Below are 57671 nucleotides of genomic sequence, written 5' to 3'. Positions count from 1 at the left end.
TGATCGGGTCGGTCTGCGCCCGGGATGTCAGGATCGAGAGCCCTCCGCAGTGAGGGCTTTCTCGTTTGCACCGGTGCGGTAGCTGCCGTCGCTTCCTGCTGTGCATTGCGGAGCGCGGCGAACGGTGTCACGACGCGCCGCCGGAGCGGCTGCTGGGGCGTACGCACTCCACGATGCGGGACTGCTGTGTCTGTCTCCGTGGCGGATTAGCTGAGCTCGATTTTCGCGCCGTCAGTCGTCCGTCCCACCGCCGCCCGGTGGGACGGGCCAAGTAATGCGCTTCCGGTCGCGCTTGAGTTACGCACCGGATCACGGTCGATTACCAGCGTCAGTTGAATTTCGCGACTTTCAAGGTTGAGGCTTTTGATTGTGTGACCGCGTCCCGATCGGTTGCACCGTCGCCTTGGCTAGCGTGCAGCGCACCGCAGCCCTCGCGGAGGAAATAAACGTGCGTGCATCGATCGCTGCCACAGCCTGCGCTGCCATGTTTACGCTGTTCGGACCTGCGCACGCTGCTGCGCCGGTTGCAACCACCGTCGTCAACGAGCAGGGCATCGAGTTGCGAGCGTGGTATTTCGCGCCCGACACGTCCGCGGGCAGCCATCCTGCCGTGGTCATGCTGCACGGCTGCTCGGGGGTCTTCTCGTACAGCAAGCCGAACGCCACCTACTCCAACCTGCAAAAACTGTTTACGGAATGGGGCCAGCGCCTCAACCGAGCCGGGTATGCCGCGCTGCTTATCGACAGTTACACCGCGCGTGGACATCCGCAGAACCAGTGCGGCAACGGGAGCGAAGGCACCGACGAGGTCGTCGCTCGCGCCCACGATGCAATCGCGGGTTACCGGAAGCTCGCCGCCACCTCCGCGTGGCACATCGATCCCGCGCGAATTGCAGTGATGGGCTGGTCGCAGGGCGGCAGCACCACGGTATCGGTGCTAGACATCAGCACGTGGCCCGCCGTCTTCAAGATGGGCGTCGCGTTCTATCCCGCATGCGGTCTCTACAACGCCTACGGCGGCGTCAGCACGAGCACGTACGCACCGTATTCACCACTGCACACCCTGCTGGGGACGGCTGATCCGTTCTATACGTCCGGATACTGCCAAGTGCGCCAGCAGCGCGCTGTCGAACTCGGATCGCATGAGTTCAAGCCCGTCGAGTCGTACGTCGACGCCGACCACAGCTTCGATTACTGCACGAGCACGTCGGGCAGCTGCTCCACCGCCGACGTGGAAGCCAAGAGCGTCGCCGATTCGCGCGTCATGCATCTGCTGCGCGACCTCTGATTGTCCTGCGCGCGATGCCGCCGGGCGTAACGCTGGAGGCATCGTGCGCCAAACCTAGGTGCTGCTTTTTCTGGGCGGGCATGAGCCACGTATAGATCGACGCTGAGCGGGTGAGCGCCATTCACCGGGGTTTCCATCGTCGAGTGAATCACCGGAAAAGAAACCTGGTTCCCCGGGCTCTGAAGCAGGGCACTCACGAGCCTGCGTCGGATTGTCTTGTCACTCGCTTGCTGCCTGGCCATCTTGGCGAGCCATCTTCGGGCAGCTAGAAATCGAAGGGGCACCGTCTGCTTTTAGCGCCGCAGAGCTCAGCGGCAGGACGTAGCTTCCTGCGGGCTGGCACGCCATTAGGCGTAGCTAGGCAGCGATGAAGGGGGCGGCGATAACAGATGCATTCGATGAAGCGGATACAATCCCCGCCTCGGCCCACAGATTCCTCCGCCGATCAAGGCGAAGGGCGACGGGTGCCGTCATGTCCTGCCTGAGTTCTCGCGGTCACAGGGTCGGGGTGGCTCGATCCGGACGCAGGCGCGAGCTGGCGTGGACAGAATCTTATGATTAGAGGAGCAATCGAGTGCCCACTTGGCTCGTCACCGGCGGCGCCGGCTTCATCGGCGGCAATTTCGCGCTGGACGCGGTCCAGCGCGGCGTGCGCGTCATCAATCTCGACGCGCTGACCTACGCCGGTAACCGCGACACGCTAGCCTCGATCGAGCACGACCCGAACCACGTCTTCGTCCATGGCGACATCGGCGATGGCCCTCTCGTCGAGTCGCTTTTGCGTGAGCATCGGCCCGACGCGGTAATCAACTTCGCGGCCGAGAGCCACGTCGACCGCTCGATCGACGGCCCGGCTGCGTTCGTGCAGACGAACGTGGTCGGCACGCTCACGCTGCTGGAAACGGCCCGAGACTACTGGCGCTCGCTCGAGAGTGCGGCGCGCGGAGCGTTCCGTTTCCTGCATGTGTCGACGGACGAGGTCTACGGCACGCTCGGCGAGACCGGTAAGTTCACGGAAGAGACTCCGTACGCGCCGAACTCCCCGTACTCGGCGTCTAAAGCCGCGTCCGACCATCTCGTGCGCGCGTTTCACCACACGTATGGCCTGCCGGTGGTGACGACGAACTGCTCGAACAATTATGGCCCGTACCAGTTCCCTGAAAAGCTCATCCCGCTTGTGATTGCCAAGGCGCTCGCGGGCGAGCCGCTGCCGGTGTACGGCGACGGCCTCAACGTGCGCGACTGGCTGTACGTGGGCGACCACTGCGCGGCAATCGCGCGGGTGCTCGATTCCGGGCGCGTCGGCGAGACCTACAATGTTGGCGGCGATGCCGAGCGCACGAACCTTGAGGTCGTGAAGGCGATCAGCGCACTGCTCGACGCCCGCCGACCGCTGCCGGACGGCCGCGCGCGCGAGTCGCTGATCACATTCGTTACTGACCGGCCGGGCCACGACCGCCGCTACGCGATCGATGCAAGCAAGTTGCAGCGCGAACTCGGCTGGGCACCGACGGTCACGTTCGAGCAGGGCATCGAGCGCACGGTCGACTGGTACCTCGAGCACCAGCCGTGGGTGCAGCGGGTGCTCGACGGCAGCTATCGGCTCGAACGCATCGGCCAAACGGCCTGATCTTCACAACCCGCCACCGCATCGGGTACCGACGCTCTACCGAACGTCGGCATCCCGCAGCGCAGGCTCCTGCGAGGGAATCGCACCTGTGAAAGGCCTCATCCTCGCCGGTGGCTCCGGCACCCGGCTCTATCCCATCACGCAAGCCATCAGTAAGCAGCTGCTGCCGGTCTACGACAAGCCGATGATCTATTACCCGCTGAGCGTACTCATGCTCGCGGGAATCCGAGAGGTGCTGGTCATCAACACCCCGCACGAGCAGGCGCTGTTCCGCCACCTGCTCGGCGACGGCTCGCAGTGGGGAATGTCGATCCAGTACGCGGTACAACCGAGCCCGGACGGGCTTGCGCAGGCTTACCTGATCGGCGAGCAGTTCGTTGGCGGCGAGCCCAGCTGCCTCATTCTAGGCGACAACATCTTCCATGGCCCGGGCCTGACCGGGATGCTCAAGCGCGCAGCCATGCGCGAGGCGGGCGCAACCGTATTCGGATACTGGGTCAACGACCCGGAGCGCTACGGCGTGGCCGAGTTCGACGAAGCCGGCCGCGTGGTTGATATCGAAGAGAAGCCCGCTGCGCCGCGATCGAATTACGCGGTTACGGGTCTGTATTTCTACGACGGCCGCGCGAGCACGTTTGCGCGGGAGCTTAAGCCGTCGTCGCGCGGCGAACTCGAGATCACTGACCTCAACCGTCGTTACCTCGACGAGGGCACGCTGCATCTTGAGCGGCTGGGTCGTGGCTATGCCTGGCTCGACACCGGCACGCACCAGTCGCTGCTCGAGGCCTCGAACTACATCGAGACGATCGAGGCGCGGCAAGGTTTGCGCGTCTGCTGCCCCGAGGAGATCGCGTGGGCCAACGGGTGGATAGACGATGAACAATTACTCGGCCTCGCTCGTCCGTTAATCAAGAACGGCTATGGTCGTTACCTGCTTGCGCTGCCCGAGCGCGGACAAGTGCCCTGAGGACTGATCACTGCAATGAAGCTAGTTAGTACTGGCCTCCCGGGATGCATCGTCTTCGAACCGCGCGTTTTCGAAGATGAGCGGGGTTCGTTCTTCGAATCCTTCAACGCCGATCGCTTGCTCGAGCACGGTCTTCGCCCCACGTTCGTCCAGGGCAACGTATCGACGTCGGGAAGGGGCGTATTGCGGGGGTTGCACTATCAGTGGCCGAATCCCCAGGGCAAGTACATATCCGTGGTCGAAGGCGAGGTCTGGGACGTCGCGGTCGATATTCGCCGCGGGTCGCCGACCTTCGGTCAGTGGGCATCTGTTGTGCTCAGTGCCGCGAATCGAAGGCATTACTGGATACCGGAGGGCTTTGCGCACGGTTTTGTCGTGCTTAGCGAGCGCGCGGTATTCAATTACCTCTGCACCGCGACTTACGACCCTGCCGCGGACGCAAGCATCCGCTGGGACGATCCTACGCTCGCAATTGACTGGCCCGTGAGTGAGCCGCGGCTGTCGCCTAAAGACTTGCGCGCTCCGCTTTTGCGCGATGTGCCGGACAGCAGGCTCCCCGAGCTCAGTGAATGACAAAGATTCTGCTGCTCGGCGCAGGCGGCCAGGTTGGACATGAATTGCAACGCAGCCTCGCGCCGCAGGGTGAAGTAGTCCCCGCGACGCGCAGCGGCCAACTCCAGGACGGGACGCCCTGCGAAGCGCTCGATCTCGCCGCGGAAGGCGCCATCGAGCCGCTCATCGCTCGAATCGCCCCCGACATCGTCGTCAACGCCGCTGCGTACACCGCTGTCGATCGTGCCGAGTCCGAGCCGGAACGCGCAATGCGCATCAACGGGAACGCTCCTGGGGAGCTCGCGCAATGCTGTGCCCGCCGCGGCATCCGATTGGTGCATTACTCGACGGACTACGTGTTTGACGGCACTGCGACCGAGCCGTACACCGAGGGCTCCACTACGGCGCCGCTGGGCGTCTACGGCGTGAGCAAGCTCGCTGGGGAAGAAGCAATTCGTAGCAGCGGCGTCGAACACCTGATCCTGCGCACCGCGTGGGTGTACGGACTTCACGGCCACAACTTCCTACGGACGATGCTGAGGCTCGCGTCGGAGCGCGACACGCTACGTGTCGTCGCCGACCAGACCGGCTGCCCGACGCCAGCATGGCTCATTGCCGACGTTACCGCGCAGCTGGTGGACCGGGGCGTGCAAGGCGGCGAGACCTACCACTTGGTCGCGGCAGGTGAAACGAGTTGGCACGGGTTTGCCGAAGCGATTGTCCGGCGCGCCCATCAACGCGGCATGCTCACTCGAGCCCCTGAGGTGGTTCCCATCTCGTCTGACGACTACCCCACGCCGGCAGCGCGGCCTCGATATTCCGTGCTGGACACGACAAGCATCAAGTCGGAGCGCGACGTGCAGCTGCCCCATTGGACGCTCGCGCTGGAACGAACGCTCGGGCCCTGAGGCCTGCGGCTCGCGCGGCTCACCCCGATTCAGCGGCCTGTCCCGTTCAGGTCGCGAGAGCCTCAGGCTGCTTGGCGGTGCTCCGCTTGCCCGCTAGGCTGTGGCGCGCCGGCCGGACGCTGGCATTTTCCAGGGGAGTCAGGGGTCAATGAAACTGCAAGCAGCTTTGGTGCTGGCACTGTTGTTGCCGGCCGTCGTGTCGGCCGAAACGGGGGCGCCGTACAAGATCGAGGAATTCATCAGGAAGGATCGGTTCCAAACGGTGCGGATCTCTCCGAAGGGCACCTATGTAGCCGCCACGGTGCCGGTGGACGACAAGACGGTGCTCGTCGTGTTGAAGCCAGGACAGCAAAAGCCCATTTCCCATTTCAACCTGCGCGGCAAGTCGCACGTCATGGACTTCGCTTGGGCCAACGACGAACGCCTGTTATTCACGGTAGGTGTCAAGGATGGCTTGCTCGAAGAGCCCATGCCGCAGGGCGAAATCTGGGGCATGGACGCCGACGGCACCAACACCAAAATGCTGGCCGGCTGGCATAACGCTGATTCGACGTCGGGCCGCACCGGCGGGCGCGCGCGCGAGCCGGTCTTCGCCACTTTGATTGATAGCCTCGAGAACGACGACGACAAGGCCATCATCTCGGTCTTCCAGCCAGGGGCTACGTACACGTCCGCCGAGCGTATGGATGTGAAAAGCGGTGCGCGGATTCCGATCGCGCAGGCGCCCGTCCCGCGCGCGAGCTTTGTGACTGATCGACAGGGCGCCGTGCGTTTCGCGTTGGGTGCCAACAACGACAACGTCTCGAAGCTCTACTACCGGAAGGACGAGAAGGCCCCCTGGAAGCTGCTCGAGGACGAGGGTGTCAGCGGCAGGATGCTTTTCCCGCTCGATTTCAGTGCCGATGACCGGCTGGTGTACATGCAGGCCGAGCACCGGACAGGCCCGGATTCGATTGTCTCGTTCGACGTCGCGACCGAGCAGATGAAGGAGATGGCTCGGGATGATTTCGTCGACCCCTCTGGCCTCGTCAATGCCGTAGGCAAGTCCTATCCGATTGGCGTCCAGTTCGACGATCCAACGCCACGCTTCCACTACTTCGAGCCTGATTCACCTGACGCGAAGCTGCACAAGACGCTGCAGACGAGCTTCAGTGGCGACACCGTGGTCGCAGGGGCGAATACGACTGAGCGTGGCGAAGCGCTGCTGTTCACGTACAGCGACCGGAATCCGGGTGACTATTTCGTGTTCAACTTGGACACCAAACAGGCCCAGCACCTGATCAGCCGCAAAGACTGGATCGATCCCAATACGGCGTCCGAGACACGTGTTCTCGAGTTTCAAGCGCGCGATGGACGCAAGATCCAAGCATTCCTGACCGTGCCGAAAGGCAGCGATGGCAAGAATCTGCCGTTGGTCGTGAACCCGCATGGGGGCCCGATCGGCGTGGCGGACGGGTGGAGCTATGCCGGCGAGCGGCAAATGCTTGCGGCGAACGGTTACGCAGTCCTGCAGGTGAACTTCCGGGGTTCGGGGGGCTACGGGCGCGAGCACCAGCTCGCGGGGTATAAGCAGTGGGGACGGGCAATGCAGGACGACCTCACCGACGCGACGCATTGGGCGATCAAGTCCGGTGTCGCAGATCCCAAGCGCATCTGCGTTTACGGAGCCAGCTACGGTGGTTACGCCTCGCTCATGGGCGTGGCGAAGGAGCCTTCGCTGTATCGCTGCGCCGTCGGCTACGTTGGGGTGTATGATCTCAACATGATGTATTCGCGTGGAGACGTGCCGCAGCAATTGTCGGGCGTCAATTTCCTGAAGGACGCTCTCGGTACGGAAGGCCTGGCGGAAACCTCGCCGAACAAGCTGGCGTCCCGCATCAAGGTGCCGGTGTTCCTTGCCGCCGGTGGCGAAGACAAGCGTGCGCCGCAAGAGCACTCCGAAGCGATGGAGCGCGCACTAAAAGAGGCAGGCGTGCCGGTGGAGACGCTGTATTACCGGACGGAGGGGCACGGGTTCTACAAGGTTGAACACAGCCTTGAGTTTTATACGCGGTTGCTGTCGTTCTTGGATAGGCACATCGGGCCCGGCGCCGCATCGTCTTCGAAGGCGAACTGACAGCAGCCCGAGCCCACGGACGGGAGAATACGGCGCCGCAGGGCGCCGTATTCGCGTCCGGATGCGGCGATAGCGCCAAGCAAGTACGTAGCAGCCAGCGCGGGGGGGGGCGACGGCTGGTACGTGGTCGTGCTCAGGAGCATCGCGACCTCAAGCCGTAGAAGCCGGCGCATTCGGCTGTCTGAGGCGGAACCCAACGTGCATGCCGCTTGGCGGATCCGGCACTCATCCGTCTCAGGCGGCATTGAGGTTAGGAAAGTCTCGGCGCGCGGCCCACCGCGCCGTGAGGACGTTGCGGATGCCGGGACCCATGTAGTGCAAAGGTGCTTCCCGGCCGGCGCATGAGTCGTCGCACTCGGCGGTTGCGAGCTCTGCTCAAGTCGCGGCCGATGACGAAGGTCACCAGGCTGGCCCGGAGGTGAGCCAGTGGCCCGCCATCCAATGGATCGAACCAGGCAAGAAGGGGGGGCAGCAATTCCACGGAGCTGTGCCTCGGTCTCGCGTCTGCAGAGCGCCTCGAGCGCTCCTCGTCGCCCTCGACGCCGCGGTCATCGCCCGGCCGTGCCGAGCGAACGGGCCGGACCGTTTTGCGGCGTTCGCACCGCTGGCTCTACCATCGGCGCATTGCCCGTCTGCCGGAGTCTTGCATGTCCTTGCGTCCCGCCGTCCTGTCGCTCCTGATCGCCGCGACGCTTCCCGTTGCCTTCGACGCCGCCGCGGCACCCCACGGTCTCGAGCCGCGCGAGCTCGCGACGCTCGATCGCTACTTTGCGCCGACGCTGTCGCCCGACGGCAAGCAGCTCGTCTTCGCGAAGCGCGCTGTCGATTTCGACGCGAACAAGTCCACGACGTCGCTGTGGATCGAGGACGTGGGCGCGCTCGACAAGGCGGCCCGTCGTCTCACGCCGGAAGGCTGGAACGTCAACACGCCGCGTTTCGCGCCTGATGGCAAGACCGTCTACTTCCTCAGCGCGAAGGGCGGCAGCCAGCAGCTGTACGCGGTGCCGGTCGGCGGCGGCGAGCCTCGCCAGGTGTCGGCGTTCGCAACCGACGTCGGCGACTACAAGCTCTCGCCCGACGGCTCGCGGGTTGCGTTCAACGGCGAGGCATATCCGGACTGCGGCGCCGACCTCGCGTGCACGGCCAAGCGCACCGACGAGACGGGCAAGCGTAAGGCCAGCGGCATGGTGTTCGACCGCATGTTCATCCGTCACTGGGACTCGTGGAACGAGGGCCGACTCAACCGCCTGTTCGTCGCGGCGCTGCCGAAGGCCGGCAAGCCGGTATCGACGGCCACCCTGATCGCGCCCGAGGTGATCGCCGACGTGCCGTCGCGTCCGTTCGGCGACGCGAGCGAGTACACGTGGGCGCCCGACGGTAAGTCGGTTGCGTTCAGCGCCCGCACTGCCGACCGCGCCGAGCCGTGGTCGACGAATTTCGATATTTACCTGGCGAGCGTCGACGGCAAGGGCGCGGCCCGCAACCTCACCGCCGCGAACCCCGCCTGGGACACGGGCGCGACCTTCAGCGCTGACGGCAAGACGCTGTACTACCGGGCAATGAAGCGCCCGGGCTTCGAGGCCGACCGTTTCGCGCTGATGCGGATGGACCTGGCGAGCGGCAAGTCACGGGAGATCGCACCGAAGTGGGACCGTTCGGCTGACACGATCGAGCTGTCTGCGGACGGCGGCGCGATCTACACGACCGCGCAGCACCTCGGCGAGCACCCGCTGTTCGCGATCGACATTGCGAGCGGCAGCGTTACGCAGGTGATTGGCGAAGGCAGCGTGTCGAGCTTCGACATCGAGAGCGGCCGTCTTGCATTCGCGCGCAGCACGCTGCAGACCGGCGATCGGCTGTTCGTGGGTGGCATGGACGGCACGTCAGTGCAGCCGGTCACGCCGAGCGCGGCCGAGATGCTGCCGGAGACACGGTTCGGCGATTTCGAGCAGTTCTCGTTCGAGGGCTGGAACAACGAGACCGTGCACGGCTACGTGGTCAAGCCGTGGAACTACGAAGAGGGTAAGGAATACCCGGTCGCGTTCCTCATCCACGGCGGCCCGCAGGGCAGCTTCGGCAACGGCTGGAGCTACCGCTGGAACCCGCAGACGTACGCGGGGCAGGGCTATGCGGTGGTCATGATCGACTTCCACGGTTCGACCGGCTACGGCCAGGCGTTCACCGACTCGATCAGCCAGCACTGGGGCGACCGTCCGCTCGAGGATCTGCAGAAGGGCTGGGCCGCGGCGCAGCAGAAGTTCCCATTCCTCGATGAGGACCGCGCCTGCGCGCTCGGTGCGAGCTACGGCGGCTTCATGGTCAACTGGATCGCCGGCAAGTGGAACCAGCCGTGGAAGTGCCTGGTCAACCACGACGGCGTGTTCGACCAGCGCATGATGGGCTACGCGACCGAGGAGCTCTGGTTCACGGAGTGGGAGCAGGGCGGCACGCCGTACGACGTGCCGAAAAACTACGAGAAGTTCAACCCGGTCAACCACGTCAAGGACTGGCGGGTGCCGATGCTCGTGATCCACGGCCAGGAGGATTTCCGCATCCCGGTCGAGCAGGGCATCGCCGCGTTCACCGCGCTGCAGCGCCAGGGCATCGAGTCGAAGTTCCTCTACTTCCCCGACGAGAACCACTGGGTGCTCAAGCCGCAGAACTCGGTGCAGTGGCATGACACCGTCAATGCCTGGCTGAAGCAGCACATCGGGCAGTAAGTTCCTATCGCCCGGCGGGCCTGTCGGTCCGCCGGGTTTGAACACGTGCCGTCCCGGTCGGGTTGGCGTCATCCCTGAATCAAGGTTTTCACCCATGGCCATCGAAGCCGGCGCGCCCGACGCGCTGATCACCAATGACGCCGTCGTGCTCGGCCTGCTCGCGGTCACGCTCGGCGCCGTGTTCTGGGCGTCATCGCGCCCGAGTGGGTTCTTCCACCGCTTCTTCACCTACGTGCCGGCGCTGCTGCTGTGCTACCTGATCCCCGCGATCTACAACAGCATCGGGCTCATCGATGGCAACGCCTCGCAGCTCTATCCGATGGCGCGCGATTACCTGCTGCCAAGCGCGCTGGTGCTGCTGTGCGTCGCGATCGACTTCAGCGCGATCGTGCGCCTCGGCCCGAAGGCCGTGATCATGTTTCTGACGGGCACCGCGGGCGTCGCGCTCGGTGCAATCGTGTCGTTCCTGGTCATGGGCGTGATTAACCCCGCAACGGTCGAAGGCGACACCTGGCGCGGCATGACCACGCTCGCGGGCAGCTGGATCGGCGGCGGCGCGAACCAGGCTGCGATGAAAGAGGTGTTCGGCGCGGATGCCACCTTGTTCGGGCAGTTCGTCGCGGTTGACGTGCTTGTCGCGAACGTGTGGATGGCGGTCTTGCTGTTCCTCGCGGCGCGCTCGGATGCGTTCGATCGCTGGACGCGAGCCGATACGAGCGCGATCACCGACCTCAAGAACCGCGTCGAGGCCTACCAGGCCCAGCATTCGCGCATCCCGACGCTGACCGACCTCATGATCATCCTCGCGTTCGGTCTCGGCGCGACGGGCCTGTCGCACTTCCTCGCTGAGCCCGCCATCGAATGGATCCGTTCGATGCCGGCGAGCTGGCGTCTCGAGGATTACAGCCTGACGTCAGGCTTTTTCTGGATCGTTCTGATCGCGACGACGATTGGCCTGGCGCTGAGCTTCACGCGTGCGCGAATGCTCGAAGGCGCGGGCGCGTCCAAGGTCGGCTCGGCGATGATCTACATCCTGGTCGCCACGATCGGCATGCACATGGACCTGGGCGCGCTGCTCGACCGGCCGTGGCTGTTCCTGCTCGGTCTGATCTGGATCAGCGTGCACGCCGGCCTGTTGCTGATTGTCGCCAAGCTGATCCGCGCGCCGCTGTTCTTCATGGCGGTCGGCTCGCAGGCGAACATCGGCGGCGCGGCATCGGCGCCGGTCGTCGCAAGCGCGTTCCATCCGGCGCTCGCGCCCGTGGGCGTGCTGCTCGCGGTGCTTGGCTACGCGCTGGGCACCTACGTCGCCTACCTGACCGGACTCATGCTGCAGGCACTGGCGACCTGAGGCATCGGCCGGCGATCCGTCGCCCGCCTGATCGAATGGCGTTCATGGGTCAGCAGCAGCGGCTGCGCCCTCGGCCGTAGCGCGCATCCATGCGTTCGCGAAAGAACGCGTCGCGGCTCATGGGCTCGCGGTCCGGATGCGCGCGCCGGCAGTGGCACACGTAGGTGTCGTAGTCGGGCACGCCGACGGCGAGCCGCGCGCTGCGCACAACGACGCGCCATGCCCGGCGCAGGCGGGAGGCCAGCGTGGCTCGATCAACGCGCGGCATCGAACGCGACATACGAGGTCTCCTGCGCCGTCGGGCGATGGTTGCGGCGGGCGTGCAGCGCGGCGCGGATGCCGAACGCGACCATCGCGAGCAGCACGGCCATGAACAGCGCACACAGCGCTGCGTCGAGCCGGTTGTTGAACACGATGCGCTCCATCTCGGCGAGCGACGCGGCCGGTGCGAGCAGCTCGCCGCGCGCCGCCGCATCCGCGAAGCGCGCGGCGTTCGACAGGAAACCGATCTTCGGGTCCGGGTGGAACAGCTTCTGCCAGCCTGCGGTCATCGTGCAGATCAGCAGCCATGCGGTCGGCACCAGCGGGATCCACAAGTAGCGCTCGCGCTTCATGCGCACCATCACGACGCAGCAGAACACGAGCGCGATGCCCGCGAGCATCTGGTTTGCGATTCCGAACAGCGGCCACAAGGTGTTAATGCCGCCGAGCGGATCGACGACGCCCTGATAGAGGAACCACCCCCAGCCGGCAACGGCGAGCCCGGTGCAGACCACGTTCGCGGCCCAGCTCTCGGTGCGCTGGAACGGGGGATACGCGAGGCCGATGAGCTCCTGGATCATGAAGCGCGCCACGCGCGTGCCGGCGTCGATCGTGGTGAGGATGAACAGCGCCTCGAACAGGATCGCGTAGTGGTACCAGAATGCCATCATGCCGCTGCCGCCGACGAGGCCGGTCAGGATCTGCGCCATGCCGACCGCAAGCGTCGGTGCGCCGCCGGTGCGCGAGAGGATCGTCGATTCGCCGATGTCCTTCGCCGTCGCGGTCAGCACCTCGGGCGTGACCACGAAGCCCCAGTTCGCGATCGCGGCGGCCGCCGACTGCGCGGTGTCGCCGATCAACGCGGTCGGCGCGTTCATCGCGAAGTACACGGCCGGGTCGAGCACGCACGCGGCGATGAGCGCCATGATCGCGACGAACGCCTCGGTGAGCATCGCTCCGTAACCGATCAGCGGGATGTGCGCCTCGTTCGAGATCATTTTCGGCGTCGTGCCCGAGCTGATCAACGCGTGGAAACCCGACACGGCGCCGCAGGCGATCGTGATGAACAGGAACGGGAACAGCGCACCCGAGAACACTGGACCCGTGCCGTCGACGAAGCGCGTGACCGCCGGCATGCGCAGGTCGGGCATCGCGACGAGGATTGCGAGCGCGAGCACGATGACCGTGCCGATCTTGAGGAACGTCGACAGGTAATCGCGCGGCGCGAGCAGCAGCCACACCGGCAGCACCGCGGCGACGAAGCCATAGCCGATGAGCATCCACGCCAGGCTCGCGCCGTCGAACGTGAAGCGCGGGCCCCAGACCGGATGGGCCGCGACTTCACCGCCGACGGTGATCGCGAGTAGCAGCAACATGAGACCGAGTACGGACACCTCGAGAATCTGTCCGGGCCGCAGCCAGCGCAGGTACACGCCCATGAGCAGCGCGATCGGAATCGTCATCGCGACGGTGAACGTGCCCCACGGGCTCTGCGCGAGCGCCTTGACCACGACGAGCGCGAGCACCGCCAGCAGGATCACCATGATCATCAGGATGCCGACCATGGCCACGAGCCCGGCCGGTGCGCCGAGTTCGGCACGGATCATCTCGCCGAGCGAGCGGCCGTCGCGGCGCGTCGAGAAGAACAGCACCATCATGTCCTGCACGGCCCCGGCGAACACCACGCCGAACAGGATCCACAACGTGCCGGGCAGGTAGCCCATCTGCGCCGCGAGCACCGGGCCGACGAGCGGGCCGGCGCCGGCGATCGCCGCAAAATGATGTCCGTAGAGCACCGATTTTTCGGTCGGCACGTAGTCCAGGCCGTCGTTGCGTCGCCAGGCAGGCGTCGCGCGCGTCGGGTCGATGCCGAGCGCGCGATGCGCGATGAAACGCGCATAGAAGCGGTAGGCGATGAAGAACACCGACACCGAGGCAGCGACGAGCCACATCGCGCTCACGCTCTCGCCGCGCTGCAGTGCGAGCGTTGCCAGGCTCGCCACAGCGAGAAGCCCGGCCGCTGCCGTTCCCATTCCGCCCCATGCCGTCATGTAATCGCCCTCCCGTCGGACGGGCGAGCGTCGCCGAGCCATGCGTGGAGGTCAATCGTGCGCCGCGGCACAGCGGCGAGGGCGGCTACAGCCAGCCGACGCGACGGAAGCGGCGGAACAGCAGCGCGGACACCACGATCACGATGCCGATCAGCACCGCGTAACTCCAGCGCCCCGGCAGCTCCGGCATGTGCTCGAAGTTCATGCCGTACCAGCTCGCGACCAGCGTCGGCACCGCGAGCAGCGCCGCCCAGCCGCCGAGCCGCTTGACCACTTCGCCCTGCTGCACGGTGACGAGCGAGAGGTTCACGTTCATCGCCGCGGTCAGCATTTCGCGCAGCGTGTCGGTCGTTTCATTGAGGCGAAGGACATGGTCGAAAACGTCGCGCATGTACAGCTGCATCTCTTCGTCGATGAGCCCACCGCGAGCGCGCGAGATCTGGCCGAGGATGTCCTGGAGCGGCGCGATCGCAAGCCGCAGCCGTGTGAGTTCGCCCTTGAGCTCGTACAACTCCTGCACCGTCGAGCGGCGGAACTCATCGGAAAAGATGTCCTTCTCCAGCTCGGTCAGCCGCTGGCCGAACGCGTCGACGATCGGCATGTAGTTGTCGACGATCTGGTCGAGAACCGCGTACAGGCCGGAACCTGCGCCGTGCGAGAGCAGGTCGGGGTCGCGCTCCATCCGCGCACGCGCCGGCGCGTAGCTCATGGATGCACCGTGGCGCACCGTCATCAGATAGCGCGGGCCGACGAACGCGTGCGTCTCGCCGAAGCACACCTGGCCGTCGATCATCTGTGCGGTGTGCACGGCGATGAACAGCGAGTTGCCGTAGGCCTCAAGTTTCGGGCGCTGGTGGGCGTGGTGTGCGTCCTCGACCGCCAGATCGTGCAGGTCGAACTCCTCCTGCATCTTGTCGAGCAGGGCCTCGCCGGGCTCGTACAGGCCAACCCAGACAAAGCTGCCGTCGTCGATGGCGAGCACGTCGCTGATCGCATCGAGGCTGATCTCGCGGCGGGTGCCGTCGCTCGCGTATGCGGCGCAGTGGACGACGCGAGGCGCCGACGCTGGAGCAAGCGCGGGTAAGTCGTTCATGGCGTGGTCCTGCGATCGTTCAACGACGCGTCAAGTGGATTGGGTGGCGGGCGCGGTCGGAGCGTGGCGTGGCGCGAGCAGGCCGATCGCGAGGCCCAGATGCAGCGGCAACACGAGGGCGATCCAGTGCGCGTTGCGCTGCGGCATCACCGGCAGCCAATGCACGAACAGCGCGAGCACCGCGCACGCGGCGACCGCGACCAGCGCGATGCCGAACACGCGGCCCGCGCGTCGTCCACGCGCGATGGCCCAGCCGCCCGGCAGCAGCAGCAGGCACAGCGGGTTGAACAGCAGCAAGTTGTGGTTCTGCCAGCCGAAGCGATGGCCCGTGCCGAACCAGATGAAAAGCATCAGGGCACCGAGCACGGCGCACAGCGTCCACCAAGGGAGCGCCAGCGCGACCACCGTGCGCGGCCAGCGCCGCGCGGCAAGCAACGCGGCAATGCCGAACGCGAGTCCGACCCCGGCCCATGCGGGCCACCAGGGCCGCGACCCGACCGGTTCCGGTGAAATGCGATGCGGCAGCAGCGGCTGCACTGCACCGACGACCGGCGCGCCGTCTGCCCCGCGTGCACCGGCGAGCGCGTCGGCAAGGCGCATCGGCACGAACGCTTCCTCCCACATCGAGAGCGGCCGGTCCGCTGAAGGGCCGAGGCCGATGTCGAACCCGAGCCACATCCACGGCGCGGGCGAAGCGAGGCGCGTAGCCTCGCTGCGGTACGTGAGCCCGCGCGAGCGTCCTTCCAGCTGGCGACGCAGCGCGCCGCCCAAGGCGAAGTCGACCGAGTCGCGCACGCGTGTCGAGCAGTTGTCGAGGAAGTAGTCGTAGCGGTAGTGCGCGTTCTCGGGGCGCGCGTTGACCTCGAGCGCCTTGGCGACGGCCCGGGCCCGCGCGGGCGGCAGGTCGAGCCACTGGATCGACGCGCCGCGGCCTGTGCGGTCGTAGTACAACAGGTCTTCCTTGAAGGGCAGCGCGGCGAGCCGATATCGCATGTCGCCGCGCACGAAGCGCGCGATGAAATCGTCCTCGGTCGGGTCGAAGAAGCCGAAGTTGTACGAGGTCACGCGTCCCGTCGCCGGATCGTCGACGACGACCGCGTCATGCCCGAAGCGTTCGAAGAAAATCTCGCCAGGCTGCATAGTGACCACGCCAACCCGCGGGGTGTCACCCGCATCAGCAGGGGCGGCCACGGCTGCGCCTGCGACGAGCATGAGCAGCACGCATACGATCAACGCGAGGATCGCGCGTCCGTAACCGGCGCGCAGCGCGTCGCCCGGGCCGCAGCCCTCCATCTGTGGCGCGTACCTCACGAGCGGAGCGGCCGGGCAGGGCAGGCGGGCGCTGCCATCAATGCACGCATCGCGACGCCTCATGCATGGTCGAGCAGGCCCACGTGCAGCGTGTGCACCCGCCGCCCGTCGGCGTGGGCGATGCGGAACACGAAGCGGCCGAGCGTGAGCTCCTCGCCGTCCTCGGGCAGGTGCCCGATCGCGCCGGTCACGAGGCCGCCGATCGTGTCGTACTCGTCGTCGTCGAAGTCTGCGCTGAAGCGCTCGTTGAAGTCGTCGATCGGTGTCAGCGCGTCGACGACGAACTGGCCGTCAGGCTGCGCGCGGATCAGCGCGTTCGGGTCTTCCGCGTCGTCGTGCTCGTCGTCGATCTCGCCGACGATCTGTTCGAGCACGTCCTCGATCGTGACCAGGCCGGCCACCCCGCCGTGCTCGTCGATGACGATCGCCATGTGATTGCGCGACTGGCGGAACTCGCGGAGCAGCACGTCGAGACGCTTGGATTCGGGGATCAGCACGGCCGGGCGCAGCAGCTCGTGGATTGTCGACGGACCGAAATCCGCCACCACGCCGCGCAGCAGGTCTTTCGCGAGCAGGATCCCGAGGATCTCGTCCTTGTCCTCTCCGTGGACCGGGAATCGCGAGTGCCCGGACTCCACCACCTTCTTCATGAGCTCGAGCAGGCTGGCGTCGGCCGGCAGCGACACCATCTGCGAGCGCGAGATCATCACGTCGCCCACGCTGAGGTCGGACACGGCGATCGCGCCTTCCATCATCGTCAGGGTGTCGGCGGCGATCAGGCCGTCGGCTTGCGCATCGCGCAGCAGTTCGACGAGATCCTCGCGTGTCGTGGGCTCGCCTGAGAGCGCCGAGCTGATGCGGTCCAGCCAGGAGCGTCGGGGCTCAGGAACGCGTTGGGTGAAGGTACTACTGTCGTCCTCGGACATTGCGGAGTTTCATGTGCGACTGCCCGGTGCGGGCACGAGGATTGAAGTCTAGCGCGGGCCTGTGACCGCTGCCGGAATATGCGCTGGACCCCGCAGGGCGCTCAGCGCTCGAGGTAGGGGTCGGGAAGGCCCAGTGCGGCCAGGATCTCGCGCTCGCGCGCTTCCATCGCCTCGGCCTCGCCGTCGTCCTCGTGGTCCCAGCCGAGCAGGTGCAGGACCCCGTGCACCGTCATGTGCGCGTAGTGCGCCGATGCGGTCTTGCGCTGCTGCGCGGCCTCGCGCGCGACCACGGGCGCGCAGATCACCAGATCGCCGAGCAGCGGCGGGCGCAGCCGCTCAGGCAGGCCTTCCGGCAGCTCGGCCGGAAAGCTCAGCACGTTCGTCGCATAGTCCTTGCCGCGGTAGTCGCGGTTGAACTCGCGGCCCTCGTCCTCGTCGACGATGCGGATCGCGAGTTCGGTGTCGCGCCCGTGGCCGCTCAGCGCGGCCTCGGCCCATCGCCGGAAGCTCGTCGACGCCGGCACGCCGGCGCGGGCGATCGCATAACTGACCGAGATGTCGTGGTGAACGGGGCGCTTGGGCATCGTCGCGTCCGGTCAGGCGCCGGCGGCGTCCGGCGTGTTCGCATCGCGCGCCTCGTAGGCATTGACGATGCGGGCCACGAGTGGGTGGCGCACCACGTCGCGCGCTTCGAAGAACGTGAAGCTGATGCCGTTGACGTCGCGCAGCACGTCGAGCGCGTCGCGGAGCCCAGACTTCTGGTGCTTAGGCAGGTCGATCTGCGTGAGATCGCCCGTCACCACGGCCGTGCTGCCGTAGCCGATGCGGGTCAAGAACATCTTCATCTGCTCGATCGTCGTGTTCTGCGCTTCGTCGAGGATCACGTATGCATCGTTGAGCGTGCGGCCGCGCATGTACGCGAGCGGCGCGACTTCGATGACGTTCTTCTCGAGCAGCTTGACGACCTTCTCGACGCCGAGCATCTCGTACAGCGCGTCGTACAGCGGCCGCAGGTATGGATCGACCTTCTGCGACAGGTCGCCGGGCAGGAAGCCCAGCTTTTCGCCGGCTTCCACCGCAGGGCGCACCAGGACGAGCCGCTGCACGCGCGTTTCATTGAGCGCCTCGACCGCGCTGGCGACCGCGAGGAACGTCTTGCCGGTGCCGGCCGGGCCGATGCCGAAATTGATGTCGTGCGTCGCGATCGCGTGTAGGTATTTCGCCTGGTTCGCGCCGCGGCCGCGGATCATGCCGCGCTTCACACGGATCGCGACTTCCTGCGGCTCAACGTCGTCGCTCGCGCTCTGGTCCGCATCGGCCTGCGTCAATGCGAGGTGGATCGCAGGCTCGTCCAGCGTGGCGTCGGCTGCTTCGCGCCAGAGGTCGCGCAGCAGCTTCTCGGCCTTGCCGACGGTCGGCGGCGGGCCGATCACGCGATACACGTTGCCGCGGTTCGCGATCTCGACGCCGAGCCGCAACTCGATCATCCGCAGATGCGCGTCGAAGGGACCGTTGAGGTTGGCGAGGCGTTCGGCCTCAGACGGTTCGAGCATGAATTCGGACGTAGTGCGAGACGGCATTTCGGCATTTTCACTGGGGGCGTGGGAACACCATGCACATCGTGTGCGAATGGCGGCGTGAGCTTGCGCCGGTCGGGGCTTTTTCGCAAAGTCGGTCGACTCTCGACGGAAACTCCCCATGCGTCCCACGCGGCTGGCCTGGTCCCTGTTGTCTCTGATCGCGGCCGCGCCGCTCATGGCCGCCGAGCCCACGGTCCTGACGGCATCGACGATCCACACGATGGATCCGCGCCAGCCCAAGGCCGAGGCGATTGCGTTCGATGATGCGGGCCGCATCGTTGCGGTCGGTTCGCGCAAGGCGCTGCTCGCGAAGTATCCAAACGCCGAGCGAGTCGATGCGGGCAACGCGACAGTGGTGCCTGGCCTGATCGACGCGCACGGCCATGTCGCAGGCCTTGGCCTCACGAAGCTGCGCGTGGACCTGGTGGACACGTCGAGCAAGGACGACGTGCTGCAGCGCCTGCGCGAGTTCGAAAAGACACTGCCCGCCGGCGCCTGGATGCTGGGCCGTGGCTGGGACCAGAACGACTGGCCCGAAAAGAATTTCCCGACCGCCGCCGACCTCGACGCCGCATTCCCGTCGCGCCCCGTTTTTCTCGAACGCGTCGATGGCCACGCGGGTTGGGCGAACACGGCCGCGCTGCGCGCCGTCAAGCGCGATCTGGCCGGTGACTGGCAGCCCGACGGCGGCCAGATCCTGCGCGACGCGACTGGCAAGCCCACCGGCGTGCTCGTCGACGCCGCAATGGCGCTTGTCGAACAGGCCATTCCCGCGCTCGACGACGCGACCGCCGAGCGCGCGCTCGCGCTCGGCATGCGCGAGGCCGTCGCGCACGGCCTGACCGGCGTGCACGACATGGGCGTGTCGCGCGAGAACCTGCAGCGCTACGTGCGTCTTGCGGATCGGGGCGAGATGCCGCTGCGCGTCAACGCACTCGCCGACGGCGACAGCGGTGCGCTCGCCGACCTGTGCCGCAGCGGGCTGTACGCACACAAGTCCGGTCGTCTGCAGATGCGCGGCGTCAAGCTGTACATCGACGGCGCGCTCGGCAGCCGCGGCGCCGCGATGCTCGAGGAGTACAGCGATCACGCCGGCAACCGCGGCCTCATGCTGATGCAGCCGGACGCGCTGGCGAAGGTGACGACGAAGGCCCGCGACTGCGGCGTCCAGGTGGCGACGCACGCGATCGGCGACCGGGGCAACCGCGAGGTCCTCGATGTTTTTGGCCGCGTTCTCGGCGATTCGGCGAACCATCGCTGGCGCATCGAGCACGCTCAGGTGGTCGCGCCCGATGACCTCGCGCGGTTCGCGAAGCTCGGCGTGATTGCCTCGATGCAGCCCACGCACGCGACCAGCGACATGCCTTGGGCTGAAGAGCGCGTGGGGCCGGAGCGCATCGTCGGGGCGTATGCATGGCGCCAGTTGCGCGACAGCGGCGCGCGGCTCGCGCTTGGGTCGGATTTTCCGGTGGAGTCGGTCGATCCGCGGCTTGGCCTGTACTCGGCGGTCACGCGGGCTGATGCCGAAGGCCGGCCGGCGGGCGGTTGGCTGCCGCAGGAAAAACTCACGGCGCACGAAGCGCTCCGCGGGTTCACGCTCGACGCCGCGTACGCGGGGTTCGCGGAGGATGAAGTGGGCAGTCTCGAAGTCGGCAAGCGTGCGGATTTCGTCGTGCTGGCTCAGGACCCGCTGGCCGTCGAGCCGGCGCGGCTCCGCGAACTCGACGTGCAGGCCACCTACGTGGACGGGCGCGAGGTGTACCGCAAGAAGTGATGCGACGCGGTAAGCCGCGTCGGCGCCGCGCGGATTCGCGAAGCGCATGCGTCGGTCCGCAACTGTCCGACGCCCACGGTGCCCGGGCGCTCCGGCGCCGGCCGGCGTGCTTGCCGGCCGTCGTGATGCAGTGACTCCGATGCCGGCGCCCTGCGCCACGGGTCGGGCGGGGGATCAGCCGGCCGTATCGTCCGTGCCGACCACGCGCCCGCGCAACGAGTTGCTCATCGCCTCGGTGATCATGATCTCGACGAACTGACCGCGGAGGCGCGGATGCCCGGGGAAGTTCACCGAGCGCATGTTCTCGGTCTTGCCGGTGAGCTCGTTCGGATCCTTCCTCGACGGGCCTTCCACCAGCACCGTCTGCACGCTGCCGACCATCGTTTCGGAGATGCGTCGCGCATTCGCGTTGATCGTCGCTTGCAGCCGCGCGAGGCGCGCGTGCTTTTCCTCGCTCGACACCGTGTCTTCGAGGTCGGCCGCCGGCGTGCCCGGCCGACGCGAGTAGATGAACGAGAACGACTGGTCGAAGCCGACGTCCTCGATCAGCTTCATCGTTTTCTCGAAGTCCGCCTCGGTTTCGCCTGGGAAACCGACGATGAAATCCGAGCTGATCGAAATGTCCGGTCGCACCGCGCGGAGCTTGCGGATCTTCTGCTTGAACTCCAACGCCGTGTAGCCGCGCTTCATCGCCGAGAGGATACGGTCCGAGCCCGCCTGCACCGGAAGGTGCAGGTAGTTCGCAAGCTGCGGCACGTCGCGGTATGCCTCGACGAGCGAGTCCGAGAACTCGAGCGGGTGCGAGGTCGTGAACCGGATACGACCCACGCCTTCGATCTGCGCGATCGTGCGGATCAGCAGGCCGAGGTCGGCCACTTCGCCATCGCCGTACGGCCCACGGTAGGCGTTGACGTTCTGCCCGAGCAGGTTGATCTCGCGCACGTCCTGGGCCGCCAGCTGCGCGACTTCGACGAGCACGTCTTCGAACGGCCGGCTCACTTCCTCGCCGCGCGTGTAGGGCACCACGCAGAAGCTGCAGTACTTGCTGCAGCCTTCCATGATCGACACGAACGCGCTCGGCCCTTCCGCGCGCGGCTCGGGCAGGCGGTCGAACTTCTCGATCTCGGGGAAGCTGATGTCGACCTGCGGGACGCCGGTTTCGCGTCGGGCGCGAATCAATTCGGGCAGGCGATGCAGCGTCTGCGGGCCGAACACCAGGTCCACGTACGGCGCGCGCTTGACGATCGCCTCGCCCTCCTGGCTCGCCACGCAGCCGCCCACGCCGATGATCACCGGCCGGCCGCCCTGCTTGTGCTGCTTCCAGCGACCGAGCTGGCTGAATACCTTTTCCTGGGCCTTTTCGCGGATTGAGCAGGTGTTGACTAGGATGACGTCGGCCTCTTCGGCCTTCGTCGTCAATTCCAGGCCGTCGCTCGCTGCGAGCACGTCGGCCATCTTCGCCGAGTCGTACTCGTTCATCTGGCACCCGTGGGTCTCGATGAACAGCTTGCGCGTCGCCGCGGGCGGGGAAGGTTCGGCCTGGGCAGGCGCCGCGGGCAGGAGGTCGAGTTCGATCGTCATGTTGGGTCCGGGAGGGGCGGCGGTTAATCCGCGCCGGAAAGGCCGTCATGGTAACGCCGGCGCCGCTGCGAACGGTCCCGTTTGGCGATTCTGCGACGGATGTCTTGGCAAGTACCGGTCAAATGGGGAGACTCGCCGCCATGAAGGGGAGATTCACGACGCTTGCACTCGCCTGCCTGCTCGGCAGCACGCCCGCATTGGCTGGCACCGTGTACCGCTGCGATGCGGAAGACGGCAGCCGCAGCTATGTGAGCAAGCGCGTCGCGGGCGCCCACTGCACCGCGGTCGGGCAGTACCGCCCTGAGCGCGGTACGCGGCCGGCGGCGCCCCTGCCGGCTGCGCCCGCCGTCGGCGCTGTGACGGCTCAGGCCGCGGTGGCGGGCTCTCCCGCGTCTGGCACGTTGACGGCCCCGGCCGCGGGTGCGGGTGGGGCGACGCCGGGCACCGTACTGGCCAGTGCGCCCGCGCGCAGCGGCGGTTCGCGCCTGGTGCAGGGCGAGGTCTACTCGTACATGCAGGACGGCGTCCGCCACTACTCGAGCAAGCGACCCAAGAACCTCGCGCACGCGTCCGCAGTGCGGACGATCCGTTACAGCTTCATGGAGACCTGCTACGCCTGCTCCGCGCGTCCGGGCGTCAATTTCGGGAAGGTCCGCCTCAATACCGACGCCTTCCGTGACGAGATCGCGGCCGCAGCGGCGCAGTTTGGCGTCGACGAGGCCGTCGTCCGCGCGATCATCCATGCCGAGTCGGCCTACAACCCGAACGCGCTGTCGCGCGTCGGCGCGCAGGGCCTGATGCAGCTGATGCCGGCGACTGCCCGGCGTTTCGGTGTCTCCAACCCGTTCGACGCCGCGCAGAACATCCGCGGCGGTGTGCAGTACCTCGCTTGGCTGCTCAAGCGCTTCAACGGCGACCTGACGCTCGCAGCCGCCGGCTACAACGCCGGCGAAGGGGCCGTCGACAAGTACAAGGGCGTGCCGCCCTACAGCGAGACACAGCGCTACGTGGTCCGCGTGGCGCAACTTGCCGAACGTTACCGCTCGACGCCTGTCGTGCGCTGACGATCGACGTGATCCGCCTGCTCGCGGATTGTCGGCCCCTTAACCCTTCCGTTACACTCTCCCGCCTTTGAGCCGCGCTGTCGCCTGGGCGGCTGCGTCGTATCGTTGCTACAGAGCTTTGCGGAGTGCCGGATGGCCAACCAAGGGATCAACGATCCTAGCAACCAACCCGTGAATGCCGGTCGCCGACGCTTTCTCACCGCGACCACCGCGGTCGTGGGCGCGGTCGGCGCGGGTTTTGTCGCGGTTCCGTTCATCAAGTCCTGGAATCCCAGCGCGCGAGCGAAGCTGGCAGGCGCACCGGTGATTGCCGACATCAGCGCGCTAGGCGAAGGCCAGCGCCTGGTTTTCGAATGGCGCGGACAGCCAATCTGGGTCGTGCGTCGTTCGGCTGCCGTGCTCAAGGCACTGCCGACGCTCAACGACCAGCTCCGCGATCCGGATTCGCAGAATCCCGACCAGCAGCCGCAGTACGCCGCCAATGCCGGACGTTCGCTCAAGCCCGAGATCTCGGTGCTCGTCGGGCTGTGCACGCACTTGGGTTGCGCACCGGAAATGAAGGCGGAAATTCGCCCCGAGCCCTTCGATCCGAACTGGAAGGGTGGGTACTTCTGCCCCTGCCACAAGTCGAAGTTCGACATGGCCGGACGCGTCTACGAAGGCGTTCCCGCTCCGACCAATCTGGTCGTGCCGCCGCACCACTACGAGAACGACACGACGCTCGTGATCGGTGTTGACCCCCAGGGAGCCGCGTAAGCCATGGCCACTGCGAACGACAAGCGTCAGGCGCCGAACGACGCCGCGACCGGGCTCATCAACGGCGTGCTCAACTGGGTGCACGACCGCGCACCGGGCGTGTTGCCGGCGTACAAGAAGCACATGTCGGAGTACTTCGCTCCGAAGAACTTCAACGTCTGGTACTACTTCGGCTCGCTCGCGATGCTGGTGCTCGTCAACCAGATCGTGACCGGCATCTTCCTCACGATGCACTTCAAGCCGAGCGCCGCGGAGGCATTCGCGTCGGTCGAGTACATCATGCGCGACGTGGAGTGGGGCTGGCTGATCCGGTACATGCACAGCACCGGCGCCTCGCTGTTTTTCATCGTCGTCTACCTGCACATGTTCCGCGGCCTGATGTACGGCTCGTACCAGAAGCCGCGCGAACTCGTGTGGGTCCTCGGCATGCTCATCTACCTCGTGCTGATGGCCGAGGCGTTCATGGGCTACGTGCTGCCGTGGGGCCAGATGTCGTTCTGGGGTGCGAAGGTCATCATCTCGCTGTTCGGCGCGATCCCGGTCATCGGCAACGGCCTGACCGAATGGATCATGGGCGACTATCTGCCCGGTGACGCGACTCTCGGCCGCTTCTTCGCGCTGCACGTCATCGCGCTGCCGCTCGTGCTGCTGCTGCTCGTCGTGCTGCACTTGGGTGCGCTGCATGAAGTCGGGTCCAACAATCCCGACGGCGTGGACATCAAGTACGGTCCGAAGGGCAATCGCTGGTCGCCGACGGCGCCGACGGATGGCATCCCGTTCCATCCGTACTACACGATGAAGGACCTGTTCGGCGTCGGCTTCTTCCTGACCCTGGCTGCGTTCATCATCTTCTTCACCCCGGCGTTTGGCGGCTGGTTCCTCGAGCACGACAACTTCACCGAGGCCAACCGCCTCGTGACGCCCGAGCACATCAAGCCGGTCTGGTACTACACGCCGTACTACGCGATGCTCCGCGTGATTCCGAACAAGCTCGGCGGTGTCATCGTCATGTTCGCTGCAATCGCGATCCTGTTCGCGGTGCCGTGGCTCGACAAGTCGAAGGTGCGCTCGCACCGTTACCGCGGTCCGATCACCAAGGCAATGCTGGCGCTGCTCGTGGTCAGCTTCGTGTGGCTCGGCAAGATCGGCGCCGGCCCGGGCACGGACCCGGTGGAAACGATCATCGGCCGCGTGCTGACGTTCCTCTACTTCGCCTTCTTCATCACCATGCCGTTCTGGACCCGGATCGACCGGACCAAGCCGGTCCCGGAGCGGGTGACGACGCATGACTGACAAAGCCTTCCCGATGCGCGCATTGCACAAGATCGCCACCGTTGTCGCAGGTCTGCTGGTCTCGGCGTCTGCGTTCGCCGCTTCCTCCGGCGTCGAGCTGGAGCAGGCCGGCGTGGCCCTCGGCGATCGCGCCTCGCTGCAGCGCGGCGCCCAGGCGTACATGAACTACTGCTCGGGCTGCCATTCGCTGAAGTACCTGCGATACTCGCGGATGGCCGAGGACCTCGGCCTGAGCGAAGACGAGGTCATGGAGAACCTCAACTTCACCGGCGCGAAGTTCGGCGAGCAGATCCATGTCTCGATGAACGAAGAAGATGCGACGCGCTGGTTCGGCAAGATGCCGCCGGACCTGAGCCTGATCTCTCGGGTGCGGGGGAGCGATTGGGTGTACACCTACCTCAAGTCGTTCTACCTCGACGAGTCGCGCCCGCTGGGCTGGAACAACACGCTGTACCCAAACGTGTCGATGCCTAACCCGCTTTGGCAGCAGCAGGGTTCGCAGCGTGCCGAGTACGGCGCTGCCGATCCCGCAACGGGCGAGCGTCAGGTCGTCGACCTCAAGGTTATGCAGGCCGGCACGCTTCCCAACGCCGAGTTCAACCAGCTCGTGCGCGATATCACCGCATTTCTCGAGTACGCCGGCGAGCCCGCCGCGCTCAAGCGCCAGAGCCTCGGCGTTTGGGTCGTGCTGTTCCTGGCGATGTTCACGTTCCTCGCCTGGCTCCTGAAGAAGGAATACTGGCGCGACGTGCACTGACCGGCTCGCGTTGCACGGGCGCCTTCGGGCGCCCGTGTGCGGTCCGCGTGGCAGATGCTGCGCGGCCTCCACGCGGGTCACAGCTCGGGCCGTGACGACCGATCGCAGCGTGCGTTCGGCGTCGAAGACCGGCGGATTCCGGTTCTGCCAGCGAGGTCGATATGGCGGCGAGCCTGCGTATGCGTAATGCCCTGACCCTGTTCTCTTCCACCGACTGCGTCCTGTGTCATCGGGTGCGGTTGGTGCTGGCCGCCAAAGGCGTGAGCTACGACTTGGCGCCGGTCGATCCGCAGAACCCGCCTGAAGACCTCATCGACCTCAACCCGTACCACTCGGTCCCCACGCTCGTCGAGCGCGACCTGGTGCTCTACGCCGCGAGCGTTGTCAGCGAATACCTCGACGAGCGCTACCCGCATCCGCCTCTGATGCCGGTCGACCCGCTTTCGCGTGCCCGCCTGCGGCTGGCGACGCTGCGCCTCGAGCACGACTGGGTGCCGCAGGTGCAGGCGATCCAGCTCGGCAACAAGGCGCAGGCCGAGGCCGGGCGCAAGCGGCTCAAAGAGCTGCTCACCGCGTCGGTGCCGCTGTTCAAGGCCTACAAGTTCTTCCTCAACCCCGAGATGAGCCTGGCCGACTGCGCGATGGCCCCGATCATCTGGCGCCTGCCGGCGCTCGGCGTGGCGTTGCCGAAGGACGGCAAGGCGATCGAGGACTACGGCAATCGCATCTTCCGGAACCCCGGGTTTGCACGAAGCCTGACCGAGCAGGAGCGCAAGCTGCGCGAACTGCCGGCCTGACCGGCCGCGCACCGACAGCTACACTGCGGCCATGACCGAGTCGATGCCAATGACGAGCCACCGCCCGTACCTGCTGCGGGCGCTGTACGAATGGATTGCCGACAACGGGATGACGCCGCATCTGCTTGTCGATGCATCGCGCGCCGGCGTGCAGGTGCCGATGCAGTCGGTGAAGGACGACCGTGTCGTGCTGAATATCGCTGAGCGCGCGGTCTCCCATCTGGAGATGGGCAACGACGCGATCAGCTTCAGCGCCCGGTTCGGCGGCGTGAGCCATCCCGTCTCGGTCCCTGTCTCCGCCGTGCTCGCGATCTACGCGCGTGAAACCGGGCAGGGCATGGCGCTGCCGGACGACGGACTGCCCACCGAGGAGCAGGAGCCCGACACGGAGGAGCCCGTCGTGACCCTTGCGGCCGTGCCCACCGACCCGGAGGGTGACGACGACGGCCCGGACCGCCCGTCCCCGCGTCGTTCAGGGCACCTGCGCGTCGTCAAGTAACGGCATCCCGACGCGCTGCGCTCCCGTGATGGTGGCAGCCACGTGAGCTCCGTCGCGCGCGGGTCACGGCTGCTCTCGCGGCGACGTCTCACTCCAGACCCGACCGCTTAACGCAGTTGCGCGACGTGGGCGCTGACGGGCCCCGTGAACGACACCAGCCGGCCGTCGCGCAGTACGAGCCGCCCCGACTGTCGGTCGTCACCGCGGTGCGAGTAGTCGAAACGGAACGTCCGCTCGAGCCCCAGCCAGCCGTTGTCGCGGCGGCACAGCCGGACGCGGATCTCGTGCACGCTCTGATCGAGCCATTGAACGCCCGCGGCGCGACAGGCGTCGCGCCCGAGCGCCTCCGCGCGTTCGGCGGCGGCGCGGCCGGCGCTCCAGAACCCGAAGGCTGCAGCGCCGAGAATCATCAGTAGAACTAGCGTCGGCATGTCCGGTAAGGTGGCGGCGCGCGGCGTCGGCCGCAAGAGTCAATCGTAATCGCACGATCCACGAGGGGTCCGCATGAAACTGGTGTTTCCCGGAGGCGAGCACCCGCAGGTGCTGCTGGGCGAGGGTGTGAATCGCATCGGTTCGGACCCCAACGCGAACATCGTGCTCGATCGCCCCGGCGTGATGCCCCAGCACTGCCAACTGCATGTCACCGCGAGCGGCGTCACCCTCGAGGTGCCGCCCGGCGCCTCGGTCAGTGTGAACGGCCGGCCTGTGGCGGGGATCATCGCGCTGCGTCGCGGGGACACGGTCGCGTTCGACAATGTGCAGGCCAGGCTTGCGTCGGTCGAAGCCGTCAGCGCGGTGGCCTCCCGCATCGGCAGCGCCGCGGTGGCCATGAATGACGGCGCCGGCGTGACCGCCGTGCACGCGGCCCTGCCGCGCTACGTGCTGCGCACGGTCTCGGGCGCGGGGTTTGGCCGCAGCCACCCATTGGCGAACACGACCGTAGTGGGGCGGGCCCCCGAGTGCACGTTGCGCCTCGACGAGTCGGGAATCTCGCGCATGCATGCGCGGTTGTTGCCCACCGCCGAGGGCGTGCAGCTCGAGGACCTCGGTTCCACGAACGGCAGCTTCATCAACGGCAAGCGCGTGCTCTTCGGTGAGGCGCGGGTCGGCGACGAGCTCATGTTCGACACGCTTCGCTTCCGCCTCGCCGCCGTGTCGGCGGGCGAGTCGATCCTGTCGGACGCGGCAAACGAGGGCACGCCGCGGCGTCGGCCCTCCCGGCGCCAGACGATCGCGGCGGCCGGGGTGCTGGTCGCAGCGGCCGCGGTGTTCCTGCTGGCGCGCGCGTTCGCGTAGTGCTCGGCGCCGCTCAGTGCGGCGCAGGCCCGAGCTTGAGCGAAAGATCGATGGCGCGGACGTGCTTGGTCAGTCCGCCGATCGAGATGCAGTCGACGCCGTCCTCCGCGATCGCGCGAACGGTGTCGAGGTCGACCCCGCCGGACACCTCCAGCGGAATGCGCCCGTTCGCAACGCGCACTGCTTCACGGCGCGTCGCGGCATCGAAATCGTCGATCAGGATGCGGTCGCAGCTTTCGGCCAGCGCGTCTTCGAGTTCCGCAAGCGTTTCCACCTCGACGATCAGCGGCAGCGAGGGTTGCGTCGCACGCGCGGCGCGAATCGCGTCGCGGATCGAGCCGGCTGCGCGTACGTGGTTTTCCTTGAGCATGACCGCGTCGAACAGGCCAATCCGGTGGTTCGTGCCGCCGCCGACCCGCACCGCGTATTTCTGCGCGTGACGCAGCCCCGGAATCGTCTTGCGGGTGTCGAGGATGCGCGCGCGCGTTCCGCGCACGGCATTAACGTACGCGGCGGTCGCGGTCGCGGTTGCCGACAGTGTCTGCATGAAGTTGAGCGACGCGCGCTCGGCCGTTACGAGAGAGCGAGCGCGACCGCGCAGCGTGGCGAGCACGGTGCGGGGCGCGACGCGATCGCCCTCGCCGACGTGCCAGTCGATCTTGACGTCCGGATCCAGCGCGCGGTGGCAGGCCTCGAACCACGGCCGACCGCAGACGATCGCGTCTTCCTTGCACAGCAGGTAGGCATCGTCGTCCGTGTCCGGCAACAGCGCTGCCGTGACGTCGCCGTCGCCGACATCCTCCGCGAGTGCACGAGCGACATCGGCCGCGACGACCTCCGGGTCCGGTGGCGTCACCGCGTCGCTGAGTCGCGTGCTCATGGGGCCGGAAAGTCCGCAACCTGGGCGGTTGCGATGCCGTCCTCGACGAGCAACACCGGGATGCCGTCGTCGACGCGGTACACGCGCTTGCGATCACGGGTGACCAGCGCTTCGCGCAACGGCTCCTGTTGCGGGGAGCCGTCACCGCGCACCACGTCGCCATGGGCGATCGCCGTGTTGAGGCTTTGAAGGCCCCGGGTGTCGAGCGGCAACAGCGGTTGCCGCGAAGCGGGGCAGACGAGCAGGTCGAGCAGTTTGCGGTCCATGGGCAAGCGCGGCGGGGACGAGGCGCTAGAATACGGCTTTGCCTCGGGGCAGGACCAATGTCAGTTCCGCAACCGGCTTCGCCGGCGCCGCTGGTCGGCATCGTGATGGGTTCACGCTCCGACTGGGAGACTATGCAGCACGCCGCCACCCGCCTCGAGGCGCTGGGCGTGCCGCACGAAGTGCGGGTCGTATCCGCGCATCGCACGCCCGACGTGCTGTTCGAATATGCTGCCTCGGCCGCATCGCGCGGCTTGCGCGCGATCATTGCCGGCGCGGGCGGTGCAGCGCACCTGCCCGGCATGCTCGCAGCGAAGACCGCCGTGCCGGTGCTCGGCGTGCCCGTGCAGAGCCGGGCGTTGAACGGTCTCGACTCATTGCTTTCCATCGTGCAGATGCCGGCCGGTATCCCCGTAGCGACGTTCGCGATCGGCCAGGCCGGTGCCGCCAACGCTGCGCTGTTTGCCGCGGCGATGCTGGCCGCGGAACAGCCCGCCATCGGCGCCGCGCTCGATGCCTTCCGTGCACGGCAGACCGAAGACGTCTGCGCGAACGACGACCCGCGTCGATGACCACGGTCGGGATTCTCGGCGGCGGCCAACTTGCACGCATGCTCGCACTGTCGGGCGCACCGCTTGGCTTGCGCTTTCTGGTGATGGACACGGCCGCTGACGCATGCGCGAGCCAGTTCGCGCCGATGATCGTCGGTGACTACCGCGATGAGCAGGCGCTGGGCGAGTTTGCATCCAAGGTCGACGTGGCGACATTCGATTTTGAAAATGTCCCCGCGGAGTCGGCCCGTTGGCTCGCCGATCGCGTGCCGGTGTTTCCGAACCCACATGCGCTCGCGGTAGCCCAGGACCGTCTCGCGGAGAAGACCCTGTTCCGCGAGCTCGGCATTCCAGTGCCCGACTTCGCAGCAGTCGATTCCCGCGAGGATCTCGAGGCCGCCGTCGCGTCGATTGGCGCGCCCTGCATCCTCAAGACGCGTCGCCTCGGCTATGACGGCAAAGGCCAGTTCCGCCTGCGGACCGCCGGCGACGTCGACGCGGCATGGCGGGCCTTGGGCGCACAGGCATCGACGGTTGGTCTCATCCTTGAAGGCTTCGTCGCGTTCGAACGCGAGTTGTCCGTCGTCGGGGTCCGCACGCGTGACGGTGAGTTCCGCAGCTGGCCGGTGACCGAGAACTGGCACGTCGACGGGGTGTTGTCTGCGAGCCTTGCGCCCGCGGCGGTCGACAATGCGCTTGCCGAGCAGGCCTGCGACCACGCGCGCCGCCTCGCGCATGCGCTGGACTACGTCGGCGTGTTCGCGCTCGAGCTCTTCTGTCGCGTCGGCGTGCTGCTTGCGAATGAGCTTGCGCCGCGGGTGCACAACTCGGGGCACTGGACGATTGAGGGCAGCGAGACGAGCCAGTTCCAGAACCACCTTCGCGCCGTTCTCGGGCTGCCGCTGGGCGACACTCGGATGCTCGGCCACGCCTGCATGCTCAACTGGATCGGGCACATGCCTGAGGCTTCGGTGGTGCATGCGGAGCCCGGCGGCCATTGGCACGACTACGGCAAGCAGCCGCGGGATGGGCGCAAGGTCGGACACGCGACCCTGCGCGCGGATTCCACGGGCGCGCTCGCCGAGGCCCTCGCGCGAGTCGGCGCAGCCCTCGGCCGGGACTTGCAGGTTGCGCCGGTTATTGAGCGGCTGGGCGGCTGAAGCGGGATTGATCCCGCGGTGGCTGATGTGTGAATAGCACGCAGAGGCGCATAGGTCCTGCGACTTATTCGTCAGTAGGCGCTGCGCGTTCGCCGAAGGCCGTCGTCGCCGCGCATGTGGGCCTTTCAGTTGACTGAAACAACAACGGCCGGGTTTCCCCGGCCGTTAAGTCAACGCGAACGCGTCGGCATCACTTCATGCTCGACGCGACGAAGTTCCAGTTCACGACGTTCCAGAACGCTTCGACGAACTTCGGGCGCGCGTTGCGGTAGTCGATGTAGTACGCATGCTCCCACACGTCGCAGGTGAGCAGCGGCGTGTCCTCGCTCGTGAGCGGGGTGTTCGCGTTCGAGGTGCTCACCAGCGCGAGCGAGCCGTCCGGACGCTGCACCAGCCACGCCCAGCCGGAGCCGAAGGTCTTGATCGCGACGTCGGAGAACTGCTCCTTGAACGCCGCGAAGCTGCCGAACGCCGCGTTGATGCCGTCGGCGAGCTTGCCCGTGGGCTCACCGCCGCCGTCCGGCGACATGCAGTTCCAGAAGAACGTGTGGTTCCACACCTGCGCCGAGTTGTTGAAGACCGGGCCCTGCGAGTTGCGGATGATTTCCTCGAGCGAGCGATTCGCGTGCTCGGTGCCCTCGACGAGCTTGTTGAGGTTGTCGACGTAGGCCTTGTGATGCTTGCCGTAGTGGTAGTCGAGCGTTTCACCGGAGATGTGCGGCTCGAGGGCGGCGCGGTCGTAGGGCAGGGGCGGCAGTTCGAAAGCCATGGCGAGCTCCTTGGAGTGGCTGGCGAGGGGGAGGCCGGGCGCGAAGCGGCGCGGCGGGGGCTTACAATGCCGATTCTATCCCCACGTCCGCGTGCACGGCCTCTGCTGCCGTGCGACGGTCCTTTGCAGGAGTGTTGCCATGTCCGTGATCGAACGCATCCAGGCGGAGATCGAAGGCCATCCGATCGTGCTCTTCATGAAAGGCACGGCCCAGTTTCCGATGTGCGGCTTCTCGAGCCGCACCGTGCAGGCCCTCAAGGCCGCCGGCGCCTCCTCGCTGCACACGGTCAACGTGCTCGAAGACCCGGAAGTCCGCGCCAACCTGCCGCGCTTTTCGAACTGGCCGACGTTCCCGCAGCTGTTCCTGCAGGGCGAACTGATCGGCGGCTGCGACATCACGATGGAGCTGTTCGAGTCGGGCGAGCTCGCCCGGATGATCGGCGAAATCCAGCAACAGCAGTGACAGCACCCGACGCCATGGAGTCGAGCCGCCTGCTCGACGGCCGGGTCGTGCTCGTCACCGGCGCGCACGGGGGGCTCGGCGCGGCCGCGTCGGCTGCCTGCGCGCGTGCTGGCGCGACGGTCGTGCTGCTGGGCCGCAAGGTCGCGCGACTCAACCGCGTGTACGACGCCGTGGCCGCGGAAGGTACAGAGCCTTTGCTATACCCGCTGGATCTCGAAGGCGCGTCCGTTGACGACTACGCGGAGCTTGCCTCGCGCATCGAGGCGGAGCTCGGTCGCCTGAACGGCGTGCTGCACTGCGCGGCCGAGTTCCGCGGCCTGACGCCCCTGCTGCACACCGACCCGGCCGCGTTCGCGCGTGCGATTCACGTCAACCTGACAGCTCGTTGGTGGTTGAGCCAGGCGTGCCTGCCGCTGCTGATGAAATCGCCCGACGCGGCGCTGGTGTTCGTCGTCGACGCGCTCGAGCGCGTGGGCGGCGCGTACTGGGGCGGCTACGGCGTGGCGCAGCACGCGCTCGCGGGGCTCGTGGGCATGCTGCATGCCGAACTCGCGAACTCACCCATCCGCGTCAGCGGCCTCGAGCCCGGCCCGATGCGCACCGCGCTGCGTTCGCGTGCGTTTGTCGACGAGCACGACCGACGTGCGCGCGACGCGGCGGAATACGCCGAGCACTGCGTGCGGTTGCTGTCGCCGGCGGGCGTCGAGCATCGCGGCACGATCTGGCAGATTCGCCATGGCGCGTAATTCCGCCGGCTCGGCTGCGGGCCGGGTCGGGCCGCACCGGCAGGCGTCGCGATGACGATTGCGTCTGCTGCGCTGCTGCTGTTCCTGATCCTCGACCCGCTCGGCAACATCCCGATCTTCCTGAGCCTGCTCCGCGGCCTCTCGCCGGAGCGCCAGCGGATCATCATCGTGCGCGAGCTGCTGATCGCGCTGGGCGTTCTGATGCTGTTCCTCTGGGGTGGAAAGTACGCGCTCGAGCTCATGCATCTGCGTCAGGAGTCGGTGTCGATCGCCGGCGGCATCGTGCTGTTCCTGATCGGCATCCGCATGATCTTTCCACCGCCCGAGGGGCTCATGGGCGAGCTCCCCGAAGGCGAGCCCTTCATCGTGCCCATGGCGATCCCGCTCGTGGCTGGCCCGTCGGGAATGGCCGCCGTCATGCTGATGGGCAGCAAGGACCCGGGGCGGCTCGTCGACTGGAGTCTCGCGCTGCTGCTCGCATGGTGCGGCACCGCCGCGATCCTGTTTTTCGCGCCGGTGATCTACCGTTGGCTCGGCACGCGCGTGCTCACCGCGGTCGAGCGGCTCATGGGCATGCTGCTCGTCGCCATATCCGTTCAGATGTTCCTCGACGGGCTGCAGGCTTACTTGCGCCCGGCAGCCGCATAGCGCGCGCCTTCACGGTATCCTCACGAACATGTGACGCCGTAACCGGTCTGTCATACATCCGCTCTAGTATGTTAACTTCGTGTTAACCCCTGCCGCCGGCTTACCGGCGGCATTGTTTTGGCCGGCGATGGAACGCATCCGTCTCGCCCTTCTCGTCCTTGAGGCTCCTGTGATGACCCAATCCAACCGCGTCCGCATGTCCCGGCTCACGCTCGGACTGCTCGCCGCCCTTGCTACCGCACCTGCGTTTGCGCAGAGCACGTCCGCCGGCGTCGGCGGTGTCGTGACCGGAGCTGACGGACAGCCCGTCGTCAACGCTGAAGTGACCATCGTTCACACCGAGTCGGGCACGGTCAGCCGCGTGACGACCGACGAGAGCGGTCGCTACACCGCGCGCGGTCTGCGCGTGGGTGGTCCGTACACGATCACGATCAACAAGGCAGGGGCGGGCACCGCTTCAGAAGACGGCGTCTTCCTCAACCTCGACAAGGTCAACCAGGTCGACGTTGCGCTGAACAACAACGTGACGACGCTCGAGACGGTGCAGGCAATCGCGTACGGCTCCGAGGTGTTCAGCGCGAACAAGATGGGCACGGGCACCAACGTCACGCGCGAGCAGATCGAGGCATTCCCGTCCATCGAGCGCAACCTGCAGGACTACGCGCGCCTCGACCCGCGCGTGGTGCAGACCGACAAGTCGCGTAACGAGATCTCAGTCGGCGGCCAGAACCCGCGCTACAACGCGATTCGTGTCGACGGCATCAGCACGAACGACGCATTCGGTCTGGAGTCGAACGGACTGCCGACACCGAAGCAGCCGTTCTCGATGGATGCGATCCAGGAAATCTCGGTCGACGTCGCGAATTACGACACGACGATCTCCGGCGGCACCGGTGGCGTGATCAACGCAGTCACGAAGTCGGGCACGAACAGCTTCGGCGGCTCCGTCTACGGCCTCTACCGCGACAGCTCGATGGTGCGCGAGAACGAGGACGGCACCGACTACAACGGCTTCGAAGACGAAACCACTTACGGCGTGACGTTCGGCGGACCGTTGATCAAGGACAAGCTGTTCTTCTTCATCAACTATGAGAAGTTCGAGCAGGCGGCTGCCGGTCCGACCTCGGGCCCGATCGGCTCGGGTGCTACGAACATCGTCAACATCAGCCAGGCGCAGATCGATGAGGTCCGCCGCATCTCGCGTCTCTACGGTTTTGATCCGGGCGGCTTCGCCGTCAGCGGGGCGGACACGACGAGCGAAGAGTACGGCCTCAAGATCGACTGGAACATCACCGACTCGCACCGCGCGGCGTTCCGTTACGGCACGTCCGACCAGAGCGTCGCGGTGTTCCCGGGCTTCGGCACGCGCAGCATCGCGCTTGAGTCGTACGCTTATCAGCGCGATTACGAGTTCGATACGTACAGCGCGCAGCTGTTCAGTGACTGGACCGAGAATTTCTCGACCGAAGCAAAGGTGTCGTTCCGCGAGTACTCGGCGGTTCGCACGCCCAACTCGAACCTGCCTGCGATTTCGGTAGCGGTTCCGACTGGCCCGAACTCCGATGCCACGATCAACTTCGGCACTGAGCAGAATACCCACGCAAACGTACTCGCGACGGACACGCTTAACGCGTTCTTCGCCGCCAACTGGTACGTCGGCGACCACACGGTGAAGTTTGGCTTCGATTACGAGGACAACGACATCTACAATCTGTTCGGCCGCAACACGAACGGCGTCTACAGCTTTGACAGCCTGAACGCGTTCGACCCGGCGCGAAACGCCGGGGAGACCGCGGCAGGCGCCCGTCCGCGCTCGTACCGGTTGTTCTATCCGGCAGCGGGTGACCTGGACAGCATGGCCGCGATCTGGGGTTTGAAGAACCTCGGCGTGTTTGTGCAGGACACGTGGGCCGTGAACCCGAACCTCACACTCACCTTCGGTTTCCGCTACGACCGTCCCTCGGTAGGCAGCGAGCCGCAGTTCAATCAGGCGGCGTTCAACGCGTTCGGTTTTGACAACAGCTCGACGATCGATGGCAATGACCTGATCCAGCCGCGCTTCGGCTTCAATTACACCTTCGACACCGAGCGTCCGACGCAGCTGCGCGGCGGCGTGGGCCTGTTCCAGGGTGCGTCGGCAAACGTATGGCTGTCGAACCCGTTCACGAACACGGGTTTCGGATACATCGACTACAACCTCTCGACCGGCTTTGCGGCGACCGCGCCGTGCCGCGCGACCGCGCTCGGCTGCTTCTCGGCTGATCCAAGCGCGCAGATCGGGCTGATCCCGCCCGGCGCGCGCACGGGCACGCAGTCCGTCGACTTCGTTGACCCGGAGCTCGGGCAGCCGTCGGTCTGGAAAGCGAACCTTGCGTTCGACCATGAGCTGCCGTGGTGGGGCGTCGTCGCTGGCGCCGAACTGGTGCTGACGTCGGTCAAGCAGGGCATCTACTACCAGCACCTCAATCTCGGTGCGCCGACGGGCGTCGGTCAGGACGGCCGCGCGATCTTCTGGGACCTCGCAGGTCGCAACCCGGCCAACTGGAACCAGTTCGGCGCGCAGCCGTCGGGCGCGCGTGGCACGAGCCGCGCGAACGCGAACCCGAGCTTCACGGACGCGATCATCGCGCGCCCGACGAACAAGGGGGAGTCGCAGCAGCTCACGCTCTCGTTGACCAAGCCGTTCAACGACAGCGACTGGAACTGGACGGTGGCGTACACGTACACGAACGCGACCGAGGTCAGCCCGCTGACCAGCTCGACGTCCGGCTCGCAATGGGGCAACAACTCCACGTTTAATCCGAACGAGGAAGTCTCGGCCCGGTCGAACTATGAGATCGAGAACCGCTTCACGGCAGCGGTTGCTTGGAAGCATGCGTTCTTCGGCGATTACAACACCACTGCGTCGATGTTCTACGAAGGCCGCAACGGTCGTCCGTACAGCTATGTGTTCGACAACGACGCGAACGGCGACGGCCGCTTCGGCAACGATCTCCTGTACATCCCGCGTGGCCCTGGTGACGTGGTGTTCGTCAATGCAACTGAACAGGCCGGCTTCTGGGACTTCGTCAATAACGACGAGTACCTGAGCCAGAATCTCGGCCGCGTTGCCGAGCGCAACGGTGCGCGTTCGACGTGGGTCAACCAGTTCGACGTCCGCATTTCGCAGGAACTGCCGGGCTTCATGGAAGGCCACAAGTCGGAGCTCTGGCTCGACATCCTCAATGTCGGCAATCTGATCGACAAGGATTGGGGGCAGATCGAAGAAGTGGGCTTCCCGTTCGGTCGTGGCGTGGTGGAATACGGCGGTATCTGTGGACAGGGCCCGGCGGCATCGCAGCCGGCGGCCTGTGCCGGCAATGCTGGCAAGTACGTCTACCGCTACAACACGCCGGACAGCCTCAACATCTACGACGACCGTGCGATCTCGCGCTGGTCTTTGCAGGTGGGCTTCCGCTACAAGTTCTGATTTCCGGATCGGGACGAAATCGGGAAACGGCCGGGGCTCGCCCCGGCCGTTTTCTTTTGTGCACACGGCTGCGCTAGAGTCGTAGAACTCATAAGACAACAAGCAAGCACAAGAATGACCGGCAAGATCGAATCACGACTTCCCACCGTCGACGCGCGCATCTATCCGCGTGGCGGACTTGACGTTCTATCCCGCACCGAGGTCGCGCGCCTGCGCGATGCCTCCGTGGGCGGCATGCACGAACTGCTGCGACGCTGCGCGCTGGCCGTACTCACAAGCGGCAGTGCATCGGACGACCCGCGTGCGGCGCGCGAGCTCTATCCCGATTTCGACATCCAGGTGCTCCAGCACGATCGCGGCCTGCTAATCGACCTGTGCAACGCACCCGCCATGGCCTTCGTGGACGGCGAGATCATCCGCGGTGTCGCCGAACTGCTGTTCGCCGTCGTGCGCGATCTCGCGTACACCGCGATCGAGACGGACGAGAACTGCACGACCGATCTCGAGCCCAGCGAGGCCATCACCGACGCGGTGTTCGGCCTGCTGCGCAACGCGCGCATCCTGCAGCCGAACGAGCCGAACCTCGTGGTCTGCTGGGGCGGCCATTCAATCAATCGCGACGAGTACATGTACACGAAGCAGGTCGGCTACGAGCTCGGCTTGCGCGGGCTCGATATCTGCACGGGTTGCGGCCCAGGCGCGATGAAGGGGCCGATGAAAGGCGCCACGATTGCCCATGCGAAGCAGCGCAAGCGCAGCATGCGGTACATCGGCATCACCGAGCCCGGCATCATCGCGGCCGAATCGCCCAACCCGATCGTCAACCACCTGGTGATCATGCCGGACATCGAAAAGCGCCTCGAGGCGTTCGTCCGTGTCAGCCACGGCATCATCGTGTTCCCGGGCGGCGTCGGCACGGCCGAGGAGATCCTTTACCTGCTCGGGCTGCTGCTGCAGGAAGAGAATCGCGACCTGCCGTTCCCGCTGATCTTGACGGGCCCGACGGCGTCGGCGCCGTACTTCGAACAAATCGACCGCTTTCTCCGACTGACGCTCGGCGAGGCGGCGACGTCGCGCTACGAGATCATCGTCGGCGATCCGGCTGCAGTCGCCAAGCGCATGGCGGCCGGTATCCGTAAGGTCCGCGAGCATCGCATCGTCCAGAAGGACTCGTTCTTCTTCAATTGGTCGATTCGCATTCCGCTCGAATTCCAGCAGCCGTTCGTACCCACGCACGAGGCGATGGCATCGCTCGACCTGCACCACGGTCGGCAGCCACACGAACTGGCCGCGGACCTACGCCGTGCGTTCTCGGGCATCGTCGCGGGCAACGTCAAGGAAGACGGTATCCGCCGGATCGAGGCGCATGGCCCGTTCCTGATCCACGGCGACACGGACATGATGGAAGCGCTCGATGCGCTCCTGCGCTCGTTCGTCGAGCAGCGCCGCATGAAAATCGCCGGCGATTATCGCCCGTGCTATCAGGTGGTCACGGACCGCGCGCTAGACGCGGCGGCGACGGTCAGCTGACGCAGGTCGTCGCGGCAGGCGCACTGTCGCGACCCAGTGCTCCCCCTTCCGACCGGTCTGGACGCTCCCGCGTCCGCCGGTTAGCGCCTCTATGCGCGCCTGCGACGCGTTGAGGCCCACGCCGTGACTCAGGGGGGGCGCCGCATCGGAAAAGACGAGTGGATTTCGGATTCGCACCACGACGTGCTCCGCCGTCGTGGTCAGCGCGATTTCCACACGACCGCCGTGCGGCACCCGTTCGACCCCGTGGCGGATCGCGTTCTCCACAAGGGGCTGGATCGACAACGCGGGTACCTGGACAGCGGGGATCGAGCCCGGCACGTCCCATTCGACCCGCAGCCGGTCGCCGAAGCGAAGCTGCTCGATCTCAAGGTAGCGACGCACCAGCGACAGCTCGTCTTCGAGCGATATGTCGCGCGGACCGGCGAGCGCCGCTCGGAAAAGGTCAGCGAGGTCGAGAAGCAGGCGCTCGGCTTCCCCCGGCCGGCTGTGCACGAGAGCCGCGCCCGTGTTGAGCGTGTTGAACAGGAAGTGCGGACGGATGCGGGCCTGCAGGGCTTCGAGCTCCGCTTGCTGTGCTCGCATCGCAAGCTGTCTCGCGCGCCAGTAGTTCTGAAATGCCGCGAGTCCTAGCAGCCCCACCGCAGTGGCGATTCCTGTCGCCTGCCAGAACAGCTCCGTAGGGGTGGAGCCTTCTCCGGCGTCAATATCTGGCGCTATCAAGTGCGCGGCTACGACTACCAGCCAAGTGTTTATTAGGAGCAGTGCAATCGCGATTCGCGCGACCCCCATGGGTCTGGACGCGCCGAAAAGCCCTCGCAGCAGAAAAAGCTCTCCAAGTGTGAGCAGCGTCACCCATTGAATCGCAAGTGAGGTCAGTCCAAAAAGCACCCAGCGGTCCATCACCACACTTGGCGCGAGGGCCAGAACAATCGCGAGGCCCTCGCCGGCGATGAGCACCCACATAATCGCGTGTGGATGCCAAAGCGATTCAAGCGGATTGGAAGCGTGCGGGACGTCACGTATCGATTTCACTGACGTGCTCTCTCGAGTCTGCCCCGGTAACAATTGGACCCGTTGGTGCTGCGAAGCCGGCCGTTCATCGGTCCGCCCATGGCATGAGATGAAAGGCTGACATAGGGTGCAGCATGCAGGCAATGTGCGTTAGGGCAATGGGGGCGGCTACGATGCGAAGTGCACAACGGCCTGGCCGCGGGCGGGCGGTGTCCAGCGGATTCACGCTCGTCGAGCTGATGGTGACAATTGCGGTCTTGGCGATCCTGTTAACCCTCGGGGTGCCGAGCTTCCAGGCCGTCATCAATAGCAATCGACTTGCCAGCGGCGCGAACGAATTTGTGGCTGCACTGCAGCACGCGCGCATGGAAGCGATGCGTCGAAACTCAAGGGTCGTGGTGTGCCGCTCCGCAGATCAGACGAACTGCTCGGACGGAACCGATTGGACGTCGTGGGTGGTCTTCGTTGACCGAGATCGCGACGGTACGCCCGACACCGCATCCGGCTCTACACCGTCCGAGGTACTACGCGTCGGCTCGCTGCCTTCGCCGCTCGTAGCGAAAGTAAGCAGCAACGTCGTGTCTAGCCGGATCTTCTTCCGGCCGGACGGCCGCGCCTACAAGTCGGGAAGCGCCACGACGATGACCGACGAGCTGCTGAGGGCGACGGTGGGCGTGTGCATCAGCGGCGCGAAACAGCCGCAGAAGAACCAGCGCGAGATTCAGATCATGTCGGGCAGCCGGATCTCCACGGCGAAGACGGGCGACGGCACCGGCACCTGCCTGGCGCTGGCGAACCCGAGCAGCTGACGAGACAGTCATGACACGTCAACGAAACTCCCATTCTTCTCCCCGCCAACTGCAGCGTGGCGCCGGCCTCCTCGAGGTGCTCATCGCCGTGTTGATCATGGCGATCGGCCTGCTCGGAATCGCAGCGCTACAGGCCGCCGCGCTTCGTAACAGCCAGAGCGCCGCCGAACGCGGGCAAGCCGTGGTGCAGACGCACACGATCCTCGATTCCATGCGAGCGAACCGCGCCGCTGCGCTCGCCGGCTCTTACAACATCGCCTTGACTGGCACGGCACCCACTGCGTCCTCGCGCATCACGCGCGACCAGGCGAACTGGATCACGCAATTAAAGCTTGCGATGGGCAACTCGGCTCAGGGGGCAATCAGCTGCACAACCGCCCTTTGCACTATCACAATCCAGTGGGACGACAGCCGAGGCTCGGCCGGATCGTCGACCGAACAGCTCGTGACCGAGACACGTCTATGACCATTCGTATATACCGCAAGCCGATGGGTCCGCGCTACACGCGGGGCCTAAGCCTCGTGGAGTTGATGGTTTCGCTCGTAGTAGGTCTGCTCGTCGTCGCTGGAGCGCTCAGCGTGTTCGACTCGAACCGCCAGACGTACGTGGCCACCGAAAGCCTTGGGCGCGTGCAGGAGAACGCACGTGTCGCATTCGAGTTAATGGCGCGGGACATCCGGGAGGCCGGAGGGAATCCGTGTAGCCGCAATCTGCCGGTCGCCAATGTGATGGTGAACCCGGCCTCGCGTTGGTATACCAATTTTGCAGACGGCATACGCGGCGCCGAGGGTGCGTTCACCTTGGACAACCCGTCCAACCGCGTGAGCGGCACGGACGCCATTGAGCTGATGTACGGCGTTCATACCGGGGCGACGGTGGTGGGCCATAACCCCACGGCTGCCAGCTTCTCGGTCAACACCACCGAACATGGCTTCGTGGCCGAAGATCTAATGATGGTCTGCGATTACCGTCAGGTGGCGTTGTTCCAGATGACGGGGCCGACTGCCACCAATGAAACGGTTGTGCACAACAACGGCACCGCGTCCATCCAGAACTGCTCCAAGGGACTCGGTTTCGCTGTGCCGATGTCGTGCACGACCAACGGTACGCCCTATGCCTACGGGCCCAACTCCATGCTCACGAAGCTGCGTGCCGTGCGCTGGTATGTCGGGACGAAGGGCGGGGCGCGGGTGCTCTATCAGGACGTGATCCGAAATACTGGCACGCTCCAGGTCGTATCCGAAGAAGTCGCAACCGGCGTGACGGATATGCAGATCACGTACCTGCTCAACGGAGCCGCGAGCTACGTTGACGCGACGGCCGTGGGGGCGAACTGGAGGAACGTCATCGCCGCCCGACTGGAGCTGTCGTTAGCAGGCGAAGAGCGCGTCTCGGAAGGACAAGTCATTAACCGAAAGCTCGTCCACGTGGTCGCGCTGCGGAACCGCAATCTATGAATCGCTCTCCGACATTCCATATGCCGTCCCGCGAGCGCGGTGCCGCGTTGGTGGTAGTGCTGATCCTGCTCCTGGTAATGACCCTGCTCGGCCTTGCGAGCCTGCGCGGCACGATGCTGGAAGAGCGGATGAGCGGCAGTTTGTACGACCGCAACCTCAGCTTCCAAGCTGCGGAGGCTGCGCTGCGCGAGGCGGAAGCGCGCATCGCTACCGGCGGGCTGACGTTCCCCACGAGCGCAACTTGCAGCGACGGCCTTTGCGGCACCCCTACTGCCACCGCCACGGAGCGTTGGAAGGACACTGCGTTCGACGGGTGGAAGGCGGCGAGCGCGACGCTTCAGCGGACTGCCACGCCTCAGTACTTCATCGAGTTCATGGGGATAGCGCCGACGTGGCCCGGCTGCGACCAGTTGCCCGAAGGCGAACGTCATCCCCACTGCCTGAAGCCCCGTTATCGCGTTACCGCCCGTAGCACTGCGGTCGATCGTGCAGCGGTCCTGCTGCAAACCACCTATGCCGGCCCGTGAGGCGCTCGACATGATCCGCTCGAACATTCCTAATCGATCCAGTGCGCCAGCCCGCACCTCGTGGGCGTTCGTCGCCGCCTTTGTCGCGACGGTCCTCGGCTTGCCCGTGCACGCGAACGTTTCGATCCCGAAGGTGCCGCTGCAGTCGGGCGTCGCGGTGCCGCCGAACATCATGTTCATTCTTGATGACTCGGGCTCGATGCAGAGCGAGATCATGCCGGACGAGGTCGCATACAACGTCTCTTATTATCGAGCGGCCGACGGTACCTGGACGACATACCAATCGCCCGCGTTGTCCATCGGGTTCGTCTACATTCGCCCAGATTTCCCGTACGGCGCTACCGACACGGGTCAATACAACAATTTTGTCGCGGATCCTTCGGACGAATTCGGGCGCATCGCTCGTTCCTCGCATTTCAATAAGCTGTACTACAACCCTGCGATTACGTACGTCCCGTGGGCGAAGTCGGACGGCTCCCTGTATGCAAACGCATCTCCGACCTGTGCGCCCCATAATCCGGAGAACACGGGCGTCGGATGCAGAAACCTGACCGTCGCCGTAAGCAATCAGAGCGGCAACTGGCAGCGAAACAGCGTCGACACAACGTGCCAAACCAGCGCTTGCATTGTGGAAAATGGCACCCGCTCGTACTACCCGGCGACGTACTACACGTACAACGGGACAAATGCGGCGGGAGCAGTGGACTGGAACGGCGCTAATTACACTGAACGTCGTATCCTGTCGACGACCGCGAGCTATACCGGTGAAGGTCGGGGCGCCCGTAAGGACTGTACGCAGGGTGCTTGCACGTATGCGCAGGAAATACAGAATTTCGCTAACTGGTACACGTACTATCGGTCGCGCATTCTCGCGGCTCGCGCCGGTATCGGCCGCGCTTTCTCGCAGCTTCCGCCGAGCAGCGAAGCGAGCCCGGCCCCTCGAGTCGGTTTTGCCGCAATCAATAAAGCGGCCGGCCCGGTCGATGGGGTGAGCAGCGCGACAGTAATTCGCGGCGTGCGTGAGTTCTCGGGCACGGATCGGCAGAACTTCTTCACCAGCCTCTACACCCACACGATCCCCCGCGCAGGTACCCCCCTTCGTCGTGCGCTTGATGACGTGGGTCTCTACTTTTCACGCCCCGACAATACCGGTCCCTGGTCAAAGACTCCGGGCACGACCAATACCGCCGCCCATTTGTCATGCCGCCAGAACTATTCAATCCTTATGACGGATGGTTACTGGAACGGAGATGCCGCTTCAGGGGGCGCTGCTGAAGATACTGACAGCGCAGGTATGTCGGCGCCAATCACGGGCCCAGCAGGCAGTGGGTTGAGCTACCAGATGGCCGCAAAGACGGAGCCATTTTCGGATGACCGTGCCGATACGCTGGCCGACGTCGCGATGCATTTCTGGAAGCGGGATCTCCGCACGGATCTTCGAAACAACGTGCCGGCGAAAGAACCCAACGTCGCGTTCTGGCAGCACATGGTCACGTATGGCGTCGGCTTGGGCGTGACGGGTAACGTCATTCCGGATGTGGCATTCGCCGCTATCAGAACGATGGCCGACGTTGCATGGGCTAACCCGCACACGACTAATCCGGGCAAGATCGATGATCTGCTGCATGCGGCCGTTAATTCGCGCGGAGGCTTCTTTAATGCTTCGAATCCGGATGCATTTGCGGCCGGTTTGAGGGACGTGTTGATATCGATCGGCCAGGACACGGCGTCCGGGTCGAGCGTTGTTACGAACAGTGCGTCGTCGAAGGACGCAGACCGCGTTTATCAGGCGAGTTATCTGGAGGGGCGCTGGGCCGGCGAGCTGGCGGCCTATCCGATTACCAATGGCGTGATCGGCGGCACGCCTGTTTGGGAGGCATCTAAGAAATTTCCGGCTGACTACACGACGCGGAAGATATTTACGTGGTCGGGTACGTCGGGCGTTGCTTTTCCAACGTTGAGCCAGACGACAGCGCTTACTGCCGACGTCGCCGCCTACGTCCGCGGCGACCGGTCGAACGAGAAAAGCAATGGCGGCGCTCTGCGAACCCGTGTCCACTTGCTGGGCGACATCGTCAATTCGTCACCTGTGTACGTGAAGGACCTGGATACCGTATTCGTGGGGGCCAACGATGGCATGTTGCATGCGTTTGCTACGGGCGGGGACGCCAGCGCGCAAGGCGCCGAACGGTTCGCCTACGTTCCTCGGGGCATCGATCTCGCGGCGCTGAAGGCGTACGCCCAGCCTGAGTACGGACACGAGTACTTTGTGGACGGGCCGATTGTCGTTTCATCGACGCAGCAGACGCCCAACAAGCGCATCCTCGTGGGGACGTTAGGGCGTGGTGGGCGGGGTCTTTTCGCACTAGACGTGACGGCCCCTGGCTCGTTCGCGGCGAACAAAGTGCTCTGGGATATTGCGGACACGGCCGGTCTCGGAAACGTGATCTCGCGACCGGTCATTGCGAAGCTCAACAATGGCGTCACCGGTCTGATCGTCGCGAACGGGCCGAACAGCGACACGCATCGCGCTCAGCTGTTCATTTTCAACCTCGAGACAGGGGCGTTGATTGCCCAGCTCGACACCAAAGTAGGGTCGTCGACGACGCCGAACGGGCTCTCGCAACCGAATGGTTGGGACGTCAACGGCGACCAGGCGGTTGACTTCGTCTATGCAGGCGACTTGCGTGGAAATCTCTGGAAGTTCGACATTAGCAATTCGAATACCGGGCAGTGGGGCCCGGCATACGGAAATTCAAACTCCCCGAGTCCGATGTTCGTCGCGAAGGGCCCCGGCGGCACCCTGCAGCCGATCACTGGTGGCGTGACGGTCGCAATCGACCCGACGACGTACAAGCGCTGGGTGTTCTTCGGGACGGGCCGCTACCTGACGACGTCCGACCTGACCGACAAGAGCGTGCAAAGCTGGTATGGCCTGATGGATGACGGTTCAATGATCGGCGATCACCGCGGTGCGAACTCGCCGATCACCAAGCGCAACATCAACGTGCAGAACTCAACGGATTCGGAGCGCGCGACGCAACGCGCGTTTGAGCCGACCACGCCGCTTCCGGCCGATACGCGCGGTTGGTTCATCGACCTGCTGACGCCGCCGAATGCGACCGCGGAAGGCGAACGCATGATTGGCGCTCAGATCGTCGACGGGACCATGCTGGTGACCACGAGCGTCATTCCAAGCGGCGACGAGTGCCTCGACGGCGGCACCGGTTACATCAATGCGGTGGGCGCGTTTACCGGGACGGCGGGCGATTCGCCGTACTTCGATGTGGACGGCGACGGCACCTATGAGACGCTGACCTCCGGCGGTAAGGAAACCGGCATCGGGTCGGTCGCAACTCCTGGCATGCCGGGCGATCTCGCAATGCTCGACGACAGCGTCGTCGTAGGTGACCACACGACCAAGATCACCAAGCCGAAGAAGCCTTCGTCCGTACTCCTCGGGCGGGTGTCTTGGCGCGAAATCCTTCTGGACTGACCGATGACCACTATCACTCCCCGCATGTTCTTCGGCAGCGCTCGCCGAGCAGGTGGTTTCACGCTCATCGAACTCATGATCACGGTAGCGATCGTGGCAATTTTGGCTAGCGTGGCCATGGCCAGTTACCAGGGTTCGGTCGTAAAAACGCGTCGGGGCAACGCGAAAGCCTGCCTTACGGAAGTAGCCCAGGCGCTGGAGCGCCGGTATACGACGAAGATGACCTATGCCGCAGACGCAGCGGCAACGGATGTGTTGCCGGCAGTGGGCTGCCGTACCGAGATCGCATCGTTCTATACGGTTTCGGCAGTGGACACGCTCACCGCAAGTGCATATGAGCTGCGAGCAGTTCCGCAGGGCAAGCAGGAGACCGCGGATACGCTTTGCGGAACGCTGGGGATCACTAACACCGGAACTAAGAAGGAAAACGGGACCGGCAGCGTCAGCGATTGCTGGTAGTCGAGCGCCGGTTCTTGCGCCGCGGCTCCGGGGCAACGTACTTCGAGTCGGACCTTGATGACGGTGCGCATTAGACCGGGGTTTGATCACTACGCTGCGGTGCGCGCTCGTCAGAACGACTGCAACCGGCCGGCTCGCGGACTGGCCGCACGGCGGGTGAATGCGCGTCCGAAGGGCTCGGCCGCTGAGGCCTGCCGAGCTTGGGCATTGCAAATCAGTCGAGCGGCAAAAAGCCCGCATTGCTGCGGGCTCTTCTTCTAAACCTGGCGCCCGAAGTTGGACTCGAACCAACGACCCCCTGATTAACAGTCAAGTGCTCTAACCGGCTGAGCTATTCGGGCGGGGGCGCACATCGTAACGGGCAGGCGAAGTCGACGCAAGCCATTTGGGGGGCGGGATCAAACGCGGCGCGTGCACCGGGCGGCCGCATGGGTAGACGGGATGTCGGTCCTGATCTGGCCACCGTTCGCGAGCACCAGCGTCGCGGCGTGGCGGGGGCCGCGGCCGTCACAGAGGGTGAAGGTCACGTTGGAACCTGCGTTGCTGCCGTTTGGCTGGAAGACAAGGTGCTTTCGCCCAGCGGTCGAGAACAGTTCGACGTTGCCTTGCAGGGCCGTTTCGACCCGGATCACGGGTTCGCTGCTTCCTGGCAGGCGGTTTCCGTCACTGTCGATGAAGGCAATCCAGCCCAGGCTCCAATTCGTTCCCGGGGTGCAGCTAGATCCAATGCTGGACGGGCAGAGCACGACCTCGCTTCCCGTAACAGTCGCATGGCGCATGCTGTCGTGAAGCGACATGGCGATCGCAGCGCGAGCATTCACGGAGTGCACTCGGGCGCGGGCCGCGCTCCACGCCGGCAGAGCAATGCCCAGCAAGACCGCGGTGATTGCCACCGCGACGAGAAGGTCAAACAAGCTAAAGCCGTACGACGTCTGGCGCATGAACAGATCCTTCCTCGGAGGTCACGCAGGCTACGCAGGCAAATGGACCCCGCCCGTCAGCCTCCAGCCATACGCAGAGTAGGAAAATGCTGGATCCGCCACCATGTTGGCCTCGTCCTGTCAGGCGTCCTCCTCTGCCCATGTCTGTAATTTCAAATACGTCCGTGAGTGCCCAACAGCAGACAGCCGGCGAGGGCCGCTTTCAGCTCGTCTCCCCCTATTCCCCCGCCGGCGACCAGCCCGCGGCGATCGAGAAGCTCGTCAGCGGGTTCGAGAATGGCCTCGCCCACCAGACGCTGCTCGGCGTGACGGGGTCCGGCAAGACCTACACGATCGCGAACGTGATCCAGCAGGTGCAGAAGCCGACGCTGATCATGGCGCCGAACAAGACGCTCGCGGCGCAGCTCTACGGCGAGTTCAAGGGCTTCTTCCCGCACAACGCGGTCGAGTACTTCGTCAGCTACTACGACTACTACCAGCCCGAGGCCTACGTGCCGTCGAGCGACACGTTCATCGAGAAGGACAGCTCGGTGAACGAGCACATCGAGCAGATGCGGCTGTCGGCGACGAAGGCGCTGCTCGAGCGGCGCGACGCGATCATCGTGTGCACGGTATCGGCGATCTACGGCCTGGGCGACCCGAATGAGTACCACCGGATGGTGCTGCATATGGTGCGTGGCGACCGCATCGACCAGCGCGAACTGATCCGGCGCCTCACCGAGATGCAGTACACGCGTAACGACACCGAGTTGCGGCGCGGCACGTACCGCGTGCGCGGCGAGGTCATCGACGTGCATCCGGCGGAAAGCGACGCCGAGGCGCTGCGCATCGAGCTGTTCGACGGCGAGGTGGAGAACCTGTCGGGCTTCGACCCACTCACGGGCGAGGTGCTGCGCAAGCTGCCGCGGTACACGATCTACCCGAAGTCGCATTACGTGAGCACGCGGCGCACGGTGCTCGAGGCGGTCGAGACGATCAAGGTCGAGCTGCGCGAGCGGCTCGAGCAGCTGTACGCGGCGAACAAGCTCGTCGAAGCGCAGCGCCTGCAGCAGCGCACGCAGTTCGACCTGGAGATGCTCGCCGAAGTGGGCTTCTGCAACGGCGTCGAGAACTACTCTCGGCACCTGACGGGCCAAATGCCCGGCGAGCCGCCGCCTTGCCTGTTCGATTACCTGCCGCCCGATGCGCTGCTCGTCTGCGACGAGTCACACGTGACGGTTCCGCAGGTCGGTGCGATGTTCAAGGGCGACCGCTCACGAAAGGAGACGCTGGTGGAGTTCGGCTTCCGCCTGCCGTCGGCGCTGGACAACCGGCCGCTGCGGTTCGAGGAGTGGGAGCGCCGATCGCCGCGCGCGATCTTCGTCTCGGCGACGCCGAGCAATTACGAGCTCGAGAAGTCGGAGGGCGAGGTGGTGGAACTCGTCGTCCGGCCGACGGGCCTCATCGATCCGGAAGTGGAGATCCGCCCCGTCGCGACCCAGGTCGACGACGTGCTCGGCGAGATCAACCTCCGTGTCGCGATGGGCGATCGCGTGCTGATCACCACGCTCACCAAGCGCATGGCCGAGAACCTCACCGAGTACCTCGGCGAGCACGGCGTCAAGGTGCGGTATCTGCACTCGGACATCGACACCGTCGAGCGCGTCGAGATCATCCGCGACCTGCGCCTGGGCAAGTTCGATGTGCTCATCGGCATCAACCTGCTGCGCGAGGGCCTCGACATGCCTGAGGTCTCGCTGGTGGCGATCCTCGATGCGGACAAGGAAGGCTTCCTGCGCTCGACCGGCTCGCTGATCCAGACGATCGGCCGCGCCGCGCGCAACGTGCGGGGCAAGGCGATTCTGTACGCCGACACGGTCACCCGTTCGATGCAAGCCGCGCTCGACGAGACCTCGCGCCGCCGGCAGAAGCAGGTGGAGTACAACGAGGAGCACGGCATCACGCCGGTCTCGACGGTGCGCAAGCTGGTCGACGTGTTCGAAGGCGCACGCGCCGATCCCGAGGCGCTTAAAGCTAAGGGGAAGGGCAAGTCGCGCCGCGTCGCGGAGGACGCACCGGACTACGCATCGATGTCGCCCAACCAGGTGGCCGCGCAGATCAAGGCGCTGGAGCAGAAGATGTACCAGCACGCGCGCGACCTCGAGTTCGAACAGGCCGGCGCGGTGCGCGACGAGCTTCGCAAGCTCAAGGAGCGCGGGCTGATCCATTGAGCGCGGGTCTGTTGATCTCGGGCGCGCGTGACGAAGCGCCCGAATTCGCGCATCGAAGCTGTTGCCGCGGCCGGAACGCCGGGCTACACTGCGCGCCCCTCGCCGGGGTGTTTGCGGCGAACGGGCGGTTAGCTCAGCGGTAGAGCACTACCTTGACATGGTAGGGGTCACAGGTTCGAACCCTGTACCGCCCACCACTTTCGCGGTCCGGCGCATGTCACGCCTGATCGAATGCCAGACCCGGAAAGCCGCCTCTCGCGAGGCGGCTTTTTCGTTTTGCGGATCCGCCCACGGCCGGCCCCCGCACGGCCGAGTATCACGGGCTGAGAATGCCGGCTTTTAAAGTCGTGGCGCCCAGCCGCCGGTCGGCACTGGGCTAGCATCGAGGCGCGTCGGTGTCCGGCGCGCGATCTTCGGGAAGAGCGCGTTGGAAGAATCGGGTCCAGGCTTGGTGGTGTATCGGGCGAGCCGGCTGGAAGCGCTGCTCGACCCGCTCGCGCACCTGCTCGATTCGCAGCGCCCGGAGCATCCCCTCGCGCCGCAGACCCTGATTGCCGCGCACCCGGGCATGAAGCACTGGCTCGTCGGCGCGCTTGCGCGGCGGCAGGGGGCGGGCGGCATCGTCGCGAATCTCGACGTTGTGCTGCCGAGCGCATGGCTCGACTCGCTCGCGGGGCAGGTGCTCGGCGAACAGGCGGTCGCGTTGCAGCCCTACCGCGGCGAGCATCTGCGCTGGCGCATCCATGCCTCGCTCGATTCGATCGACTCCGACGAACTGCGGGCCTACCTGCAGGGCGGGGACGCTGAGCGCCGCCGCTTCCAGCTCGCCGATCGTCTTGCACGGCTATATGCACGCTACCTCGTCTATCGCCCGGACTGGCTCGATGCCTGGGCGCGCGGCGCCGTGCCCCCGCGCGACCCGACGCTGCGCGCAGGCTTCATCGAAGCGCTGTGGCGGCGGTTGCGTCGGCAGATCGGCCTGCCGCACCGCGGCGAGGTGCTCGAGCGGCTCGTCGACGCGATCGGGCAGTATCCGGACCTCGTGCGCTCGGCCGAACCGCTGCACGTGTTCGGCCTGAGCCACCTCGCCCCGGCCGAGCTCGCCCTGCTGCGCGCAGTCTCACGCCACCGGCCGCTCGTGCTCTACATCCCGGACCCCTGCCGCGAGCGCTGGGCCGGGTTGTCGAGCGATCGTCGCCTGTTGCGCGAGCGAGTGCGCGCGGACGCATTCGCGCCCGACACCGAAGCGCTGTTCCTCGATCAGGACCACCCGCTGCTCGCGCAGTGGGGGCGGCTGGGCCAGCACTTCATGCTCGCGCTCGAAGACAGCGAGGCGGATGTGGTCCAGGACGTGCGCCACTGGCGCGACGAAGCGGGCGCCGAGCACGAGGTCGACGATGCGGAAGCGGGCGACAGCCGGTTGCATCGCCTGCAGGACAGCCTCCGGCGGCTCGAGCCCGCACTGCTGTCGCCGGTCGGCGATGTGCACGCGCAACGCGCCGATGCATCGTTGCGCGTGCACGTCTGCCACACGCGGCTGCGTGAGCTCGAAGTGCTGCGCGACGCACTGCTGCAGCAGCGACGCGAGCGGCCGGATCTGCGCCCGTCGGACATCATCGTGATGGCGCCCGACATCCGCACGTACCTCCCGCTGCTGCCGGCGGTATTCGGGCCGCCCGGCCATGCCGATGGTCCGCTGCCGTACCACCTCGCCGATGTCGCCGTGGCGTCGTCGCACAGCCTGTTCGATACGTTCCGGCGCCTGCTCGACGTGCCGCGCTCGCGGCTGACCGCGCCCGAGGTCATCGACCTGCTCGCGCGGCCCGATATCGCGCGTCGCTTCGGCCTCGCCGCGGACGACATCGACCTTGTTGCGAAGTGGCTCGGCGATGCACGCGTGGCCTGGGCGCTGGATGCCGGTTTCCGACACGACCTGGGGCTGCCGCGCGTGTCCGAGCACACGTTCGCCTGGGGCGTGGACCGCATGCTCGCCGGCTACGTGCTCGGCGACGCGGCCGGCGACGACGGCGTGTGCCTGCCCGACGGGAGCGAACTCGCGCCGATCGACGGCATCCACGGCCCTCAGGCTGCCGCGCTCGGTGCACTCGATGCGCTGCTCGTCGAGCTGGCGGACCTGCACAGCGACCGCAACCGCCGCACGCGCGCGTCGGCGTGGGCGCAGCGGTTCGAACACCGGCTCGACGCGATGCTGCGCGTGGACCCCGACGACCGCCTCGCGCTCGACGCGAAGGCGCTGCTGCTGGGGTTCGTGCGCACGATCGCCACGGAGCCGGCGCAGAGCGGGCTGGACCCGGAACTGCCGTTCGACGTCGTGCGCGACCTGCTGCTCGAGCGCCTCGAAGCCGCGCCGCAGCGGCAGGCGTTCCTCATGGGCGGCATGACGGTGTGTGGCATGGTGCCGCAGCGCTCGATCCCGTTCCGCGTGATCGCGGTGATCGGCCTCAACGAGGGCGAGTTCCCGCGTGGCGGAGGCGAGGGCGGGCTGGACCCGATGTCGCGCCACCGGCGGCTCGGCGATCGCGACCTGCGCGGCGACGACCGCTACCTGTTCCTCGAAACCGTGATGTCCGCGCGCGATGCGCTGCACCTGAGCTACGTGGGCGAGGGCGTGCGCGACGGCAAGCCGCGCAACCCGTCCGCGCCGCTCGGCGAGTTGCTTGCCGCGTTCGAGCGCGCCGCAGGCGTCGATGCCGAGGACGACGCGCCGGATGCCGCCGGCGCATGGCAGCGTCCGTGGCTCGTCCGCCATCCGTTGCAGCCGTTCGACGCGCGCTACTTCGACGGACGCGACCCGGCGCTGTTCTCCTTCCGTCGCGACTTCGCGCAGATGGCCGCGCCGCCCGCCGCGCCGCCGCCTGCGCCGTTCCACACGCCCCCCACAGTGCCTGTAGCGATTGCGCCGTCGATCGAGCCGATCGCACTGCACGAGGTGCTCGGGTACTACCGCGACCCGGCTCGCCAGCTGCTCGCGGGCGCGCTTCGCCTGAGGCTCGATGCGCTCGGGGACGGGCGCCTGCCCGACTGCGAGCCGCTCGAGGCCCGCTTCGACGCGATCGACGGCGTCACGCGGCGCGTGTTCGTCCACGCGATCGCGCACGACGCGTTGCCCGACGCCGCGCCGCCGTGGCTTCGTCTGGGCGGCCTGCTGCCGCCCGGCCGCATCGGCGAGGCGGCGTGGCGCGCGGAGTGCGAGAAGGTGCAGTCGCTGCTCGAAGGCGCGCGTCGACACCCGCTGTTCGCCAGCGGCCTGCCGCAGGCGTGCGCGGTGTCGGTCGACATCGATGCGTCCCCGTTCCGCGTACGCGGCGAGTTGCCGCGCTGCTACGAAACCGACGACGCGGTCTGGGTGTTTGATCTCTACCCGGGGCGGCGCGAGGACGCGCTGGATTTCCGCGCCCGCATCGGCCTGTTCGTCGAATGGGCGCTGCTGCGCCTGCGCGATGCCGCGGGTGATCGCGCCGCGCGGTTGTGTGCGCTGACCGAGACCGACAGCGCGCGCTGGCAGCAGTCGATCAACGAGTGGGATGCGCAGTTCATGGCGCATGCGAGCGACGGCGACATCGAGGCGTGCGCCCAGCGGCTCGATGCATTGCGCGCGCGCGTGGGCCGGCTGCTCGATTTCTGGGTGCAGGCGCAGGCCGCACCGTCGTGGTACTTCCCGAAGACGAGCTGGGTCGCGGCGACCGCGCCTGCGAAAACCGCCGATGCCTGGCTCGGCGGTCGGCAGCACGTCGGCGAGCGCGATTACGGCCTCGGCTATGCGCGGCTGCTCGCGAGCGAGCGCGATTTTCGGCCGGGCACGGCGGACCACGAACTTCTCGAATCGATCGCGCGCGACCTGCACGGCCTGATCCATTTCGCCGAACGCGACGCCGAGGCCACGGCATGACGCGCATGGACGCGCCTCAGCCGATCGGGCCGCAACGCCTGCAGGACTGGCGCGCACTGCCGCTGCACGACGGCGGGCGCAGCCTCATCGAAGCGAGCGCCGGCACCGGCAAGACGTGGACGATTTCCGTGCTGTATCTGCGCCTGCTGCTTGAAGGCGACACGCCGCTCGCGGCCTCGCGCGTGGCCGTCACCACGTTCACCGACGCGGCGGCACAGGAGCTGCGCGAGCGGCTGCGCCGGCGCCTCGCGTGGGCCGAGCGCCGCGCGTGCGCGATGCTCGAGCAGTCGGAGTTGCCTGACGAGGACGGCGGCAGCGATGACGCCTGGCTGCGCGCGCGCTGGCACGAGCCCAACCCGTCGCGCGTGCGCGGCGACCTCAACCGGCTGCGGCTCGCGCAGGTCGAGCTCGACCTCGCGCCGATCAGCACGCTGCACGGCTTCTGCCGACGCGTGCTCGCCGATTACCCCTTTGAATGCGGCAGCGCGTTCCTGCCGGCCGAGATGGCATGCGCACGCACGCTGCACGATGAGCTCGTGCAGGACCTGTGGCGTGAGCTCGTGCAGTCGCCGGGCGCGCTCGATGACGGCGCGCAGGCCTGGGTGGAAGCCGGTCGCGGCGCGCTGTCGCGTGCGCTCGCGCAGGCGCTTGCGCCGGGCGTGTCGATCCGCGCGCTCGATGCCGCGACGCTGCAGGAATTGCAGCACGGCGACAACGCGGCGCTGTTGCGGGATTTCTGCGCGGACGTCGGCTGGTTCGCGCGCTCGAACGCCGCGCTGATCCGCGTGCTGCATGCGCTGGCCGACGGCATCGACGCGCGCTGCGCCGTGGAGCTGCCAAAGGACGCGCGGCGTCACCTGTTCGACGAGCTGCACAAGCAGATCAAGCCCGCCCGTTACGACGCCGCGCTCGCGCATCCGGCAATCTCGCTCGCGCAGCGCGCGGTGCGCCTGCTGCCGCACGCGGCCGCGCCGATGAAAGCCGAGGCGCTGCGCCGGTTCACCGCGCAACTGCGCGAACGCCGCGAGCACCGCCTGCGCGAGCACGGGTTGCTGACGTTCGACGCACAGATCGAGCGGGTGCATGCCGCGCTGCGCGGACCGGACGCCGATGGATTCGCGGCGCGCCTGTTCGAAGCCTGGCCGGTCATGCTCGTCGACGAATTCCAGGACACGGACACGCAGCAGTTCGCGATCCTCGACCGCATCTACCGCGACGAAATCGGCGCGCCGCGCGGCCGGCTCGTGATGATCGGCGACCCCAAGCAGGCGATCTACCGTTTTCGCGGCGGTGACATCCACGCCTATCTCGCCGCGCGCGAAGGCGCGGACACGCTGCTGCATCTCGACGTCAACCAGCGTTCCTCGCGTGCGCTCGTCACCGCGTTCAACGAATGGCATGCGCTTGCCGGCACCGCGCTCGGCCAGGACGGGCGGCTCGGCATCCGGGTCGAGCCCGTGCATGCGGCCGGTCGCGCCGATGCGCAGCCGCTCGTCGAGGACGGCGGCCCCTGCACGCGGCCGCTGGTATTCCACGTGCAGTCCGACTGCCCGTCCACGCGCGACGAGCGCCGCACGCAGGCGCTGCGCGCGTGTGCGAATCAGATCGCCGGCATGCTCGACGCCGGGCGACACCGCATCGGCGACGACCCCCTCCAGCCCGGCGACATCGCCGTGCTGCTGCCGCGCCACGGCGACATCGTGCAGCTGCGCGCCCTGTTGCTCGAGCGTCGCGTGCCGTGCGTGGGCACGAGCCGCGACAGCGTGTTCTCAACGCCGATCGCACGCGACCTGCTCATCTTCCTGCACGGCATCGCCCACGCCGGCGATGACGCGGCCGTCCGCGCGGCGCTGGCCACGCGGCTGGGCGGCCACACCTGGGATGCGCTGCAGCGCCTGCGCGAAGACCCGCTCGCCTGGCAGCCGATCGCGCAGCGCTTCGTGCAATGGCGCGCGCGCTGGCAGGCCGGCGGCGTGCTCGCCGCGGTGCGTGACGTGATCGCCGATTGCGGCCCGCGCCTCGTCGCCGGCGGCGACGGCGAGCGCGTGCTCACCGATCTCCGGCACTTGGCCGAACTGCTGCAGGAGACGAGCCTGCGCGTCGACGGCGTGCAGGCGCTGCTCGCCTGGTTTGCCGCGCAGCGCGACGCCGAGCCCGAGGCGACCGAGGCCGCGGAAGAGCAGCAGCTGCGCATCGAATCCGATGCCCGCCGCGTGCGCCTGATGACGCTGCACGCGAGCAAGGGCCTCGAGTTTCCGATCGTGTTCCTGCCGCTGATGTGGGACCACACCGGCCGTGAGCCGACGCTGCCGGTGGTGCACGACGCCGAATCCGGCACGCGCGTGCTCGATCTCGGCGGCGAGCATTTCGACGATGCGATGCGCCAGGCCTGCGTCGAGGACCAGGACGAGCGTTTCCGGGTGCTGTACGTCGCGCTCACCCGCGCGAAGCACGCCTGCCACGTCTACGTGTTGCCGGTCGACCGCAACGACGGCGTCTCCAAGTCGCCGCCCGCCGACCCGCACCGTTCCGCACTCGACGCAATGGTCGAGCGCCTGCAGGCGCAGCTCGCGCCGGGCGGATCGGTCGAGGACGTCGCGCACGCGATCGAGTGGCGCATCGGCTGGCCATGGCCGGTGGTGCGCTGTCGTGACGAAAACGAGACGCGCCCGCTGCGCGCGAAAGCGGTGGTTGAGCCCGCAGCCGCACGGCCGCAGGCGAAGCACAGCTTCTCCACGCTGACCCGCGTTCGCCTCGATGCGGTCGAGGAGGCAGCGGCCAGCGACGAGGCGCATCTGTCCGTCGAACCGGACTCGGTCGACGACGCCATGCCCTCGGCGGCCGACGAGGACGCGCATCCCGAGTTGCTCGCACTGGGCCACGTACGCGGCGCCGACTTCGGCAATGCACTCCACGCGATCTTCGAACACCGCCGCGTCGGCGAACCGGTGACGTCGCAGCTCGACCTCGTGCGCAGCAGCCTGCTCGAAGCCGGCGTGCGCGTGCGCGACGCATCGATCGACGAGCTCGTGCGTCCGCTCGCCGCGCGCGTGCAGGCCACGCTCGACGCGGCGCTGCTGCCCGCCACGCGCCCCGGCCTCACGCTCGGCGCGCTCCCGGCGGCTGCGATACGCGCGGAGATGGAGTTCCATTACGCGATCGACGACGTCGCGGTTCGTGCGCTCCGTGCGGCCTGCGCCGCACACGGCGAGCCCGACCTCGTGCCGATGCTCGCGACGCCCCGTCTCAACGGGCTGATGACCGGCAAGATCGACCTCGTGTTCGAGCACGGCGGTCGCTTCCACGTGCTCGACTACAAGGGCAACCATCTCGGCGATCGCATCTCCGACTACGCGCCGGCCGCGCTGCGCGCCGCGATGGACGCACACCACTACCGCTTCCAGGCGCTGCTCTACACCGTGGCCGTCGACCGCTACCTGCGCGGTCGCCTCGCACGCTACGACCGCGCTATGCACCTGGGCGAGGCGATCTACGTGTTCGTACGCGCCGCCGGCCTCGCGCCCGGCGCGGGCATGTGGACGCAGCGTTTCGACGATGCGCTGCTCGCCGCCGTCGACCGCGTGCTCGGCGCCGCGGAGGTCCCGGCATGAGCGGATACGGCTTCCGGCGCGACGGAGGCGAGTTCGCGAGCGACACCTGGCGTCCGCTCGACCGCGCCGTGCACCGCTGGGTGCTTGCGCACGGCGGCTGCGCCGCACTCGCGCGGCTTGCGGCGTGGGCGAGCTACGCGGACGGGCAGGGCGACGCCGCCCTGCCGATGGATCCGACCCGCCAC

At 66.5% G+C, this 57671-nt stretch carries 47 protein-coding genes and 2 tRNA genes (1 of these 49 only partly in view); 34 read left to right on the top strand and 15 right to left on the bottom strand.

The features are described from left to right. The first annotated feature begins 484 nt into the window (after window positions 1-484). The 8 genes from IE075_RS06205 (at window position 485) to IE075_RS06170 (ending at window position 11532) form a co-directional block, all read left to right on the top strand. Window positions 485-1288: a dienelactone hydrolase family protein gene (locus IE075_RS06205; RefSeq protein WP_189454297.1), complete on the top strand. Its 804-nt coding sequence runs from the start codon at window positions 485-487 to the stop codon at window positions 1286-1288. Window positions 1289-1862: 574 nt separating this feature from the next. Then, window positions 1863-2918, top strand: a complete 1056-nt coding sequence (gene rfbB, locus IE075_RS06200) for a dTDP-glucose 4,6-dehydratase (RefSeq protein WP_189454294.1) — start codon at window positions 1863-1865, stop codon at window positions 2916-2918. 88 nt (window positions 2919-3006) lie between these two features. Next, a complete protein-coding gene (gene rfbA / locus IE075_RS06195) occupies window positions 3007-3885 on the top strand; it encodes a glucose-1-phosphate thymidylyltransferase RfbA (RefSeq protein ID WP_425489342.1) in 879 nt (292 codons plus the stop codon). Between the two features lie 15 nt (window positions 3886-3900). Beyond that, complete coding sequence (gene rfbC, locus IE075_RS06190; protein WP_189454292.1) at window positions 3901-4458, top strand: dTDP-4-dehydrorhamnose 3,5-epimerase; 558 nt, start codon at window positions 3901-3903, stop codon at window positions 4456-4458. Next, on the top strand, window positions 4455-5345 hold the full coding sequence (gene rfbD, locus IE075_RS06185) for a dTDP-4-dehydrorhamnose reductase (protein WP_189454290.1): 891 nt from the start codon (window positions 4455-4457) through the stop codon (window positions 5343-5345). The genes rfbC and rfbD overlap by 4 nt, the downstream gene beginning before the upstream one ends. A 148-nt stretch (window positions 5346-5493) precedes the next feature. Then, window positions 5494-7461, top strand: coding sequence for an alpha/beta hydrolase family protein (locus tag IE075_RS06180; protein ID WP_189454289.1), 1968 nt, complete (start codon window positions 5494-5496; stop codon window positions 7459-7461). Window positions 7462-8108: 647 nt separating this feature from the next. Next, window positions 8109-10181 carry a S9 family peptidase gene (locus IE075_RS06175; RefSeq protein WP_189454287.1) on the top strand — a complete coding sequence of 691 codons (2073 nt, stop codon included), beginning with the start codon at window positions 8109-8111 and terminating at the stop codon, window positions 10179-10181. Between the two features lie 94 nt (window positions 10182-10275). Next, window positions 10276-11532, top strand: coding sequence for a DUF819 family protein (locus IE075_RS06170; protein WP_189454285.1), 1257 nt, complete (start codon window positions 10276-10278; stop codon window positions 11530-11532). Window positions 11533-11581: 49 nt separating this feature from the next. On the opposite strand, the gene IE075_RS06165 is transcribed toward IE075_RS06170, so the two are convergent. The 7 genes from IE075_RS06165 to IE075_RS06135 form a co-directional block, all read right to left on the bottom strand. Beyond that, window positions 11582-11800, bottom strand: a complete 219-nt coding sequence (locus IE075_RS06165) for a YbdD/YjiX family protein (RefSeq protein ID WP_189454857.1) — start codon at window positions 11798-11800, stop codon at window positions 11582-11584. Next, complete coding sequence (locus tag IE075_RS06160) at window positions 11787-13844, bottom strand: carbon starvation CstA family protein (protein WP_189454283.1); 2058 nt, start codon at window positions 13842-13844, stop codon at window positions 11787-11789. The genes IE075_RS06165 and IE075_RS06160 overlap by 14 nt, the downstream gene beginning before the upstream one ends. 85 nt (window positions 13845-13929) lie before the next feature. Then, window positions 13930-14937 (bottom strand): magnesium and cobalt transport protein CorA, encoded by a 1008-nt coding sequence (locus IE075_RS06155; RefSeq protein ID WP_189454282.1) that lies wholly within the window; start codon window positions 14935-14937, stop codon window positions 13930-13932. 30 nt (window positions 14938-14967) lie between these two features. Next, a complete protein-coding gene (locus IE075_RS06150; protein WP_189454854.1) occupies window positions 14968-16230 on the bottom strand; it encodes a lipoprotein N-acyltransferase Lnb domain-containing protein in 1263 nt (420 codons plus the stop codon). Window positions 16231-16307: 77 nt separating this feature from the next. Beyond that, window positions 16308-17174, bottom strand: a complete 867-nt coding sequence (locus IE075_RS06145) for a CorC family transporter (RefSeq protein ID WP_189454279.1) — start codon at window positions 17172-17174, stop codon at window positions 16308-16310. Window positions 17175-17275: 101 nt separating this feature from the next. Beyond that, window positions 17276-17758, bottom strand: coding sequence for an rRNA maturation RNase YbeY (gene ybeY / locus IE075_RS06140; protein ID WP_189454277.1), 483 nt, complete (start codon window positions 17756-17758; stop codon window positions 17276-17278). Between the two features lie 12 nt (window positions 17759-17770). Continuing rightward, window positions 17771-18754: a PhoH family protein gene (locus IE075_RS06135; RefSeq protein WP_189454275.1), complete on the bottom strand. Its 984-nt coding sequence runs from the start codon at window positions 18752-18754 to the stop codon at window positions 17771-17773. 118 nt (window positions 18755-18872) lie between these two features. On the opposite strand from IE075_RS06135, the gene IE075_RS06130 reads away from it, so the two are divergent. After that, window positions 18873-20528 (top strand): amidohydrolase, encoded by a 1656-nt coding sequence (locus IE075_RS06130; protein ID WP_189454273.1) that lies wholly within the window; start codon window positions 18873-18875, stop codon window positions 20526-20528. Window positions 20529-20702: 174 nt separating this feature from the next. On the opposite strand, the gene miaB is transcribed toward IE075_RS06130, so the two are convergent. Then, the gene (miaB, locus tag IE075_RS06125; protein ID WP_189454270.1) at window positions 20703-22109 is read right to left on the bottom strand and encodes a tRNA (N6-isopentenyl adenosine(37)-C2)-methylthiotransferase MiaB; all 1407 of its coding nucleotides are present in this window, start codon (window positions 22107-22109) and stop codon (window positions 20703-20705) included. A gap of 140 nt (window positions 22110-22249) precedes the next feature. On the opposite strand from miaB, the gene IE075_RS06120 reads away from it, so the two are divergent. The 6 genes from IE075_RS06120 to IE075_RS06095 all read left to right on the top strand — a co-directional run bounded on the left by IE075_RS06120 (window position 22250) and on the right by IE075_RS06095 (window position 27275). Further along, window positions 22250-23173, top strand: coding sequence for a lytic transglycosylase domain-containing protein (locus IE075_RS06120; RefSeq protein WP_189454268.1), 924 nt, complete (start codon window positions 22250-22252; stop codon window positions 23171-23173). 132 nt (window positions 23174-23305) lie between these two features. Beyond that, window positions 23306-23929 (top strand): ubiquinol-cytochrome c reductase iron-sulfur subunit, encoded by a 624-nt coding sequence (gene petA / locus IE075_RS06115; RefSeq protein WP_189454266.1) that lies wholly within the window; start codon window positions 23306-23308, stop codon window positions 23927-23929. A 3-nt stretch (window positions 23930-23932) separates the two neighbouring features. Further along, entirely contained in the window at window positions 23933-25222 is a 1290-nt protein-coding gene (locus IE075_RS06110; protein WP_189454264.1) for a cytochrome b, read from the top strand. Between the two features lie 13 nt (window positions 25223-25235). Then, entirely contained in the window at window positions 25236-25979 is a 744-nt protein-coding gene (locus IE075_RS06105) for a cytochrome c1 (RefSeq protein WP_189454852.1), read from the top strand. A 161-nt stretch (window positions 25980-26140) separates the two neighbouring features. Continuing rightward, window positions 26141-26776 (top strand): glutathione S-transferase N-terminal domain-containing protein, encoded by a 636-nt coding sequence (locus IE075_RS06100; protein WP_189454262.1) that lies wholly within the window; start codon window positions 26141-26143, stop codon window positions 26774-26776. 31 nt (window positions 26777-26807) lie between these two features. Next, entirely contained in the window at window positions 26808-27275 is a 468-nt protein-coding gene (locus tag IE075_RS06095; RefSeq protein WP_189454260.1) for a ClpXP protease specificity-enhancing factor, read from the top strand. 107 nt (window positions 27276-27382) lie between these two features. Here the strand turns inward: IE075_RS06095 and IE075_RS06090 are convergent, their stop codons facing one another. Further along, window positions 27383-27706, bottom strand: coding sequence for a DUF3301 domain-containing protein (locus IE075_RS06090; RefSeq protein ID WP_189454258.1), 324 nt, complete (start codon window positions 27704-27706; stop codon window positions 27383-27385). Window positions 27707-27779: 73 nt separating this feature from the next. Between IE075_RS06090 and IE075_RS06085 the strand changes: the two genes are divergently transcribed. Further along, on the top strand, window positions 27780-28571 hold the full coding sequence (locus IE075_RS06085) for an FHA domain-containing protein (RefSeq protein ID WP_189454256.1): 792 nt from the start codon (window positions 27780-27782) through the stop codon (window positions 28569-28571). Window positions 28572-28584: 13 nt separating this feature from the next. Here IE075_RS06085 and nadC read toward each other — a convergent pair whose 3' ends face one another. Both nadC and IE075_RS06075 read right to left on the bottom strand, forming a co-directional pair. After that, the gene (nadC, locus tag IE075_RS06080; protein ID WP_189454254.1) at window positions 28585-29451 is read right to left on the bottom strand and encodes a carboxylating nicotinate-nucleotide diphosphorylase; all 867 of its coding nucleotides are present in this window, start codon (window positions 29449-29451) and stop codon (window positions 28585-28587) included. After that, window positions 29448-29717, bottom strand: coding sequence for a Trm112 family protein (locus IE075_RS06075; RefSeq protein WP_189454252.1), 270 nt, complete (start codon window positions 29715-29717; stop codon window positions 29448-29450). Before IE075_RS06075 ends, nadC begins: the two co-directional genes overlap by 4 nt. A gap of 57 nt (window positions 29718-29774) precedes the next feature. Between IE075_RS06075 and purE the strand changes: the two genes are divergently transcribed. Next, window positions 29775-30287, top strand: coding sequence for a 5-(carboxyamino)imidazole ribonucleotide mutase (gene purE, locus IE075_RS06070; RefSeq protein ID WP_189454250.1), 513 nt, complete (start codon window positions 29775-29777; stop codon window positions 30285-30287). Further along, window positions 30284-31426: a 5-(carboxyamino)imidazole ribonucleotide synthase gene (locus tag IE075_RS06065; RefSeq protein WP_189454248.1), complete on the top strand. Its 1143-nt coding sequence runs from the start codon at window positions 30284-30286 to the stop codon at window positions 31424-31426. Before purE ends, IE075_RS06065 begins: the two co-directional genes overlap by 4 nt. Before the next feature lie 190 nt (window positions 31427-31616). On the opposite strand, the gene IE075_RS06060 is transcribed toward IE075_RS06065, so the two are convergent. Further along, window positions 31617-32195, bottom strand: a complete 579-nt coding sequence (locus tag IE075_RS06060; RefSeq protein WP_189454246.1) for a superoxide dismutase — start codon at window positions 32193-32195, stop codon at window positions 31617-31619. 139 nt (window positions 32196-32334) lie between these two features. On the opposite strand from IE075_RS06060, the gene grxD reads away from it, so the two are divergent. The 5 genes from grxD (at window position 32335) to ppnN (ending at window position 39051) form a co-directional block, all read left to right on the top strand. Beyond that, window positions 32335-32658 (top strand): Grx4 family monothiol glutaredoxin, encoded by a 324-nt coding sequence (gene grxD / locus IE075_RS06055; RefSeq protein ID WP_189454244.1) that lies wholly within the window; start codon window positions 32335-32337, stop codon window positions 32656-32658. A gap of 14 nt (window positions 32659-32672) precedes the next feature. Then, window positions 32673-33404 (top strand): SDR family NAD(P)-dependent oxidoreductase, encoded by a 732-nt coding sequence (locus tag IE075_RS06050; RefSeq protein ID WP_189454851.1) that lies wholly within the window; start codon window positions 32673-32675, stop codon window positions 33402-33404. 51 nt (window positions 33405-33455) lie between these two features. Next, complete coding sequence (locus IE075_RS06045) at window positions 33456-34052, top strand: YhgN family NAAT transporter (RefSeq protein ID WP_189454242.1); 597 nt, start codon at window positions 33456-33458, stop codon at window positions 34050-34052. Between the two features lie 172 nt (window positions 34053-34224). Then, window positions 34225-37521, top strand: coding sequence for a TonB-dependent receptor (locus IE075_RS06040; protein WP_425489341.1), 3297 nt, complete (start codon window positions 34225-34227; stop codon window positions 37519-37521). A gap of 114 nt (window positions 37522-37635) precedes the next feature. Next, window positions 37636-39051 carry a nucleotide 5'-monophosphate nucleosidase PpnN gene (ppnN, locus tag IE075_RS06035; RefSeq protein ID WP_189454240.1) on the top strand — a complete coding sequence of 472 codons (1416 nt, stop codon included), beginning with the start codon at window positions 37636-37638 and terminating at the stop codon, window positions 39049-39051. On the opposite strand, the gene IE075_RS06030 is transcribed toward ppnN, so the two are convergent. Then, a complete protein-coding gene (locus IE075_RS06030; RefSeq protein WP_189454238.1) occupies window positions 39025-40017 on the bottom strand; it encodes a sensor histidine kinase in 993 nt (330 codons plus the stop codon). The two genes, ppnN and IE075_RS06030, sit on opposite strands and share 27 nt — an antisense overlap. A 257-nt stretch (window positions 40018-40274) precedes the next feature. On the opposite strand from IE075_RS06030, the gene IE075_RS06025 reads away from it, so the two are divergent. From IE075_RS06025 to IE075_RS06000, 6 genes are read left to right on the top strand one after another with little or no spacing between them, the layout of a single operon-like run. Continuing rightward, the gene (locus tag IE075_RS06025) at window positions 40275-40874 is read left to right on the top strand and encodes a GspH/FimT family pseudopilin (RefSeq protein WP_229792338.1); all 600 of its coding nucleotides are present in this window, start codon (window positions 40275-40277) and stop codon (window positions 40872-40874) included. Between the two features lie 10 nt (window positions 40875-40884). Then, on the top strand, window positions 40885-41340 hold the full coding sequence (gene pilV, locus IE075_RS06020) for a type IV pilus modification protein PilV (RefSeq protein WP_189454234.1): 456 nt from the start codon (window positions 40885-40887) through the stop codon (window positions 41338-41340). Further along, window positions 41337-42332: a PilW family protein gene (locus tag IE075_RS06015; protein ID WP_189454232.1), complete on the top strand. Its 996-nt coding sequence runs from the start codon at window positions 41337-41339 to the stop codon at window positions 42330-42332. The genes pilV and IE075_RS06015 overlap by 4 nt, the downstream gene beginning before the upstream one ends. Next, complete coding sequence (locus IE075_RS06010; RefSeq protein WP_189454229.1) at window positions 42329-42859, top strand: pilus assembly PilX family protein; 531 nt, start codon at window positions 42329-42331, stop codon at window positions 42857-42859. The genes IE075_RS06015 and IE075_RS06010 overlap by 4 nt, the downstream gene beginning before the upstream one ends. A 10-nt stretch (window positions 42860-42869) precedes the next feature. Further along, the gene (locus IE075_RS06005) at window positions 42870-46355 is read left to right on the top strand and encodes a pilus assembly protein (RefSeq protein ID WP_189454228.1); all 3486 of its coding nucleotides are present in this window, start codon (window positions 42870-42872) and stop codon (window positions 46353-46355) included. A 3-nt stretch (window positions 46356-46358) separates the two neighbouring features. After that, window positions 46359-46814: a type IV pilin protein gene (locus IE075_RS06000; protein WP_308427811.1), complete on the top strand. Its 456-nt coding sequence runs from the start codon at window positions 46359-46361 to the stop codon at window positions 46812-46814. 264 nt (window positions 46815-47078) lie between these two features. On the opposite strand, the gene IE075_RS05995 is transcribed toward IE075_RS06000, so the two are convergent. Both IE075_RS05995 and IE075_RS05990 read right to left on the bottom strand, forming a co-directional pair. Continuing rightward, window positions 47079-47155 (bottom strand) — tRNA-Asn (locus IE075_RS05995). Between the two features lie 57 nt (window positions 47156-47212). After that, entirely contained in the window at window positions 47213-47755 is a 543-nt protein-coding gene (locus tag IE075_RS05990) for a GspH/FimT family pseudopilin (RefSeq protein ID WP_189454226.1), read from the bottom strand. A 164-nt stretch (window positions 47756-47919) separates the two neighbouring features. Here IE075_RS05990 and uvrB point away from each other — a divergent pair, with 164 nt between their 5' ends. The 5 genes from uvrB to recD all read left to right on the top strand — a co-directional run. Next, on the top strand, window positions 47920-49965 hold the full coding sequence (gene uvrB / locus IE075_RS05985; RefSeq protein ID WP_229792337.1) for an excinuclease ABC subunit UvrB: 2046 nt from the start codon (window positions 47920-47922) through the stop codon (window positions 49963-49965). Window positions 49966-50087: 122 nt separating this feature from the next. Further along, a tRNA-Val gene (locus tag IE075_RS05980) sits at window positions 50088-50162 on the top strand. A 230-nt stretch (window positions 50163-50392) separates the two neighbouring features. Further along, window positions 50393-53875 (top strand): exodeoxyribonuclease V subunit gamma, encoded by a 3483-nt coding sequence (gene recC / locus IE075_RS05975; RefSeq protein WP_189454222.1) that lies wholly within the window; start codon window positions 50393-50395, stop codon window positions 53873-53875. Window positions 53876-53880: 5 nt separating this feature from the next. Further along, a complete protein-coding gene (locus IE075_RS05970) occupies window positions 53881-57486 on the top strand; it encodes a UvrD-helicase domain-containing protein (protein ID WP_229792336.1) in 3606 nt (1201 codons plus the stop codon). After that, a protein-coding gene (gene recD / locus IE075_RS05965) for an exodeoxyribonuclease V subunit alpha (RefSeq protein WP_189454217.1) crosses the window boundary here: on the top strand, window positions 57483-57671 show its 5' portion. It continues 1662 nt past the right edge of the window; only the first 189 of its 1851 coding nucleotides appear in the window; it begins with the start codon at window positions 57483-57485; its stop codon lies off the right edge, out of view. The genes IE075_RS05970 and recD overlap by 4 nt, the downstream gene beginning before the upstream one ends.

The sequence above is a fragment of the Cognatilysobacter bugurensis genome (assembly GCF_014652095.1).
Classification (GTDB): Bacteria; Pseudomonadota; Gammaproteobacteria; order Xanthomonadales; family Xanthomonadaceae; genus Cognatilysobacter; species Cognatilysobacter bugurensis.
The sequence above is the reverse complement of the archived record's forward strand: the minus strand, read 5'-3'. Positions and strand labels throughout refer to the sequence as shown.

Bases quoted from the DNA above. Each gene is read 5' to 3' on its own strand.
- IE075_RS06205 (WP_189454297.1), top strand. From the start codon at position 485: ATGTTTACGCTGTTCGGACCTGCGCACGCTGCTGCGCCGGTTGCAACC.
- rfbC (WP_189454292.1), top strand. From the start codon at position 3,901: ATGAAGCTAGTTAGTACTGGCCTCCCGGGATGCATCGTCTTCGAACCG.
- rfbD (WP_189454290.1), top strand. From the start codon at position 4,455: ATGACAAAGATTCTGCTGCTCGGCGCAGGCGGCCAGGTTGGACATGAA.
- IE075_RS06180 (WP_189454289.1), top strand. From the start codon at position 5,494: ATGAAACTGCAAGCAGCTTTGGTGCTGGCACTGTTGTTGCCGGCCGTC.
- IE075_RS06175 (WP_189454287.1), top strand. From the start codon at position 8,109: ATGTCCTTGCGTCCCGCCGTCCTGTCGCTCCTGATCGCCGCGACGCTT.
- IE075_RS06170 (WP_189454285.1), top strand. From the start codon at position 10,276: ATGGCCATCGAAGCCGGCGCGCCCGACGCGCTGATCACCAATGACGCC.
- IE075_RS06165 (WP_189454857.1), bottom strand. From the start codon at position 11,800: ATGCCGCGCGTTGATCGAGCCACGCTGGCCTCCCGCCTGCGCCGGGCA.
- IE075_RS06160 (WP_189454283.1), bottom strand. From the start codon at position 13,844: ATGACGGCATGGGGCGGAATGGGAACGGCAGCGGCCGGGCTTCTCGCT.
- IE075_RS06155 (WP_189454282.1), bottom strand. From the start codon at position 14,937: ATGAACGACTTACCCGCGCTTGCTCCAGCGTCGGCGCCTCGCGTCGTC.
- IE075_RS06150 (WP_189454854.1), bottom strand. From the start codon at position 16,230: ATGGAGGGCTGCGGCCCGGGCGACGCGCTGCGCGCCGGTTACGGACGC.
- IE075_RS06145 (WP_189454279.1), bottom strand. From the start codon at position 17,174: ATGTCCGAGGACGACAGTAGTACCTTCACCCAACGCGTTCCTGAGCCC.
- ybeY (WP_189454277.1), bottom strand. From the start codon at position 17,758: ATGCCCAAGCGCCCCGTTCACCACGACATCTCGGTCAGTTATGCGATC.
- IE075_RS06135 (WP_189454275.1), bottom strand. From the start codon at position 18,754: ATGCCGTCTCGCACTACGTCCGAATTCATGCTCGAACCGTCTGAGGCC.
- IE075_RS06130 (WP_189454273.1), top strand. From the start codon at position 18,873: ATGCGTCCCACGCGGCTGGCCTGGTCCCTGTTGTCTCTGATCGCGGCC.
- miaB (WP_189454270.1), bottom strand. From the start codon at position 22,109: ATGACGATCGAACTCGACCTCCTGCCCGCGGCGCCTGCCCAGGCCGAA.
- IE075_RS06120 (WP_189454268.1), top strand. From the start codon at position 22,250: ATGAAGGGGAGATTCACGACGCTTGCACTCGCCTGCCTGCTCGGCAGC.
- petA (WP_189454266.1), top strand. From the start codon at position 23,306: ATGGCCAACCAAGGGATCAACGATCCTAGCAACCAACCCGTGAATGCC.
- IE075_RS06110 (WP_189454264.1), top strand. From the start codon at position 23,933: ATGGCCACTGCGAACGACAAGCGTCAGGCGCCGAACGACGCCGCGACC.
- IE075_RS06105 (WP_189454852.1), top strand. From the start codon at position 25,236: ATGCGCGCATTGCACAAGATCGCCACCGTTGTCGCAGGTCTGCTGGTC.
- IE075_RS06100 (WP_189454262.1), top strand. From the start codon at position 26,141: ATGGCGGCGAGCCTGCGTATGCGTAATGCCCTGACCCTGTTCTCTTCC.
- IE075_RS06095 (WP_189454260.1), top strand. From the start codon at position 26,808: ATGACCGAGTCGATGCCAATGACGAGCCACCGCCCGTACCTGCTGCGG.
- IE075_RS06090 (WP_189454258.1), bottom strand. From the start codon at position 27,706: ATGCCGACGCTAGTTCTACTGATGATTCTCGGCGCTGCAGCCTTCGGG.
- IE075_RS06085 (WP_189454256.1), top strand. From the start codon at position 27,780: ATGAAACTGGTGTTTCCCGGAGGCGAGCACCCGCAGGTGCTGCTGGGC.
- nadC (WP_189454254.1), bottom strand. From the start codon at position 29,451: ATGAGCACGCGACTCAGCGACGCGGTGACGCCACCGGACCCGGAGGTC.
- IE075_RS06075 (WP_189454252.1), bottom strand. From the start codon at position 29,717: ATGGACCGCAAACTGCTCGACCTGCTCGTCTGCCCCGCTTCGCGGCAA.
- purE (WP_189454250.1), top strand. From the start codon at position 29,775: ATGTCAGTTCCGCAACCGGCTTCGCCGGCGCCGCTGGTCGGCATCGTG.
- IE075_RS06065 (WP_189454248.1), top strand. From the start codon at position 30,284: ATGACCACGGTCGGGATTCTCGGCGGCGGCCAACTTGCACGCATGCTC.
- IE075_RS06060 (WP_189454246.1), bottom strand. From the start codon at position 32,195: ATGGCTTTCGAACTGCCGCCCCTGCCCTACGACCGCGCCGCCCTCGAG.
- grxD (WP_189454244.1), top strand. From the start codon at position 32,335: ATGTCCGTGATCGAACGCATCCAGGCGGAGATCGAAGGCCATCCGATC.
- IE075_RS06050 (WP_189454851.1), top strand. From the start codon at position 32,673: ATGGAGTCGAGCCGCCTGCTCGACGGCCGGGTCGTGCTCGTCACCGGC.
- IE075_RS06045 (WP_189454242.1), top strand. From the start codon at position 33,456: ATGACGATTGCGTCTGCTGCGCTGCTGCTGTTCCTGATCCTCGACCCG.
- IE075_RS06040 (WP_425489341.1), top strand. From the start codon at position 34,225: ATGACCCAATCCAACCGCGTCCGCATGTCCCGGCTCACGCTCGGACTG.
- ppnN (WP_189454240.1), top strand. From the start codon at position 37,636: ATGACCGGCAAGATCGAATCACGACTTCCCACCGTCGACGCGCGCATC.
- IE075_RS06030 (WP_189454238.1), bottom strand. From the start codon at position 40,017: ATGTGGGTGCTCATCGCCGGCGAGGGCCTCGCGATTGTTCTGGCCCTC.
- pilV (WP_189454234.1), top strand. From the start codon at position 40,885: ATGACACGTCAACGAAACTCCCATTCTTCTCCCCGCCAACTGCAGCGT.
- IE075_RS06015 (WP_189454232.1), top strand. From the start codon at position 41,337: ATGACCATTCGTATATACCGCAAGCCGATGGGTCCGCGCTACACGCGG.
- IE075_RS06010 (WP_189454229.1), top strand. From the start codon at position 42,329: ATGAATCGCTCTCCGACATTCCATATGCCGTCCCGCGAGCGCGGTGCC.
- IE075_RS06005 (WP_189454228.1), top strand. From the start codon at position 42,870: ATGATCCGCTCGAACATTCCTAATCGATCCAGTGCGCCAGCCCGCACC.
- IE075_RS06000 (WP_308427811.1), top strand. From the start codon at position 46,359: ATGACCACTATCACTCCCCGCATGTTCTTCGGCAGCGCTCGCCGAGCA.
- IE075_RS05990 (WP_189454226.1), bottom strand. From the start codon at position 47,755: ATGCGCCAGACGTCGTACGGCTTTAGCTTGTTTGACCTTCTCGTCGCG.
- IE075_RS05970 (WP_229792336.1), top strand. From the start codon at position 53,881: ATGGACGCGCCTCAGCCGATCGGGCCGCAACGCCTGCAGGACTGGCGC.